At 61.4% G+C, this 57,671-nt stretch carries 43 protein-coding genes, 1 tRNA gene and 1 rRNA gene (1 of these 45 running past the window's edge); 15 read left to right on the plus strand and 30 right to left on the minus strand.

Features of this window, described 5'->3' with window-relative positions; translation table 11 throughout:
* Together VE009_RS01150 and VE009_RS01155 are read right to left on the minus strand one after the other, a co-directional pair.
* A 16S ribosomal RNA gene (locus tag VE009_RS01150) occupies positions 1–136 on the minus strand; the annotation flags it as partial.
* Positions 137–517: 381 nt separating this feature from the next.
* Positions 518–590: transfer RNA gene (locus VE009_RS01155), tRNA-Ala, on the minus strand.
* A gap of 214 nt (positions 591–804) precedes the next feature.
* On the opposite strand from VE009_RS01155, the gene VE009_RS01160 reads away from it, so the two are divergent.
* Positions 805–3,642, plus strand: a complete 2,838-nt coding sequence (locus tag VE009_RS01160) for a PAS domain S-box protein (RefSeq protein WP_325005550.1) — start codon at positions 805–807, stop codon at positions 3,640–3,642.
* Between the two features lie 42 nt (positions 3,643–3,684).
* On the opposite strand, the gene VE009_RS01165 is transcribed toward VE009_RS01160, so the two are convergent.
* Positions 3,685–4,107, minus strand: a complete 423-nt coding sequence (locus VE009_RS01165) for a hypothetical protein (RefSeq protein ID WP_325005551.1) — start codon at positions 4,105–4,107, stop codon at positions 3,685–3,687.
* Between the two features lie 58 nt (positions 4,108–4,165).
* Positions 4,166–4,624, minus strand: a complete 459-nt coding sequence (gene nrdR / locus VE009_RS01170) for a transcriptional regulator NrdR (RefSeq protein ID WP_325005552.1) — start codon at positions 4,622–4,624, stop codon at positions 4,166–4,168.
* 115 nt (positions 4,625–4,739) lie between these two features.
* Here nrdR and VE009_RS01175 point away from each other — a divergent pair, with 115 nt between their 5' ends.
* Positions 4,740–4,961 carry an alpha/beta-type small acid-soluble spore protein gene (locus tag VE009_RS01175; RefSeq protein WP_325005553.1) on the plus strand — a complete coding sequence of 74 codons (222 nt, stop codon included), beginning with the start codon at positions 4,740–4,742 and terminating at the stop codon, positions 4,959–4,961.
* A gap of 71 nt (positions 4,962–5,032) precedes the next feature.
* Here the strand turns inward: VE009_RS01175 and VE009_RS01180 are convergent, their stop codons facing one another.
* From VE009_RS01180 to polA, 5 genes are all read right to left on the minus strand, one after another.
* Positions 5,033–5,638 (minus strand): lytic transglycosylase domain-containing protein, encoded by a 606-nt coding sequence (locus VE009_RS01180; protein WP_325005554.1) that lies wholly within the window; start codon positions 5,636–5,638, stop codon positions 5,033–5,035.
* Positions 5,638–6,240 carry a dephospho-CoA kinase gene (gene coaE, locus VE009_RS01185; RefSeq protein ID WP_325005555.1) on the minus strand — a complete coding sequence of 201 codons (603 nt, stop codon included), beginning with the start codon at positions 6,238–6,240 and terminating at the stop codon, positions 5,638–5,640. The genes VE009_RS01180 and coaE overlap by 1 nt, the downstream gene beginning before the upstream one ends.
* A gap of 14 nt (positions 6,241–6,254) precedes the next feature.
* Positions 6,255–6,941 carry a sporulation membrane protein YtaF gene (ytaF, locus tag VE009_RS01190; RefSeq protein ID WP_325005556.1) on the minus strand — a complete coding sequence of 229 codons (687 nt, stop codon included), beginning with the start codon at positions 6,939–6,941 and terminating at the stop codon, positions 6,255–6,257.
* 62 nt (positions 6,942–7,003) lie between these two features.
* Complete coding sequence (mutM, locus tag VE009_RS01195) at positions 7,004–7,855, minus strand: DNA-formamidopyrimidine glycosylase (protein WP_325005557.1); 852 nt, start codon at positions 7,853–7,855, stop codon at positions 7,004–7,006.
* A gap of 50 nt (positions 7,856–7,905) precedes the next feature.
* Positions 7,906–10,554, minus strand: a complete 2,649-nt coding sequence (gene polA / locus VE009_RS01200) for a DNA polymerase I (RefSeq protein ID WP_325005558.1) — start codon at positions 10,552–10,554, stop codon at positions 7,906–7,908.
* 94 nt (positions 10,555–10,648) lie between these two features.
* On the opposite strand from polA, the gene VE009_RS01205 reads away from it, so the two are divergent.
* The gene (locus VE009_RS01205) at positions 10,649–11,428 is read left to right on the plus strand and encodes an HAD family hydrolase (RefSeq protein WP_325005559.1); all 780 of its coding nucleotides are present in this window, start codon (positions 10,649–10,651) and stop codon (positions 11,426–11,428) included.
* Here VE009_RS01205 and VE009_RS01210 read toward each other — a convergent pair.
* The 6 genes from VE009_RS01210 to VE009_RS01235 form a co-directional block, all read right to left on the minus strand.
* Positions 11,382–13,637 carry a bifunctional diguanylate cyclase/phosphodiesterase gene (locus tag VE009_RS01210; RefSeq protein WP_325005560.1) on the minus strand — a complete coding sequence of 752 codons (2,256 nt, stop codon included), beginning with the start codon at positions 13,635–13,637 and terminating at the stop codon, positions 11,382–11,384. The two genes, VE009_RS01205 and VE009_RS01210, sit on opposite strands and share 47 nt — an antisense overlap.
* A gap of 21 nt (positions 13,638–13,658) precedes the next feature.
* Positions 13,659–14,321 (minus strand): phosphate signaling complex protein PhoU, encoded by a 663-nt coding sequence (phoU, locus tag VE009_RS01215; protein ID WP_325005561.1) that lies wholly within the window; start codon positions 14,319–14,321, stop codon positions 13,659–13,661.
* 46 nt (positions 14,322–14,367) lie between these two features.
* A complete protein-coding gene (pstB, locus tag VE009_RS01220; RefSeq protein WP_325005562.1) occupies positions 14,368–15,126 on the minus strand; it encodes a phosphate ABC transporter ATP-binding protein PstB in 759 nt (252 codons plus the stop codon).
* 57 nt (positions 15,127–15,183) lie between these two features.
* On the minus strand, positions 15,184–16,053 hold the full coding sequence (gene pstA, locus VE009_RS01225) for a phosphate ABC transporter permease PstA (RefSeq protein ID WP_325005563.1): 870 nt from the start codon (positions 16,051–16,053) through the stop codon (positions 15,184–15,186).
* The gene (gene pstC / locus VE009_RS01230) at positions 16,053–16,970 is read right to left on the minus strand and encodes a phosphate ABC transporter permease subunit PstC (protein ID WP_325005564.1); all 918 of its coding nucleotides are present in this window, start codon (positions 16,968–16,970) and stop codon (positions 16,053–16,055) included. Before pstC ends, pstA begins: the two co-directional genes overlap by 1 nt.
* 136 nt (positions 16,971–17,106) lie before the next feature.
* Positions 17,107–18,132, minus strand: a complete 1,026-nt coding sequence (locus tag VE009_RS01235; protein ID WP_325005565.1) for a PstS family phosphate ABC transporter substrate-binding protein — start codon at positions 18,130–18,132, stop codon at positions 17,107–17,109.
* 294 nt (positions 18,133–18,426) lie between these two features.
* Between VE009_RS01235 and VE009_RS01240 the strand changes: the two genes are divergently transcribed.
* Positions 18,427–20,166, plus strand: coding sequence for a methyl-accepting chemotaxis protein (locus VE009_RS01240; RefSeq protein ID WP_325005566.1), 1,740 nt, complete (start codon positions 18,427–18,429; stop codon positions 20,164–20,166).
* 134 nt (positions 20,167–20,300) lie between these two features.
* Positions 20,301–20,684: a WGxxGxxG family protein gene (locus VE009_RS01245; protein ID WP_325005567.1), complete on the plus strand. Its 384-nt coding sequence runs from the start codon at positions 20,301–20,303 to the stop codon at positions 20,682–20,684.
* A gap of 58 nt (positions 20,685–20,742) precedes the next feature.
* On the opposite strand, the gene VE009_RS01250 is transcribed toward VE009_RS01245, so the two are convergent.
* The 3 genes from VE009_RS01250 to VE009_RS01260 form a co-directional block, all read right to left on the minus strand.
* Positions 20,743–22,089: a TrkH family potassium uptake protein gene (locus tag VE009_RS01250; RefSeq protein ID WP_325005568.1), complete on the minus strand. Its 1,347-nt coding sequence runs from the start codon at positions 22,087–22,089 to the stop codon at positions 20,743–20,745.
* Between the two features lie 9 nt (positions 22,090–22,098).
* Positions 22,099–22,761, minus strand: coding sequence for a TrkA family potassium uptake protein (locus tag VE009_RS01255; RefSeq protein ID WP_325005569.1), 663 nt, complete (start codon positions 22,759–22,761; stop codon positions 22,099–22,101).
* A 101-nt stretch (positions 22,762–22,862) separates the two neighbouring features.
* The gene (locus VE009_RS01260) at positions 22,863–23,666 is read right to left on the minus strand and encodes a DUF6062 family protein (protein WP_325005570.1); all 804 of its coding nucleotides are present in this window, start codon (positions 23,664–23,666) and stop codon (positions 22,863–22,865) included.
* Positions 23,667–23,781: 115 nt separating this feature from the next.
* On the opposite strand from VE009_RS01260, the gene VE009_RS01265 reads away from it, so the two are divergent.
* The gene (locus tag VE009_RS01265) at positions 23,782–24,588 is read left to right on the plus strand and encodes a cell wall hydrolase (protein WP_325005571.1); all 807 of its coding nucleotides are present in this window, start codon (positions 23,782–23,784) and stop codon (positions 24,586–24,588) included.
* 240 nt (positions 24,589–24,828) lie between these two features.
* Here the strand turns inward: VE009_RS01265 and VE009_RS01270 are convergent, their stop codons facing one another.
* The 4 genes from VE009_RS01270 to VE009_RS01285 form a co-directional block, all read right to left on the minus strand.
* Entirely contained in the window at positions 24,829–26,262 is a 1,434-nt protein-coding gene (locus tag VE009_RS01270) for an MATE family efflux transporter (protein ID WP_325005572.1), read from the minus strand.
* A gap of 46 nt (positions 26,263–26,308) precedes the next feature.
* Positions 26,309–27,370, minus strand: a complete 1,062-nt coding sequence (locus VE009_RS01275) for a cation diffusion facilitator family transporter (protein WP_325005573.1) — start codon at positions 27,368–27,370, stop codon at positions 26,309–26,311.
* A gap of 12 nt (positions 27,371–27,382) precedes the next feature.
* The gene (locus VE009_RS01280; protein WP_325005574.1) at positions 27,383–27,694 is read right to left on the minus strand and encodes a metalloregulator ArsR/SmtB family transcription factor; all 312 of its coding nucleotides are present in this window, start codon (positions 27,692–27,694) and stop codon (positions 27,383–27,385) included.
* A gap of 135 nt (positions 27,695–27,829) precedes the next feature.
* A complete protein-coding gene (locus tag VE009_RS01285; protein WP_325005575.1) occupies positions 27,830–29,128 on the minus strand; it encodes an alpha-glucosidase/alpha-galactosidase in 1,299 nt (432 codons plus the stop codon).
* 148 nt (positions 29,129–29,276) lie between these two features.
* On the opposite strand from VE009_RS01285, the gene VE009_RS01290 reads away from it, so the two are divergent.
* The 4 genes from VE009_RS01290 (at position 29,277) to VE009_RS01305 (ending at position 34,905) form a co-directional block, all read left to right on the plus strand.
* Positions 29,277–30,134, plus strand: coding sequence for an AraC family transcriptional regulator (locus VE009_RS01290; protein WP_325005576.1), 858 nt, complete (start codon positions 29,277–29,279; stop codon positions 30,132–30,134).
* A gap of 88 nt (positions 30,135–30,222) precedes the next feature.
* Positions 30,223–33,291, plus strand: coding sequence for an efflux RND transporter permease subunit (locus VE009_RS01295; RefSeq protein WP_325005577.1), 3,069 nt, complete (start codon positions 30,223–30,225; stop codon positions 33,289–33,291).
* A 16-nt stretch (positions 33,292–33,307) separates the two neighbouring features.
* A complete protein-coding gene (locus VE009_RS01300; protein WP_325005578.1) occupies positions 33,308–34,198 on the plus strand; it encodes a TetR/AcrR family transcriptional regulator in 891 nt (296 codons plus the stop codon).
* A gap of 134 nt (positions 34,199–34,332) precedes the next feature.
* A complete protein-coding gene (locus VE009_RS01305; protein WP_325005579.1) occupies positions 34,333–34,905 on the plus strand; it encodes an FAD-dependent oxidoreductase in 573 nt (190 codons plus the stop codon).
* A 79-nt stretch (positions 34,906–34,984) separates the two neighbouring features.
* Here the strand turns inward: VE009_RS01305 and VE009_RS01310 are convergent, their stop codons facing one another.
* Both VE009_RS01310 and VE009_RS01315 read right to left on the minus strand, forming a co-directional pair.
* Positions 34,985–36,979 (minus strand): ABC transporter ATP-binding protein, encoded by a 1,995-nt coding sequence (locus VE009_RS01310; protein ID WP_325005580.1) that lies wholly within the window; start codon positions 36,977–36,979, stop codon positions 34,985–34,987.
* Entirely contained in the window at positions 36,976–38,736 is a 1,761-nt protein-coding gene (locus VE009_RS01315) for an ABC transporter ATP-binding protein (protein ID WP_325005581.1), read from the minus strand. The genes VE009_RS01310 and VE009_RS01315 overlap by 4 nt, the downstream gene beginning before the upstream one ends.
* A 178-nt stretch (positions 38,737–38,914) precedes the next feature.
* On the opposite strand from VE009_RS01315, the gene VE009_RS01320 reads away from it, so the two are divergent.
* The 5 genes from VE009_RS01320 (at position 38,915) to cyoD (ending at position 43,349) form a co-directional block, all read left to right on the plus strand.
* On the plus strand, positions 38,915–39,190 hold the full coding sequence (locus VE009_RS01320; protein WP_325005582.1) for a hypothetical protein: 276 nt from the start codon (positions 38,915–38,917) through the stop codon (positions 39,188–39,190).
* Positions 39,191–39,440: 250 nt separating this feature from the next.
* Positions 39,441–40,388, plus strand: coding sequence for a ubiquinol oxidase subunit II (gene cyoA / locus VE009_RS01325; protein WP_325005583.1), 948 nt, complete (start codon positions 39,441–39,443; stop codon positions 40,386–40,388).
* 27 nt (positions 40,389–40,415) lie between these two features.
* The gene (locus tag VE009_RS01330) at positions 40,416–42,386 is read left to right on the plus strand and encodes a cbb3-type cytochrome c oxidase subunit I (RefSeq protein ID WP_325005584.1); all 1,971 of its coding nucleotides are present in this window, start codon (positions 40,416–40,418) and stop codon (positions 42,384–42,386) included.
* Positions 42,386–43,021 carry a cytochrome o ubiquinol oxidase subunit III gene (cyoC, locus tag VE009_RS01335; RefSeq protein ID WP_325005585.1) on the plus strand — a complete coding sequence of 212 codons (636 nt, stop codon included), beginning with the start codon at positions 42,386–42,388 and terminating at the stop codon, positions 43,019–43,021. The genes VE009_RS01330 and cyoC overlap by 1 nt, the downstream gene beginning before the upstream one ends.
* Position 43,022: 1 nt before the next feature.
* Positions 43,023–43,349, plus strand: a complete 327-nt coding sequence (gene cyoD, locus VE009_RS01340) for a cytochrome o ubiquinol oxidase subunit IV (protein ID WP_325005586.1) — start codon at positions 43,023–43,025, stop codon at positions 43,347–43,349.
* A gap of 51 nt (positions 43,350–43,400) precedes the next feature.
* On the opposite strand, the gene VE009_RS01345 is transcribed toward cyoD, so the two are convergent.
* From VE009_RS01345 to VE009_RS01370, 6 genes are all read right to left on the minus strand, one after another.
* Complete coding sequence (locus VE009_RS01345; RefSeq protein WP_325005587.1) at positions 43,401–50,447, minus strand: lamin tail domain-containing protein; 7,047 nt, start codon at positions 50,445–50,447, stop codon at positions 43,401–43,403.
* Between the two features lie 22 nt (positions 50,448–50,469).
* A complete protein-coding gene (locus VE009_RS01350; protein ID WP_325005588.1) occupies positions 50,470–51,642 on the minus strand; it encodes a HupE/UreJ family protein in 1,173 nt (390 codons plus the stop codon).
* A gap of 147 nt (positions 51,643–51,789) precedes the next feature.
* On the minus strand, positions 51,790–53,406 hold the full coding sequence (locus VE009_RS01355; protein ID WP_325005589.1) for a response regulator: 1,617 nt from the start codon (positions 53,404–53,406) through the stop codon (positions 51,790–51,792).
* A gap of 12 nt (positions 53,407–53,418) precedes the next feature.
* Positions 53,419–55,215: a sensor histidine kinase gene (locus VE009_RS01360; protein WP_325005590.1), complete on the minus strand. Its 1,797-nt coding sequence runs from the start codon at positions 55,213–55,215 to the stop codon at positions 53,419–53,421.
* A gap of 18 nt (positions 55,216–55,233) precedes the next feature.
* Positions 55,234–56,547: an ABC transporter substrate-binding protein gene (locus VE009_RS01365; protein ID WP_325005591.1), complete on the minus strand. Its 1,314-nt coding sequence runs from the start codon at positions 56,545–56,547 to the stop codon at positions 55,234–55,236.
* 34 nt (positions 56,548–56,581) lie between these two features.
* Positions 56,582–57,671: the 3' portion of a family 43 glycosylhydrolase gene (locus tag VE009_RS01370; protein ID WP_325005592.1), read on the minus strand. It continues 581 nt past the right edge of the window; the window shows 1,090 of its 1,671 coding nt (coding positions 582–1,671); the start codon falls outside the window, past its right edge — the gene reads right to left on this strand; it ends in the stop codon at positions 56,582–56,584.

Below are 57,671 nucleotides of genomic sequence, written 5' to 3' on the forward strand. Positions count from 1 at the left end.
TCTTGCAGGCAGGTTGCCTACGTGTTACTCACCCGTCCGCCGCTAACCTTATCCCGAAGGATAAGATCCGCTCGACTTGCATGTATTAGGCACGCCGCCAGCGTTCGTCCTGAGCCAGGATCAAACTCTCCAAAAAGGGTAGTTCAACTGAACTCATTCAACCTGGTCTTACTTTTGTCCTCGATGCCGGCTAAAGCATCGAAGACGCGTATATCGCTCATGTTCGGTTTTCAAGGAGCAAGCTTGTCTTGCTTGTCCGACTCGCTCTCGCGGCCGGAAGACTAGATTAACACAAGGTCATTCGTAAGATCAACCTCTAATTTTTCCCAACCGTCTGTTTCTTATGCTTAAATGGCCGGATGACTAATATACCCGAATGAGGCAGCACAAACAAGTGGAAATGCATACCTGATCAAACCCATCATTCTGATGGTGCTGTTAAATATGCAACACCCGCATAAAAGGCGAAAACTCCCTGCAGGACAAGGAGTTTTCGCCTTTATTTGTTTGTTCATTATGGACTCTAGGGGGATCGAACCCCTGACCTCATCGCTGCCAGCGATGCGCTCTCCCAGCTGAGCTAAGAGCCCGTATTTACTCCCTCAGAACCATCATCCTTCGGAGCAAGCAAGATCGATTATACAACAACTCCACAGCCTATTGCAATAAAAATTTCATCAGCGGATTCAACCCGCCGCGTCGAATGATTTCCCCCATTGTTGGCAATCCTTCCCCCAAAGAGGGGAAGCAAGCCCCGCTCCGGTCGTAACGAGCACGACCGAGGCATTGAAAGGACGACGACGAATGTCGAAGCAGTCGGAACAAGCGTTTATGCGGAACGCGCCATTGTTTTATCGTATTTTCCAAAGCATGCACGATATCGCCTTTCTCATGAAAGCGGAGCGCAGGGAAGGAAAGCTTAACTTTCGCTACGAGTTTCTGAACGAAGCCGCCTCCCGCCACACATCGCTGACCGAAGCGGATTACGGAAAGACGATCGAAGAGGTGTATCCGAACGAATTCGGCGCTTTTCTCCAAGAGCAGTACGAGAAGGCTTGCAGCACCATGCAACCCGTCGAATTCGATATGGACCCGGAAGCGGCGGGATTTGAAAGCGTCTCTACGCTTCATCCGATTGCGGACGAGGAGGGACAATGCACTCACGTCTTCTGCTTGGTCCGGGACGTGAGCCGCAGTAAAATAGCAGAAGCCGAACTCGACAACCAGCGCCGGATGCTGGACGCCGTAATCCAAGGCACCGCGGACGCCCTGCTCATTGGGGATGCGCACGGACGAATCCTCCTGTCGAATCGCGCGTTCCAAGACATGTTCGGCATGAGCGACGAGGAGATGGCCGGCCGAACTCCCGCGGAATTCGGAATGATCCCTCCCGGGGCGGAAGGAGAAGCGGTTGCGATCATCGAATCGCTTCGCCGGGGCGAACGATTCATCAGCAGAGAGGTACAGCGAAGACGAAAGGACGGGACCGTTCTCATCGCAGAAGCGACCTACTCTTCCATTCTCGACGAACAGGGCGCCGTTAAATACATGTCCGTCTCCTACCGGGACATTACGCAGCGGAAAGCGATGGAAAGGGAACTAGAGATCAGCCGCCAGCGGTACGAGTCTTTGTTCGCCCATCATCCCGACGCCGTCTTTACGCTGGATTCGGAAGGGAAATTTTTAAGCGCAAACGAAAGCGTCAAGAAGGTGACCGGGTATCCCGTCGAGCAGCTGCTGCATCAGTCGTTCCTCCCGCTCGTCCAACCGGAATACACCGCCGAGACGCTGGCAAGGTTCTATATGTCCCTCCAAAATGAGCCTCAATCCTACAAATCGGCCATCCGGCACAAAGACGGACGATGGGTGGATCTCGCTGTACAGAACATCCCGATTGTCGTCGACGGCGACATCGTCGGCATTTACGGCATCGCGAAGGATGTCACCGACGAGAAGGCGCGGCAGGAAGCGCTTCGCGACGCGAAGGAACAGCTGGAAACGTTCTGGAACAATACGACCGAAGCGATTTTCCTAGTCAGCGTGGATGGTACTATCGTCAAAGTCAACAAAGCGTTCGAGAAGCTGTTCGGCTACACGGAGGTCGAAGTTACGGGATTGAAACCCGAGTATACGATCATCCCCGATTTCTTAAAACATGATACCCTTTCGATCTCCGCTCGGCTTTTGCAGGGTCAATCGATCATAAATCATGAGACGCAACGGATTACGCGGGACGGTCGCATCCTGAACATTCTCGCCTCTTACACGCCCGTTCAAGACGGGAACGGGCAAGTCAACGGAGCTACGGTGTTCTATAGAGACATTACGGACCGGAAGCTCGCGGAGGAGGAAATTCGTCGAAGCGAGGAGAAATATCGCCTGATCGCCGAAAACATGACGGATTTGATTGCCATCTTAGAACCGGATTTGCGAGTAACCTACGCATCGCCTTCATACCTCAAGGTGCTTGGCATCAATCCGACATTCTACGAAGAGAACAAAGCCGGAACCCTGATCGACGAAGGCGATCGTCCGAAAGTCATGGCCAAATTTAAGGAGCTGTTGGAGAGCAAGCAGCCGATCGTCGTCGAATATTTATTTAAACGAAGGAATGCCGAAGGGCAGCCGCTGTACGTAGAAACAAGGGGGACGCCCATCCTCGACGACCGGGGGAACGTATCGAAGGTGCTGGTTGTTTCGCGGGACATCAGTAAGCGGAAGCAGTATGAAGAGGCGCTGAAGGAGAGCGAGCAGCGGTTCCGGGTCATCGCGGAGCATACGCTGGACGTCATCAAGCTCGCGGACCGCAACGGGATCCATACGTACGCCTCCCCGTCCCACCTGTCCGCGTTCGGCTGGGAACCCGAGCATTATGCGGGGAAGTCGATTTTCCACGATACCCATCCCGAGGATATGGCCCGGCTGCAGCAAGCGTTCGCCCAGCTCGCCTTAGGCAAGGAGACCCGCAGCATCGAACTGCGCAAGCTGACGTCGAACGGCGATTGGGTATGGATGGAGTCGTCGATGACGCCGGTGCTGGACGAAAAGAACGACATCAAACATATCGTGATCGTCTCGCGCAACGTGACCGACCGGAAACGCTACGAAGAGCAAATTACGTATTTGGCTTACCACGATTCGTTGACGGGGCTGCCGAACCGAAGGTTGTTTCTGGACCGGCTGGACCAGGCCATCAAGACGAGCAAACGCAGCGGCGAATCGTTCGCGGTGATGATGCTCGACTGCGACCGGTTCAAAACGGTCAACGACCAAATGGGCCACGACGTCGGGGACGAGCTGATCAAAGGGTTCGCCGCGCGCCTGCAGGACTGCGTCCGGGAAAGCGACACGCTCTCCGCCACGCATACGGTGTCTCGCCTTGGCGGAGACGAGTTCATCCTGCTGCTCCGGAACCTGCGTGAAGTCCGCAGCGCCGAGCTGGTCGCCGCGCGCATCCTCGACTCCATCCGGAAGCCTTGGACAATCGGAGATTACGTCTTCCACGCCACGACGAGCATCGGGATCGTTGTTTGCCCTTCGACCGCGAATTGCGAGACGAAGGACTTGATGAAACAGGCGGACTTAGCGTTATACGAGGCGAAAGCGGCCGGCCGCAACACGTATAAGATCAATGTAATATGAAACAAAATGCAAAGAAGCCCCCCGGCAAGGGCGGGCTTCCCATTATATTCGGAACAGGTCCGACTCTTCCATCCCGAGCAGCTCCGCGGCGCGTTTGCGCACCTCGGGCTTCGGCAGCGAGCCGGCAAATAAATAACGCTCCACCATTCGCAGCGAGACGCCCAAGGCGCCGGCGAAGGCGGGAAACCGAATGCCGCGCGAGACGAGAGCGTCATAGAGCGCGCGGTTTTTGACCTGCCACGCTCTCCGTTTGCGTTCGACCGGGTAAGACCATCCCGGGATCGCCGTCATCGGCGCGGCGCAATGCCGGCATTCGCCGACGCGGTCCGCTCTGCGCTGCGTTTTCCAGCCGCAGGCTTCGCATTTGACATGAATTCGTCTCGCGGCGGCCGGAACGACGGACGCCGCGTCCGGGCGATCGGAATCGTATAAAACCCTAGCGGCCGCATCTTGTTGTCGTTTCATACGTAACCCCCCGCGTTTGAACGGAAGCGACATCGGCGGATCGGAACGGCGGCGCCGCTCAATTCGACTTGTTGAGCAGCGTGGACAGTTCCTTCATAAACATGTCGATGTCTTTGAATTGGCGATAAACGGAAGCGAACCGAACGTAGGCGATTTCGTCCACGTGGTACAGGCGCTGCATAACGGACTCGCCGATATCCCGGCTTTCGATTTCGGTGCTTGCCGTTTGGCGCAGCTCGCGCTCCACCTCGTCGGCGATGCGGTCCAAGTGTTCTACCGACACCGGCCGCTTCTCGCAGGCGCGAATGAGGCCGCGCAGCAGCTTCTCGCGGCTGAATTCTTCTCGGCTGCCGTCCTTCTTGACGACGATGAGCGGGGCCGTCTCCACCGTCTCGAACGTCGTAAACCGGCGCGCGCATTTCTCGCATTCCCGGCGCCGGCGTATCGATTTATTATCGTTCACCGGGCGGGAATCCAACACTTTGGTTCCGTCATGATCGCAGTACGGGCATTTCATCTCGCCACGCTCCTTCCCGAGTCGCCTTCCTTCAAACCTTTTACCATACAATACCTGATTTGATTTAGAAGCAAGCGCACATAATACTATCACCAACGACGAGGAGGTGAACACAATGGGTACAGGTTCCAGCAGCACGAACGACTTGGTAGTTCCTCAAGCTAACCAAGCTTTGGAACAACTCAAGTTTGAAGTAGCTCAAGAGCTGGGCATTCAAATTCCGAATGACGGCTACTATGGTCACATGGCTACTCGCGACACGGGCGCGATCGGGGGTCACATCACTCGCCGCCTGGTGCAAATCGCCGAGCAGCAACTGGCTGGTCAATTCAAGTAATTATCAGTAAGGTCGGAAGGTTGCGCGACGGTAAGTCGCGCAGCCTTTTCGACGATTGACGAGACAATAGGCTATGAACCGAGCTCGGGATACGTTTCGGCATACTTTTGATAATAATAGTGAACTCGATGTACATAATGCCTCGTCTCGCCGAACGGAATTTGTCCGATATCGGCGAAGGTGCCGCTCCAAGCGCCTTCGGCCAGCCAACGCTCGACGTTGCCCGGCCCAGCGTTGTAAGCCGCGGCGATGCGCGCGATTTCGTCGCTTTTCGCCGTGCCTGCGGGCACGAATTGAAGTCGGAGCGAGCGAATGTACCACGTGCCGAACCGGATGTTCGCGTCCGCCTCGTCCAGCCGGTCGAGCGCCTCTTCGTCGCCTTCCTGCTTCGCGATCCACTCGGCCGTCGGCGGCATGAGCTGCATCAAGCCGATCGCCCCTTTGGGGGACCGCTTGTCCAGCCGATAATTGCTTTCCACCCGTATGATGGAGGCGATCAAATACGGATCGACCTTATACGCCTCCGCGTGCTTGACGATATCCGCCTCGAAGCGAATCGGATACATCAGCTTCCCGAGCAGCCCCCGATCGAAATACAGCACCGACAGCACGAGCAGCAGCAGCAAGGCGTACACTCGCTTTTTCCGGAACGCCGGCCGCTTCGCGATTTCCGCCATTAGAGGCAACCTTTCCGCCGCAGGTACGCATCGACCTGGGCTTCGGTTTGTTCCAGCGTGCCGCTGTTGTCGATGACGACGTCCGCGAGTTCCTTCTTCCGCTCGATCGGCATTTGCGCGTCGAGCCGCTGCTCCGCGGCTTCGGTCGTCAAGCCGTCGCGTTTCATCAGCCTCTCCAGCTGTACCTCGCGCGGCACGTACACGACGACGATTTCCTCGAAATTAAACCGCTTGTCCAGCCCGGATTCGTACAGCAGCGGGATGTCGACGACGACGAGCCGGCCGGGCTCGCGTTCGTTCCATTCCGCCATCTGTCTCGCCATCTCCGCGCGGATGCGCGGATGGAGGATCGACTCGAGCTTGCGCCTCGCCGCCTCGTCCCCGAAGACGACGGCGCCCAGCGCTTTCCGATTCAGCGTCCCGTCCTCAAGCAGCACCTCGTCGCCGAACGCCTCGCGGATGTCTGCAAGCGCCGGCTGCCCGGGCTGGACGACGTCCCGGGCGATCCGGTCCGCGTCCACGATCGCGGCGCCGCGCGCTTCCAGCATGCCGGAGACGGTCGATTTGCCGCAGGCGATGCCGCCCGTTAACCCGACATTCAATCGAAATGTCCCCTCTACAACAATTTTAGAATGCCCATCACGATCAAGATGCACCCCGGCAGCAGCGTCAGCTTCTCGATCCAGCGCAGCCCGGCGAACAGAAAGCCGAGCCTCACGCCGCCGGCGATGCACAGGCCGCTCGCCGCGCCGATCAAGAGCGACGTGGCGACCGGCGGAAATCCGATGAGCGCCGCGCCGATCCCGGCGCCGAGGCTGTCGAGCGACAGCGCCAGCCCGAGCAGCACCGCTTCCGAAGCGGAGATGACGCCCGACCGGTCCACGTCCGCCATGGACGGCGTCCGCCATATGCGGATGATCAACCCGAGCTGCCGAATTTCCCACTGCAGGAGCGTCTTCTCCTCGGCCGCGGGAACCGTCTCCGCGGACGAACTCGCCTCATCCTCCAGCTCCGCCGATTCGGCTTCGCGCCGCGACGTCAGGCGCATCTGCGCAATCGCCCATACGCCGATCCCGATTAAAATCGAGGCGCCGATCCACTGCGCCGCCCGTTCGGGCAGCAGTTCGACGAACAGGCCGCCGAACGACATCGAACCGAACAACACGAACGCGGAGCATAGCGACACGATCCCTACGGACAGGAACGGGATGCGAATTTTTCGGATTCCGTACATCATGCCGGCGCTCAAACCGTCCAGACTGACGGCAAGCGCCAGCGCCAGCATCGACCACAAGGCCACCACGACATATCCCTCCCGAAGGCATCCGCCTAAGCTGGATACCTCCACTATATGGAGGGACGAGTTTACTTGTGCTTCCTGCGCTTCGCCTTAAGCGGCTGGCAGGCGGGACAAATATGCGTGCCGCGGCCGCCGACGACGAATTTGACGATTTCCCCGCCGCATGCCGCGCACGGTTCGCCCTCGCGCCCGTACGCCTTCAGCGCGAATTGATAGGAGCCTTGTTCTCCTTGGCCGTTCACGTACGATTTCACGGACGATCCGCCCGCCTCGACCGCCGCCCGCAGCGTGCTCCGGATCGCTTCGTACAAGCGGCCGAGCTCCGCGCGGCTCAGCGCGTCGGCGTTCCGCTCCGGGTGAATGCCCGCCGCGTGAAGGGCCTCGTCGACGTAAATGTTGCCGAGGCCGACCACGCATTCTTGATTGAGCAGCAGCGGCTTGATCTTCGTCTTCCGCCCGGCGACCGCCGCGCGGAAGGCGGCCTCGGTGAACGCGTCCTCGAGCGGCTCGAGACCGAGCTTCGCGAGCGGGCCTTCGCGTTCCTCTTCGCCGGGTTTATATAAATCCATCGTGCCGAATTGGCGCACGTCCCGGTACCGCAGCTCGGTGCCGTCCGTAAAATGGAACACGACATGCGTATGCGGCTCCAGCTCGTCCCCTTCGCGGTACAAGCCGTAGCGCCCTTCCATCCGCAGATGCGAAAGCAGCACAAGCTGCTCCAAATCGAATTTCAAAAATTTCCCCCGCCGCTGCACGGCGCGGATCGTCAGACCTTCGAGCGCGCGGGCGAACGCCTCTGGCTCGGCCGGGCGCCGCACGATGCGCGCGAGGCGCACGTCCACGCGGCGAATCGTCTTGCCCGCCGCGAGCCGCTCCAGCGTCCTGCGCACGGTTTCTACCTCCGGGAGCTCCGGCATCGTTCTATCACCTCAACTCCCGATTATACCGCAAGTCGCCGGAATATTGACTACTTCGCGTCGTGCCAATTGCTGCCGACGGCGAGGTCCACTTTCAGCGGCACGTCGAGCGAGAGCGCGTTCTCCATCGTCTCCCGGACCATGACGCGCATCGTCTCGAGCTCCTCCGGCGGCACCTCGAATACCAATTCGTCGTGCACCTGAAGCAGCATGCGGCTGCGCACGCCCGCCTCGCGCATTTTCGCGTCGAGCTGCACCATGGCGAGCTTGATGATGTCCGCCGCGGTGCCTTGGATCGGCGTGTTCATCGCGGTCCGCTCCGCGAAGGAGCGCAGGTTGAAATTCGACGAGTGAATTTCGGGCAAATACCGTCTCCGGTTGAGCAGCGTCGTCACGTAGCCGTCTTTGCGAGCCTGCTTCTTAATGTCCTCCATGAACCGTTTGACGCCGCTGAACACCTCCAAATATTGCTCGATGAAGGCGTTCGCTTCGTTCCGGTTGATGTTGAGGTTTTGGGACAAGCCCCAATCGCTGATGCCGTAGACGATGCCGAAGTTGACGGCCTTCGCCTGCCGGCGCATGTTCGAATCCACCGCGTCGGCGGAGACGCCGAAGACGTCCATCGCCGTCTTCGTATGGATGTCCATATCGTTCTGGAACGCTTCCTTCATCCGCTCGTCGCCGGAAATATGGGCGAGCACGCGAAGCTCGATCTGCGAGTAGTCGGCGGCGAGAATGCTCCAGCCCGGCTCGGACGGCACGAACATTTTGCGCAGCTTCCGGCCTTCCTCGGTTCGGATCGGGATGTTCTGCAAATTCGGGAACTGGCTGCTGAGCCGGCCCGTCGCCGCGATCGTCTGCCGGTAATACGTATGAATTTTGCCCGTTTCCGCCCGCACCTCTTTCTGCAGCCCCTCGACGTACGTCGACTGCAGCTTGGACAGCGTCCGGTAATGGAGCAAATTGCTCACGATATCGTGGTACGGCGCCAGCTTCTCCAGCACTTCGGCGTCGGTCGAATAACCCGTCTTCGTCTTCTTGACGGGAGGCAGCCCCAGCTTCTCGAACAAAATTTCGCCGAGCTGCTTCGGGGAGTTCAGGTTGAACGGCTCGCCCGCCTGCTCGTAAATCGTCGCGACGATTGTTTCGAGCGTTTCCGTCAGCTCGGCGCCGTACCGCTGCAGCTCCTCGACGTCTACCTTGACGCCGCGGCGCTCCATCCGGGCGAGCACGAACGACAGCGGCAGCTCGAGTTCGAACAGCAGCTTCTCCATCTCGTTCTCGGCCAGCTTCGCCCGCATCTTGTCGGCCAGCTCCGCGGCCGCCCGCGCTTTCCGCGCCAAATGCTCCGCCAGCGCCTCGACGGCCGGGAGCTTGAATTTCGCGCCCTTGCCGAACACGTCGTCGTCGGACGGGAGGCCCGCAACGCCGTATTTGGCCGCGATGTCGCTCAGCGCGTGGCTCGATTCCGTCGGGTCGAGCAAATACGCGGCGAGGATCGTGTCGAACGCGACGCCGCGCAGCTCGATGCCGCGCCAGCCGAGCGCGAGCTCCGCCTTATGCGCGTCGTGCATCGTCTTCGCCGCGCTCTCGTCGGCCAGCCACGCCCGCAGCGGGGCGGCCGCTTCGCTCGCGAGGAACGCCGCCGGCGCATAGAACGCGCGATCATCGTCCGCGTAGAACGCCGCGCCGACCACTTCGGCGAGGTGCGGGTTTTCGCCCGCGGCTTCGACGTGGACCCCGACGACGTCCGGCAGCGCCGAAATCAGCGCCGACGCGTTATGCTCGTCGACGATCGCGACGGTGACGGCCGCCGCTTCCGCCGCCGGCTCCGCGCCGCCGCCGATGGCGAGCCGCTCGAGCAGCGATTTGAACTCGAGCTTCTGGAACATCGTCCGCGTGCCCGCCGGATCGAAGCCGCCGAACGACAGCTCGTCCCACTGAATGTCGATCGGCACCTCTCGGTAAATCGTAGCGATCTCCTTGCTCATCCGGGCGCTGTCGGCGTGCTCTCGAATCGTTTCCTTCATCTTGCCCTTCAGCTCTTCGATGTGCTCCAACACGCCTTCGACCGAGCCGAACTGATGCAGCAGCTTGAGCGCCGTTTTCTCGCCGACGCCCGGGACGCCCGGGATGTTGTCGCTCGCGTCGCCCATGAGCCCTTTCAGGTCGATGATCTGCTGAGGGGTCAACTGGTATTTCTCCTTGATCGCTTCCGGATCGTACGTTTCCGTTTCGCTGATCCCTTTGCGCGTGAGCGCGATCCGCACGCGCTCGGAGGCCAGCTGCAGCATGTCCTTGTCGCCGGAGACGACGACCGTCTCCACGCCTTCCTGCTCCGCCCGCTTCGTGAGCGTGCCGATAATGTCGTCCGCCTCGTAGCCTTCGATTTCGAACTGCTGCACGTTCATCGCGCGCAGCAGCTCCTTGAGCAGCGGGAACTGCTCCGACAGCTCGGACGGCGTCTTCGACCGACCGCCCTTGTAGTCGCCGTATTCCTCGTGGCGGAACGTCCGCTTGCCGGCGTCGAACGCGACGAGCACGTGCGTCGGCTTCTCTTCTTCGATCATGCGCAGCAGCATGGTAGTAAAGCCGTATACTGCGTTCGTATGCTGCCCGGCTCCGTTCGTTAGCGGAGGCAGCGCATAAAACGCGCGATTAATGATGCTGTTTCCGTCGATTAACAGGCACTTCGCCAATAGAAAACACCTCAATGTTTTCGAAACTGATTTCATCATAGCATAGCGGTTCGGCGGATGCATAATGTTAGAACAAGATGAGGAGGGGATGCGAATGGCGGGCGGGCGCAAGGGCGCGCAGGCGCGGTCCGACGAGGCGGTATGCTTCGATTTGAGCGATACGATCATCGAGTGGGAAGGCGCCTACGAAGCGGCGCTGCGAGTCACGCTTAAGGAGTGGGTCGGGCGGTGGAGCGACAGCGAGGCGGCCGCGGCCGCGATCGGAGACGCGATCCGGCGCTATCGGCGCGCCCGGCGCGCGGGCAAGCGCCGCGCCGACGCCGTCCGCGACGCCGCGGCAGCGATGCCGATCGACGGGGACGAGAGGACGATGCTGTTCATCGTACGGCAGTGCCGCCGGCTGCAGACGGAGCGAGCCGGCTTCGTCGATGGCGCGGAGGAGACGATGCGGCGGCTGGCCGCCCGCTATCGCCTTGCGATCGTGACGAATTTGCCCGCGGAAGACGCCGCGGCGATCTTCAGCCGTCTGCGGCTGCACCGGTTCGTGCCGGAGTCGCGGCTGTTCGCCGCAGCGACGGACGGCGGCGCGCGCAAGCCGGATCCGCGGCTGTTCCGCCGCATCGCGGAGAAGCTCGAGGTGCCGCCGCAGCGCTGCGTCATGGTAGGGGATTCGTTCCGGCACGACGTCGAAGGCGCGCTGCGGGCCGGCTGGAAGGCGGTATGGATTCGGCGAAAGGCGGGAAGCGCCCCGCTCCGCCGCGGGCCGAGCCGCTCCCTAAGCTTCGTGCCGAGCCGCAGCCCGAACCGCATCCGCACCGCGTCGTCGCTTACGGCGCTGCCGCGGCTGCTTCGGACGCTGCTGGCTGCGGAATGACGGCGATCGCGATCGCGCTGCCGGCCTTCTCCTTCGCCCGCTTCTTGCTGGCCGCCGCCGCTTGGGAAATCGCGTCGCCCGACACGCGCGTCGGATCCTGGACGCGCACGATGGCGACCGACACGCTGAGCCCGTCGGTTTCGTGCTTGTTGCCGTACCGGTCTTCGACGAGCGTCAGCTTCAGCTGGCCTTCGTAGAACGAGTCGATGCCCGCGGCGAACCGCCGGACCATCTCTTCGGCGAACGTCTCCGGCTCGGAGACGGCCGTCAGCACGATGAAATCGTCTCCGCCGATATGCCCGACGAAATCGTTCGGATGACCGCATACCGCCACCGCCTGGCGGATGACGTCGGCCGTAAACTGAATCGCCTCGTCGCCGCGCTGGAAGCCGAACTGATCGTTAAACCACTTGAAATAATCGAGATCGATGTACAGCACGGAGAAGCCCGTCGCTTCCATGATGCGCCGCTGCAGTTCCCGCCGGATTTGCACGTTCCCAGGCAAACCGGTGAGCGGATTGGCGACGCGCGCGTGCTCCATGCGGATCGTGGTCATTTGCTCCAGGATGTCCCGCACGCTCGCCGCTCCGGCCAGCTCCCCCCGGTCCGTGACGATGACCAGATCGTACAGTTTGTCCGTTTCCCGCAGCATGGCGAGCGACGACACCGTCTCGAGCGGCGTGGACGCCTCTACGGTCAGCGCACGCTCGTCGGCGATGACCGTGACCGGCTTATTCCAAAACAGCGAGATGCCGTACTGCACCGCCAGCTTCCTGAACAGCTCGTCCCGCATCAGCAGGCCGACCGGACGCTTGTCGTCCACGACGACCGCGCCGAACTGTTCGGGATGGTCGCGGAAATACATCGCGGCCGAGGATACTGCGGCCGTCGAGGCGAACGTCTTCACCGGCGCGGCGATGTCGCCGATCGTGCGCAGGCCGCCCGATCCCGACAGCCTGCGGCTGACGGACAAAATCGTCTCCGCCGCCTCCGGCGTAACGGGCAGCAGCTTCGGCTGCGGACGCCCCAAGTAATAGCCCTGAGCGTAATGGACCCCGAGGCGGATCAGCTTGTCCAGCTCCTCCGCATGCTCGATGCCTTCGGCGATCACTTTGATGTTCATCCGTTTGGCGAAGGCGATGAACGTCTCCATGATATATTCCTTCACCTTGTCCTGATGAATGCCTTGGACGAGCGAACGGTCGACTTTGATGTAATCGGGTTGGATTTCGGCGATCGCCTGCAGCGAGGAATACCCGGCGCCCGCGTCGTCGATGGCAATCCGGTAGCCTTGACTGCGGTAATGATCGATCACGCGCTTGACGGTCGAGAAGTCCTCGATCGAGCTGCGTTCCGTAATTTCGAACACGACGTTCCGCGGCGACAGCCCGCGCTGCGCGAGCAGTGCCATCGTCTGGCCCGGCGAAAAATCGGGATCGTGGAAGATGTGGGCGGGGATGTTGAGGAAGATGCGTTGATGACGTTCTAATCCGTCGCAGCCCAAAATCGCGCGTTCGCGCGTCATTTTGTCCAGCGCATACAGCATGTCCGCCCGCTCCGCGAGCTGAAACAGCTGCAGCGGCGAACGCAGAGGGGACGACTCGGGCCCGCGCGTCAGCGCTTCGTACCCGAAGACGGCTCCGCCGTCCAGCGCCACGATCGGCTGGTAGACGGAAGTGATGCGCCGTCCCTCCAAAATCGAATAGAACTCTTGCAAATGGGACGCGTGACCGCCATTCCTCGACCGTTCCTTGGCATGGCGAATCGCCTGCTTCATGGCTGTGTAAATGACGGTCTCGAGCTCCCGCTCTTCCGATTCCCGAAGCAGGGAACAGCCGAAAGCGAGTTCGAGCGCGGCGTCGCCGGGCAGCGTACCGCGGAGCAGGGCGGTCAGCCGCTCATGCAGCTCCTCCGCCCTCCGCTCGAGCGCCTGATACGCCATGTCCGGCGGCGCGTCGCCCAGGAACACATAAAGAAACAAGTCGTCGCCGACCGTCTTCTGACCGAAGACGTCCGAGAACGTTGCCCGGAGCTCGTCGATCGCCGTTCGGGCGGACAGCAGCCGCTGTTCAGCGTACGGTCGGCCGTATTTCGTCTCGATCCTTTCTAGGTTGACGATGTCCAAATATATGAGTCCGACGGCTCCCTGCGCGAGACGCGACGAGATTTTCTGCAGCAGCCGGACCTGCAAGGACGTAAGGTGGATCAAGGCGAACACCCCTATACGCGATTACTGGTTCAAATCCGGCCGCTTGCCCATCACGAGATAAACGACGCTTTCCCCGATGTTGGTCGCGTGGTCGGCCATGCGTTCCAAGTATCGGCTGACGAAGCACAACAAAATCGATTGGTTGACCGTTTTCGGATTTTCGACCATGAACACGAACAGTTCGCGCAAAATTTGGCTGTGGAGGTGATCCACCTCGTCGTCCATGCCCGCCATTTTATACGCCAGGTCGACGTTTTCTTCCGTGTAGGCCTTCAAGCTGTCCGCCGTCATTTGCTGCACGAGGCCCGCCATGCGCGGAATGTCGATCAGCGGCTTCACGAGCGGCTCGCCGTTGATGCGGCGAACGACTTTCGCGATGTCGACGGCGAGATCGCCCATCCGCTCCAAATCGCTAGCCATCCGGAACGAGACGAGAATGCGGCGCAAGTCCTTAGCCACAGGCTGTTGAAGCGCGATCAAATTCGTTCCCATCTCGATGATTTTCTCTTCCGCATCGTTCAACTCCGGGTCTTTCCGGATGACCTCTTCCGCCAGCTCCAGATTGTTGTCGCGCAGTGCCGCGACCGAATCCATAATAGCTTGCTCGACTTTTCCGCCCATTTCGATCAAAGCTTGACGCAGCTCTTGCAAGGAAGCGTCAAATTGTTGCCGGTGTAAGGCCATCTGTGAAGAACCCCTTTACTATGTAATAATCTCTCGGAGTGTTGAATCAGCCGAAGCGGCCGCTGATGTAATCTTCCGTACGCTGATCTCGCGGATTCGAGAACAGTTTGACAGTTTCGTTGAATTCTACGACTTCCCCGTTCAAGAAGAACGCCGTGTCGTTGGAGACGCGCGCCGCTTGTTGCATGTTATGCGTTACGATAATGATCGTATACCTATCTTTCAATTCTTGGATCAATTCTTCGATTTTGAGCGTCGAGATCGGGTCAAGCGCCGACGTCGGTTCGTCCATCAGCAAAATTTCCGGATTGACCGCCAGCGCCCGCGCGATGCAAAGACGCTGCTGCTGGCCGCCCGACAAGCCGTACGCGCTCTTCTTCAGGTTGCCCTTCACTTCTTCCCACAGCGCCGCGCCGCGAAGGCTCTTCTCGACGATATCGTCCAGTTCGGATTTCTTCGTCGTGCCGTGGATGCGAGGACCGTACGCGATATTGTCGTAAATCGATTTCGGGAACGGGTTCGGCTGCTGGAATACCATGCCGATCTTTTTTCGCAGCAGTTCGACGTTGACCGAAGGATCGTAGATATCCGTGCCGTCGATGACGATGTTGCCCGTGATCCGGACCCCTTTGATCATGTCGTTCATGCGGTTCAGCGTGCGTAGGAGGGTCGACTTTCCGCACCCGGACGGACCGATGAACGCGGTGACGGACTTTTCTTTAATTTGCATGCCGACTGATTTCAACGCATGAAAATTCGTATAGTACAAATTCAAATCCGAAATGTCTACGACCGTGCTGGACATTCGTATTCCTCCTAATATTCAGGGCGTCCCGGACGCCCGTCAGCTTGTTCGTTACGTTCACGTTCTCTTCTGGAACTTGTTCCGCAAAATGATGGCCAGCGCGTTCATGCCCAGCAAGATGATGAGCAATACGATAATGGCAGCGGCGGAAATGTTTTGGAACTCGGCCTTCGGTTGGCTCGCCCACGTATAAATTTGAATCGGGAGCACCGTAAACTGCGACATGAGCGAGTCCGGCGGCCGGATGATAAAGGCGGCGGCGCCGACGACGATGAGCGGAGCCGTCTCCCCGATCGCGCGGGACAGCGACAAAATCGAACCCGTCAGAATGCCCGGCATGGACGACGGCAGCACCACGCGCATGATCGTCTGCCAACGGTTCGCGCCGAGCGCGAACGACGCCTGGCGGAGGCTGCCAGGGACCGCTTTGATCGCTTCCTGCGAAGCCACGATAATGATCGGGAGCACGAGCAGCGTCATCGTCAGTGCGCCCGATAAAATACTTTGGTCAAACGCGAACGTACGAACGAAAATCGTCAAGCCCAAAATCCCGTACACGATGGAAGGCACGCCCGCCAGGTTGGAAATGTTCGTCTGGATCAGTCGGGACATCCGCGTGTCCTTCGCGTATTCCTCCAAATAAATCGCCGTCGCCACGCCGATGATGAACGTGAGCGGGGCCGTAATCGCCATCATCCACAGCGTGCCGAGGAGCGCCGTGTATATGCCCGCGCGCTCCGGCCTGCGGGACGAGTTGCTGGTCAGGAAATCCCAATCCAGCCAGCCGAGACCTTGCGACAGTACTTGATATAAAAGCATGACAAGCGCCAGCACCCCGATCAACGTGGAGGAGAGGAACAAGCCGTGGAAAACGGCATTCATCCGCTTTCGGTTCGCGATGCGGACTTCTTGCTTGGTCCGAGCCATCAATATTCCTCCCTAAACTTTCTCGAAATGTAGCCTGCCAGAATATTCATTGCCAATGTGATGATAAACAGCACGAAGCCTACCGAATACATCGTCAAATATTGCGCGCTTCCGAAGGTGGTGTCGCCGCTTGCGACCGATACGATATACGCCGTCAGCGTCTGCACGCTTTGGAGCGGATTTACGCTCATGCTCGGCAGAGCTCCGGCGGCCAGCGTCACGATCATCGTTTCGCCGACGGCGCGCGACAATCCCAATACGAACGAAGCGACGATGCCCGAGAACGCCGCCGGAACGACAACCTTCACGGCTACCTCCAGCTTCGTCGAACCGAGCGCGTACGCGGCGTTCCGCAAACTTGCCGGCACGGCGCTCATCGCGTCTTCGCTTAAGGAAGAAATCATCGGAATGATCATGATGCCGACCACGATGCCCGCGCTGAGCGCGTTGAACACCTGGGTTTCCGGCAGAATGGTTCGGATGATCGGCGTTACGAACGTCAGCGCAAAAAAACCGTATACGATGGTCGGGATGCCCGCCAAAATTTCCAATACCGGCTTCAACACGGCGCGGACGCCGTCTGGCGCGTATTCGCTCAAATAGATCGCGCTGCCGAGCCCGAGCGGCAACGCTACGATGCTGGCAATGATGGTAATGACCATCGTGCCGACGACGAGCGGCAGGACGCCGTAATGGGGATCCGCGAACAACGGAGTCCATTTCGTTCCTGTGAAAAACTCGAGCGGAGGCACCTGTTTAAAGAATCGGAACGATTCTTCCAATAAGACGAATACGATGCCGACGGTGGTCAGCACCGATATCGCCGCAAAGAGCAGCAGCACTTTGGGCATGATGACGTCGGAGGAAAGCAAGCTCTTCCTGCCGGTAATCTCGGTTCTCTTGCTTGGGTTATCCATATCCAGCTCCCGTTTCAAAAAGGTGTTATAAGTCGATAACCGTGACGATTCACATTTCCATGAATCGCCACGGTTGATCAACCTCAAACATTATAGCAAATTTTGTCGAACCTCGCAGTGCTTTTGACGGGAACTTTTATTGCGGAAGAGCACTGAGGTTTTTGTCGTACAGATCTTGGCCGAGACGGACGTAACCGACTTCTTCCGAGAGCGTTTGGCCGCCTTCTTCGCTCATGTAGAACTTGATGAACTCTTGCACTTCCGGACGCTCAAGCGCGCTCTTCAGCGGGTAGATGTAGATCATGCGGGACAGCGGCTTGTAGGAACCGTTGCCGATCGTTTCGATCGAAGGCGCGACTGCCGGCGCGTCAGCCGTCTCTTTAATCGCTACGGCTTTCAGCTTGTCTGCGTTCTCTTCGTAGTATGCATAACCGAAGTAGCCGAGTGCATACTTGTCGCCGGATACGCCTTGTACCAGAACGTTGTCGTCTTCAGACGGCGTGTAGTCTTCGCGGGATACTTTCGCTTCGCCGTTGATCGCTTCCGTGAAGTATTCGAACGTACCGGACGCCGTGCCAGGGCCGAACAGCGTAATCGGTTGATCCGGCCATTCCGGACGGACTTCGTTCCACTTCTTAATCGTGCTGTCTTTTTGCCAAATTTTCTGCAGTTCTTCGACCGTCATTTCCGTTGCCCAGTCGTTTTCCGGGTGGATGACGACCGTGATGCCGTCGTAAGCGACCGGCATTTCGACGACGTCGTCGCCCTTCGCTTGAATTTCGGCTACTTCTTTATCCTTGATCAAACGGGATGCGTTCGCGATGTCCGCTTCGCCGTTGATGATCGCTTTGATACCGTTGGAGGATCCGGACAGACCGACCGTTACGTTCACGCCTTCGTGCATAGCCATGAATTCTTCAGCGACCGCTTCAGAAATCGGGTATACCGTGGAGGAACCTTCGAGCTTGATATCGCCGGTCAGATTTGCGCCGGTTTCTTCAGCGGGCGTTGCTTCCGTCGGGGTTTCCGTCGTTGCTCCTTGAGTCGCATCTTGAGCCGGTTCGTCTCCGCCAGCGTTCCCGCCGCCGCATGCTGCCACCACGATCATCAAGACGACCGAGACGAGCAGCAAAGATCCTTTGCGCAACCATTCTTTCGACACTTCAGACCACTCCTTGAAATAAATTTCGTTTTCTACTTGCTGAAACCAATGGTACGCCCCCAGTGTTAACGTTGTTCCGGGGTTTTGTAAAACTTCTGTAAAATCGAATCGTTCCGCGGCCGCGGCCGAACCTGCGTCGACAGCGCCGGCCGCCGCGTCGACACGTTTCGATCCTCTGTTCGAGCGGTTTTGACATTGCGTTTACAATTCGTAAATCTTCTTCTAATAGACGCATGGTAGCATCGGGTTAGGACAAGAGCAGGATATTGCAAGTATTAGGAGGAGTCGCGTCTTATGTACAAAGTCCCGTTTTGGAAATCCCCCCGATTTCAGCTGCGCCTCTCGCTAGCCATGCACGTCACAGTGGGATTCGCCGCAATCCTCCTTATCTTTTCCGCGGCCGCCGTTTTTACTCATCTCCGGCTCGAGCAGCTCGGCCTGAAGGACGAACAGCGCCGGGCGCTGTCGGAGCGCCAGCAGGTCGCAGCTGAATTGAAGACGGTCGTGCAGCGAATGGACGCCACGGCCGCCGGTTATCTGCTGTCGGGCAAGCCGGAACTCGCCGAGCAGTATCATGCGTCGGTGCCCGAGCTCGAACGGTTGATCGAAGCGGTCGGCGCCTCGGCGGAGACGCGGGACCAGCGCAACTGGCGGGCGCGCCTCGCCGCGGTGTCGAAGGAGTTCGTCGGCAATTTCGAACGGTCGGAAGCGTTCATGGCGGACGCGTCGATCGACGCGCAGCGGAAGCATTCGATGGGCGTAGCGGCTTACAACGCCTCGCAGATTCATAAAGAAACGATTTTTCAGCTCGTCGATTCGTTCAATGCCGAATTTTCGGCCGCGGACGCGGCGGCGCGGGAGCAATTCGCGGAATTGATCCGCGAGACGCGCGGCGTGACGCTCTGGTCGACGGCGGCGGCCGTCGCGCTGGCGATCGCCGTCGCCGCGTTCATCGTCCTTTCGCTCTCCAGAGGGATCTCCGCGCTGAAGCGGGGCATCGAGCGCGTGCGCGGCGGCGACTTGTCGCAGCGCATCGCGTCGAGCAGCCGCGACGAGCTCGGACGGCTCAGCGACAGCTTCGACGCGAGCGTCGCCGCGGTGCGCGGCATGCTCGCGGAGACGAGACGGATCGCCGAATCGCTCCAAGCGCACAGCGGACGGTTCCGCTCGTTCGCGGCGTCGACGAAGGAGATGAACGCGTCGATCGTGCGGGCGATGGAGGAAATCGCGGGCGGCGCGGCCCGCCAAGCGGAGCAGTCGGAAGCGAGCGTCGCCGCGATTCGGGAGCTGGAGGAGCGCATGGACGGCATCCGCTCGTCGGCGGACGTGCTGCTCGCCGCGAGCACCGAGGCCAAAGGGTCGGCGAAAGCGGGGACGGAGACGGTCCAGGCGCTGCAAGCGAGCGCGGAACGGACCGGCGGCGCGCTGCGGACGATGGCGGAGTCGCTGCACCGTCTGGAGGGGCGCTCCAGCGCGATTACGGAAATGACCCACGCGATTCACGATATCTCGAAGCAGACGCATATTTTGGCGCTGAACGCCTCGATCGAGGCGGCTCGCGCCGGCGAGCACGGCAGAGGCTTCTCGGTCATCGCGGAAGAAGTTCGGCAGCTCGCGCTGCAAACGTCGGAGGCGTCGAAGCAAATCGACGACATTCTCGCCTCGCTGCGCGGCGGCGTCAAGGAAGCGGCGGAATCGCTGGCCTCGACGGCGGACAGCTTCACCGAGCAGCGGGACGCGGTGAAAGAGGCCGGCGGCGTCTTCGGCGACATCGTCCGGCGGATCGACGCATTCGACGCGGAAATTCGCCTCATCGGCGATCGGGTGCAGGAAGCGAAGACGAAGCAGGCGGAGCTGTTCGACGCGGTGCACGTCGTCGCGACGGTAGCCCAGCAAGCCGCGGCAGGCGTCGAAGAAACGGTGGCCGCGGCCGCCGAACAGGACGAAGCCGTCGGCCGGGTGGCGCAAGAGGCGCAGGACATCCACGAGCTGTCGGAATCTTTGTTTTCCGAGATTAAAAAATTCAACGTCTGACGCGAAAACGATTCGCTTTTACGAAGCGGTCTTCGCTTTGCTAAAAACCGTCAGCGACGACGCCCGAGTAGAATTCCCCCCGAAAGCAAACAACAATAAGGCAACGATGTCCGACGAAGGAAGGGGGGAACAGCATGAAAAAGACGGTCGGGGCTTTATTGGCGACGGCGGTGCTCGCCTGCGGCATGGCGGTGCCCGCCATGGCGGAAGGCGCGAACGGCACGGCGGCGACGGGCATGGGCACGCGGAGCGACGCCGGCCTGAACGCGACGCCGGGCGGCACGGGATATCGCGGCGTGAGCGCGTCGTCGATGCAGCGAACGAACGGCTACGGCTACGGCGCGAACGGCACGGCGCGCAGCGGCATGGGGGCGAACGGCATGGACGGCTTCCGCGCGAACAACGCGACTCGGGCGAACGCGGCGAACAACGACGACGGCATGGATTGGGGCTGGCTCGGTCTCGCGGGCTTGTTCGGTCTGGCGGGTCTGCGCGGACGGGAAAAAACGACGAAGTAAACGACCAAAGCAAAGGCTGCCCGACGCTTCGGAGGAAGCGCGAGCAGCCTTGTTTTTTTCATCCGATCAATATTTTTTCTTCCGCGTAGCCGATTTTCGTCTCCTTCCGGCGTTGGGCGAGCGCGAACGCGAGCGTCAGCGGACCGAGCCTCCCGAGGAACATCGTCGCCGTAATGATCGCCTTGCCCGCAGGGCTCAGATCCATCGTCGTATTGAGCGACAGACCGACCGTGCAGAACGCGGACGTCGCCTCGAACAGCAGCGCGATGAAGTCCTTCTCCGGCTCGGTAATCGTAAGCAGGAAGGCGACGAACATGACGGCGCCGAGCGAGATGATGATGACCGACAAGGCCCGGAGCACGATGTCGTACGGGATGCGCCGCTCGAAAATGTGCACCTGCTCCCGGCCTCGAATGCTGCTGTACATCGCCACGATGAGGACGATGAACGTCGTCACTTTGATGCCCCCGCCCGTCGAACCGGAGCTGGCCCCGATGAACATGAGGAAAATCAAGAAAAACTGCGTCGCCGTCATCAGGAGCGACAAATCGATCGAATTGAAGCCGGACGAACGCGGCGTGACCGCTTGGAAGAAAGCTACCCACGAGCGCTCCCACCACGTCATCGATTGATACGCCACCGGGTTGAGCAGCTCGAGTCCGAAGACGATCAGGAACCCCGCGGCGACAAGACCGCCGGATGCCATCAGCGAAATTTTGGAATTCAGGGACAGCGTTCGCCATCTCCGTTTCCGGTACAAGTCGACCAACACGGTAAACCCGAGGCCGCCGGACAAAAACAGCACCGTGATCGTCAGCTTCATGACCGGGTCCCCGGCGAAGCGGATCATGTTATCCGGCCACAGGATGAACCCTGCGTTGTTGAAAGCGGAAATCGAATGGAATACGCCGTAGTAAGCCGCCAGCCCAAGGCCGTAATCGGGCATAAGCCGGAGCGTCAGCACGAGGCTGCCGACCGCTTCGAACAGCACCGCGATCAGGAAAATGTTCAGCGACAGCCGCACGAGCCCCTGTACATGAGCCGACTTCGTCGACTCTTGGATGAGCATCCGTTCGCGCAAGCCGAGCCGTTTGCCGAGCAAAATCGCCACGATAACCCCGAACGTCATGAAGCCGAGACCGCCGAGCTGAATGAGCACGAGCAGCACGATTTCGCCGAACATCGAGAACGTCGACGCCGTGTCGACGACCGTCAGCCCCGTCACGCAGACGGCGGACGTCGCCGTGAAGATCGCGTTCAGAAAGCCGATGCTGCGGCCGTTCGCCGACGCCAGGGGCGTAGCGAGCAGCGCCGTGCCGATCAGGATGATGAGGGCGAAACCGATAATCATCCACTGCGGCGGGCTGATATCGATTTTTTTATGATTCGCAATCTGACGAAGCACGCTGCACCTCTAATCCTCGAAACGCTTTTCGAAACGATTGATGTCTTGATTGGAGCCGATGATGACGAGAATGTCCCCGAGCAATATTTTCTCTTCTGCGAGCGGCGACACGATGACGCGGTTGTCCTCGCGGCGGATAGCGACGATGTTGCAGCCGTACCGGGCGCGGATGTTAAGCTGCTTGAGCGTCTGGCCATGCATCTCTTTCGGCGCGAGCACCTCCACGAGACTGAACTCGGGCGACAATTCCAAATAATCGACCAAATTTTTGTTCGTCAGCTGGTGGGCGACCCTCACCCCTGTGTCCCGCTCCGGCTGCACGATATGGTCCGCGCCGATCCGCTCCAGCACCCTGCGGTGATATTCGCTCGTCGCCTTCGCCGTCACGGTCGGTACGCCCAGATCTTTCAGTATTAGTGTGGTCAAAATGCTGGCCTGCAGGTCGTCGCCGATGGACACGATCGCATGGTCCATATTTTGCACGCCGAGCTCCTTGAGAACATTCTCGTCCGTCGTATCCGCTTGGTACACGTAAGGGAGAATAGACGCATATTCCTGCACCTTACGCATGTTCCTGTCGAGGCCCATAACCTCGTACCCGAGGCGCGTCAATTCCTTCGACACCGTCCCCCCGAACCGTCCCAACCCGATCACGACAAACTGCTTCTTCATGTGGCGTCCTCTCTTCCCGAACTTTTGTTAGATATCTATGAAATATATCACAAAAAAACCGGGAAGTAAGCCCTCCCGGCTTCAGAAATCGCCGCAGCTTCTCACGGCTTCACGGTCCAGCCCTTGAGCGCGGCGGCGCTTTGCTTATAACGCGTATCCGTCCCCGGGGCGCCTACGTCAAGCCTCACGGCCCGAATCCACCCGCCCCGATAGGCGCTGCCTTCTTCTTCCGAGCAGCGGACGGCCGCCTTCCGCTCGATGTCCCGCAGCTGCTCGATGTGCTCGTCCAGACGGCTCAGCTGGATGTCGAGCAGCTCCGCCACCGAGGGGCGATCCGCGTGCTCCGCCACGAGCCGGCGCACGTGCGGCGAGCAGAGGACGCCTCGGTTGCGGTACCGCTCGCGGAATTCCTCGTCGCCCTCGAAATAGTCGACGACCGCTTCGACGTACCGCCGCTCGCTCGCCTCCGCCGTCGCGCACACCGGGCACCGCTCTTCGGAGCCGAAGCTGCTGAGATACGCGTGCGTATCCGACGGCGCTTCCCCGCCGGCGACCGTCGCGCGCAGCAGATGGCGGAACCGGTGCAGCGGCATGCCGCCCTGCGGCTCGACGTGCCGCTTGCGCGCCTGCACATACCGCTCCAAATGCTGTTTGTGCGTCTCCAGCAGCGCGCGGTAAAACACCGCCTGCGCCGACGGCTCGCCCGCCTCCTTCACCCGGTACGCGTGCGCGTTGCAGAAGCCTCTCGCCTTCACATATGCGCCGATGAGCTGGCCGTCGGCCGCTCCTTCCCGAAGCATCACTTTGATGCTCCGATCTACCCGCTGCTCGACCAGCGCGCAAACCGGGCAAGCCTCGTGCTGCAGCGCGTCCTTCAAGTCATGATACAGAATATATTTGTCCATAAGGTCCCCCGCATCTTTACGAATGTTGCAGGTAGTGTCCCCATAGGGCGAAATTACCATACCCAAACCGGGCGGATGTCTTTATAATGCCAAGGGTAACGAAAGTTAGGGGGTAATGACCATTCGAGGCATACGGTTACATACCGTCGCATCGCTCGCGCTCGCGGCGTCGCTGTGGACCGGAGCGGCACCCGCCGCATCGGCGCAGCCGCTGCAGGCCGTCTCCATAGACGGCGTTCGCGTATCGACCGCGGCGGTCAACGTAGGCGGCAGCGTGTTCGTTCCCGCCGTGTTTCTTCGCAAGACGGGCGCTTCCGTCCAATGGAGCGCCGCGGATCAAGCCGTCGTCATGACGAAGGGCGATGCCGCGCTGCGGCTGAAATCCGGAGAGCGGGGCGTCTTTCATCGCCCGGAAGGCACGTACGTACCGCTCCGCCACGCCGCTCAAACGCTCGGCATGAGCGTCTCGTACGATGCTGCCACGGCGACGATTTCCCTCGCGTCCGGCGGAGGAAGCGCCGCGGCCGCGGCGCGCGCCGCGCAAGACGAGGATCGGTATTGGCTCGCGCAGCTGACGGAGGCGGAGGCCGGAGGAGAGCCGTACGAGGGCAAAGTCGCCGTCGCGGCGTCCGTGCTGAACCGCGTCGACGATCCGAACTGGCCGAATTCGATTCAAGACGTGATCTTCCACGTCGTCGAGGTCGACGGCGTGAAATACTACCAATATTCGCCTGTATCGGACGGCCGCCTCTACAAGGCGACGCCGAGCGAGGAGACGCTCAAAGCGGTCCAAGCCGCGCTCGACGGCAGCGACCCGACCAACGGAGCCACGGTGTTTTACAATCCGAAGAAAACCGACAACCAATGGGTGAGAAACCGGCCGGTCAGCAAAACGATCGGCGGCCACGTCTTCGCCTATTAATGGACAAGCGGTTGCGACGAAGACCCGCGGGGGGATTCCCCGCGGGTCTTTTCGCGCTTTTTACAAGTATTCCTCTACCTCCGCATTGGCCCTCAGCTCGTCAAGCCACGCCGCGGCTCGTTCGGAACGCTTCCAAGAGGAGCTGATAAAGCGGCTGTCGCTGTTCCTCACCTTGGCGGCCGCGGCGCTGGCGCTCGGACCTGGCCGCGTCCCTCCCGGTCATTCGGCGCACGCTGGCTCTTAGCCTTCGATCGCAGCCGTTCCGGCCGCAGGCGCGGATGCGCGCTCGGCCATCCGGAGCCGCTTGCGCCCTCTCCAACGGAACAGCGACCACACGCCCCGCACAAGCTCGTCGGCGATCATGCACAAGTAGATCGCGGTCAAGCCCCAGCCGAGCCGGACGCCGAACCAGTACGATCCGACGGTCGCGACGAGGGTGAGCGACAACAGAGACGTATACATAATGAAGCGCGTATCGCCGACGGCGTTCAGGGCGTTGCCGAGCGCCATGTTCGTCATTTTCGCCGGCTGCAGCAGCAAGTTGAGGCCGATCAGCCCGACGCCCATGGCGATAATTTCGGGATCGTCCGTGAACAGGCCGAGCGCCCGTTCTCCGACCGCCACGAGCAGCAGCGTGTTCGCCGCCACCAGCGCGAGTCCGACGGCGAGGGCGCGGTACGCGCTTCGATAGGCTTCCTGCATCGCCCCGGCGCCGTATAGATGCGCGATCTGGATTTGCAGCGCGAGCGCGACGGAATAGCCGAGCATGAAGCAAAACGATTCCATTGTGTTGAGATACGTCCGCGCCGCCAGCTCCTTCGCGCCGATCATCGCGATGAACGAAAAAATGAGCAGCTGCGAGACGAACCAGCCGGCCGCGTTCGCGCCGAGCGGCCAGCCGATCTTCAACACCTCGCCGAACAGCCGGCGTCGGAACGTGCCGAGCTCGCGCCAGCGGATGCGCCGCTCGAACGCGTTCGCGAACATGACGAACAACACGATGACGGCGAGCGCCCTCGACAGCGTCGTCGACACGGCCACCCCGGTCAATCCCCAAGCCGGGAAGCCGAACGCGCCGTAAATGAACGCGTAATTCAACGCGACGTGCAGCACGTTCATGCCGATCGCGACGTACATCGGACCGCGCGTATTGCCGGTGCTGCGGATAACGGTGCCGAGCGCGATCGCGGCCGCGCTGAACGCCATCCCGGCGCCGACGATCGAGATATACGGCTCCGCGAGCGGCGCGAGCTCCGGCGGCAGCTGCAGCGCGGAAGCGAGCTGCAGCGGGAAGGCGTACAGCACGATACTAAGCGCCAGCCCGATTGCGGTCGAGACGGTGAACGCCATGATGGCGATGCTGCGGGCTTCGCCTTCTTCGGCGGCGCCGAGCCGCTGGGCGATCAAGATGCCCGCGCCGCTTGAGACGGTAATAAACAGCGTCATCAACGCCTGAAACAGCTGGCTCGAAAACCCGACGACGGCGACGGCGTCGTCCGAGATCGAGCTCACCATCAGCGTGTCCGCCGCCCCGAGCAAAAACTGCAGCAGCAGCTCGATAAATACCGGCCAAGCGAGCGCCCAAAGCGTAAATCTTCGGTCCTTCAGCTTCCTGTCGTCCCCGGCGCTTTCTCCCGCGAGACGGCTCCGTACGGTTCCTCTCTCCCTATCCATTCCCCGTTACCCACCGTTCATTCTGTTGGAAATTTGCGAGTCCTGATTACACTTTCAATTCCGCATGCGAAAGCCGCGATTTCTCGACTTGGACGGTGGCGTGGCCGATCCCGAACGATTCTTCGAGCAGGCGAAGCGCCTGCTGGAGAACGACTTGGCTGTCCCGATCGTCCTCGATCAACAAGTGGCAGCTCAGCGAATCGAGCCCCGACGTGATCGTCCACACGTGGAGGTCGTGCACGTTCACGACGCCCTCGATGCTCGCAAGCCGCTGCCGGATCAATTCGATGTTGACGGAAGCCGGCGTCCCCTCCATCAAGATGTGCACGGTATGCTGCAGCACGCCCCAAGCGCCCCGCAAAATGAGCACCGCGACGAGCGCGCTGATGACGGGATCCGCCCAATACCAGCCGAAGGCGTACATGAGCAGCCCCGCGGCGATGGCCCCGACGGACCCGAGCGCGTCGCCCAATACATGGAGGTACGCGCTGCGCAGGTTGACGTTGTCCTTGACGTCCCCTTGGCGCAGGAGCGCCCATGCGCTGGCGAGGTTGGCCGCAAGCCCGATGCCCGCGATCAGCATCATCGTCCCGCTGGCGACGACCGGCGGCTCCTGCCAACGCTCGAACGCCTCCCATAAAATAAAGACGGCGATGACGAAGAGGGTGACGCTGTTGAAGAAGGCGGCCAAAATTTCGAAGCGGTGGAACCCGAACGTCCGCTTCGGCGTCGACGGCTTCGCGGACAGCCACAGCGCGAACAGGCTGAGCCCGAGCGCGCCGGCGTCGCTCAGCATATGGCCGGAGTCGGAAAGCAGCGCCAGAGAGTTCGTCGCCAGCCCGCCGAAAAACTCGAGCAGCATGATCCCGGTCGTGATCGACAGCGCGATCGCGAGTCCGCGGCGATTGCCTTCCCCGCCGTGGTGGTGATGATGGCCATGGTGGTGGTGCCCATGATGGTGGTGCCCATGATGGTGGTGATGCCCATGGTGATGCCCTTGGCCGCCGCGGTCATGGCCCTCATGGTCATGGGCGCGGTGATCGCCGGCGCACGATTCATGGTCATGATCGGCCGAGTCCCGGCGAGGCTCCCTCGTATCGGATGTCATGTCCGCAGCCTCCTATCGATGCATGGTATGGGCGATCGTTTGCTCCAGCAGCCGAATCACATGATCGTCGTCCGTGGAATAATATAACGCTTGCCCTTCGCGCCGGTGCTTCACCAGCCGCAAATTGCGCAGCACCGCCAGCTGATGCGAGACGGCCGACTGCGACATGCCGAGCGCTTCGGCGATTTGCCCGACGGCCCTCTCCCCCCGCGAGAGGAGATACAAAATTTTGATCCGCGTCGGATCGGCCAGCGCCTTGAACGCGCGTGCCGTTTCGTGCGCCGTCTCCTCGTCGAGAAGAACGGCTTCGTTCCGTTCATGCATGCGGATCACCATCCTTATTAATATATGAACATATTCTCATATATAGGAATATACTCTTTGGCTGCGGCTCTGTAAAGGAAGGAATCGCCCGCCCAACAAAAACAGGGCCCCAGGGGCCCTGTTTCCAAGCTGCGGTTAATGATAATTCGGCAGCCAATCGCCGTGCGCTTCGATCAAATCGTCGCACATCGCCACGATGTCGTCCATCGACAGCTCGGCGGCCGTGTGCGGATCGAGCATGGCGGCGTGGTAAATATGCTCCTTCTTCCGCGTGATCGCCGCCTCGATCGTGAGCAGCTGCGTATTGATGTTCGTCCGGTTAAGCGCGGCGCACTGCGGCGGCAGATCGCCCACGTACGTCGGCGTCACGCCGCTCCGGTCGACGAGGCACGGCACCTCGACGCACGCTTCGCGGGGCAGGTTCGTGATCAGCCCCGTGTTCATGACGTTGCCGCCGATTTTGAACGGCACGTTCGTCTCCATCGCTTCGAATATATACGACGCGTACTCGTGCGAGCGCTTGTGCGTCAAGTCCGCGTTGTTGACGAGCTCGTCGCGCATTTTCGCCCAACGCTCGATCTGATTGACGCAGCGGCGCGGGTATTCGTCGAGCGGAATGTTGAACCTCTCGATCAGCTCCGGATAGTTCCGTTTGATGAAGTACGGATGATATTCCGCGTTATGCTCCGACGATTCCGTGATGTAGTAGCCGAACTTCAGCATCATTTCGAGTCGCACCATGTCGTTGTGCTTTTCCTTCTGCTTCTCGATCGCGCGGCGCTTGATTTCCGGATACAAATCTACGCCGTCCCGCGTCACTTCGAGCAGCCACGCCATATGGTTGATGCCCGCGATTTTCGCCTGCACGCCTTCCTTGTCCATGCCGAGATTGTCGAACAAGTGCGGGATGCACGCCTGCACGCTGTGGCAGAGGCCTACCGTTTTCACGCCGCCGTGAGTGATCATGACGTTCGTCAGCACGGCCATCGGGTTCGTGTAGTTGAGGAACCACGCGTCCGGGCACACCTCCTGAATGTCTTTCGCGAAGTCGAGCATGACCGGGATCGTCCTTAAGTTCCGGAAAATGCCGCCGATGCCGACGGTGTCCGCGATCGTCTGGCGCAGGCCGTACTTCTTCGGCACCTCGAAGTCGGTGATCGTGCAAGGATCGTATCCGCCGACCTGGATCGCGTTCACGACATACTTCGCGCCGCGCAGCGCTTCCTTCCGGTCCGTGTACGCCTTCACGACGCAGGCGCTGCCGGTCGTGCGCTTCAAGTTGTTCAGCATCATTTCCGAGTCCTTAAGGCGCCCCATGTCGATGTCGAACAGCGCCAGCTCGAAGCCCTGCAGCGCCGGCGTCAGCATGACGTCGCCCAGCACGTTTTTCGCGAATACGGTGCTCCCTGCTCCCAAGAACGTAATTTTCGTCATAACTCTTACCGCCTCCATATGCTTGATCTTGCTTTCCTTCATACTAGGACACATCGCGGAGAAAGAGTATGGAGGAAACGAGCGGACATATGGATTTTTGTAGTACGCTGGGATAGGATAGTCTCAAAGATGGGAGGGGGCGGCAGCCATGATTCCGGAGCATTACAGTTACGAAAGCTACATCAACCCCGGCCGGGGAAAGAGCGAAATCACCGTATTATTCAGCGGCGACGGTCGTCCGGTAGGCGGACACAAGATCGGCCCCGCCGTGCATAAATACTTTTTGTTACATACCGTAAGAAGCGGCTCCGGCTATTTCGAGCAGGCGGGGAAGCGTTATAAATGTAGCACGGGCGACACGTTCGTCATTTTCCCGGGCGAGCTGTTCAGCTACGAAGCCGACGCCGAACAGCCGTGGCATTACGTCTGGGCGGCGTTCCGCGGACATCTGGCGGCCGCGACGCTGCAGCAGCTCGGCATTACGCCGGATCGGCCCGTCGTGCGCGGCGGAGACGCCGCCCGCCGAACTCTCGCGCTGCACCGCCGCTTGCTCCGCACGCTGCGGAACGCGGAGTGGCCGCCGCTTGCCGATTTGGAATCCAGCGGCATCCTGCGGCTGCTCCTCCACGAGCTCGGCCGCGCGAACGAGGAATTTTTGCCCCGCGCGGACACGCACGCGACCGTATCCGAACGGCAGGTCAATCAAGCGGTGCGCTGGCTGTCGCTGCAGTATGCCCAGCCGGTGTCGATCGAGCAGCTCGCGAAATCGCTCGGCTACCACCGAACGCATTTGTCGAAAATTTTTAAAAAGCAGATCGGCATGTCGCCGATGCAGTTTCTCATGCAAATTCGGCTCGAGCAGGCCAAGTCGCTGCTGGACAGCCACTGGACGGTCGAACAGGTCGCCTCCTCGGTCGGGTTCGCCGATCCGCTGTATTTTTCCAAACAATTTCGGAAAAAGTACGGCGTATCCCCTACCGAATACCGGCTCCGCGCCAAGTCATGACCGGCAAGTTTTATACTTTGACCAATGAGTCATAACCTGTTATCATTCTTTCCGAAACGACTATTCCGAAAGAAACGAGGCAGGAACTATGCGCGGGATTATCCGATTTTCGTTAAACAATCGCTTCGCCTTGCTGATCATGACCGTCATCGTGTCGGCCGCCGGCTTGATCGCAGGCCTCAATATGAAGCAAGAGACGCTTCCGAATTTGGAAGTGCCTTATCTCCAAGTTACCGCCGTGTACCCGGGCGCGGCTCCGGAGGAGATCGTCGAGCGCGTAACTGCTCCCGCCGAGCAGCGGCTGCGGCATCTGCCGGGCGTACTGACGGTGAACTCGTCCTCGATGGAGAACGTATCGGCCATCACCATCGAATACGACTACGGACAAGATATGGAGCGGGCGCTCGCCGAAGCGCGGGAAGCGCTGGACGGACTCGAGCTGCCGAGCGGGGCGCAGGAGCCCGAAATTTCGCGGATCAGCCTGAACGCGTTCCCCGTCGTCTCGCTCAGCGTCGCGGACCCGAGCGGATCGCTCGAGGAGCTGACCGATCTCGTCGAGAACGCGTTCGTCCCTGCGTTGGAAGGGCTCAAGGGCGTCGCCGACGTCCAAATCGCGGGACAGTACGTTCAAGAGGCGGTCCTCGAATTCGATCAAGAGAAGCTGGCGTCGCTCGGCCTGTCCGAGGAGACGGTGCGCGGCATCGTACAGGCGTCAGCGGTGACGGTTCCGCTCGGATTGTTCGAGCTGGGCGACGAGGAGCGGACGATCGTCGTCGACGGCGGCATCCGCACGTTGGACGACCTGCGCCGCCTGCCGATCCCGGCCGCCGGCCCGACGGGCATGACGACCGTGCGGCTTGCGGATATCGCCACTGTGGAATTGCGGGGACAATCCGAATCGATCTCGCGCACGAACGGCAGCGAATCGATCGGCCTGCAAATCGTAAAAGCGCAGGAAGCGAACACGGTCGACGTCGTCAATCTTGTGAAGGCGGAGGCTGCCTCGCTGCAGGAACAGTACCCCGACCTCGAAATCGTGACGCTGCTCGACCAAGGGGAGCCGATCGAGAAGTCGGTGGCCACGATGCTGGAGAAAGCGCTGTTCGGCGCCTTGTTCGCGGTCGTCATCATCCTGCTGTTTCTCCGCAACGCCAAATCGACCCTGATCGCCGTCGTGTCGATCCCGCTGTCGCTGTTCATCGGCATTGTGCTGCTGCAGCAGCTCGAGATCACGATGAACATGATGACGCTCGGCGCCATGACGGTCGCCATCGGCCGCGTCGTCGACGACTCGATCGTCGTCATCGAGAACATTTACCGCCGAATGTCTTCGAAGACCGAGACGCTGCGGGGCAAGGCGCTCATTCTGGACGCGACGCGCGAAATGTTCATCCCGATCCTCTCGTCGACGATCGTCACGATCGCCGTGTTCGTGCCGCTCGCGGCCGTCACCGGCATGGTCGGCGAGCTGTTCTTGCCGTTCGCGCTCACGATGGTGTTCGCGCTGCTGGCTTCGCTGCTCGTCGCGATCACGGTCGTTCCGTCCATGGGCTACGCCATGTTCAAGAAAGGGCTCGGACGCGCGGCCGCCGACGGCGCGCACGGGACGGAGGAAAAACCCGGACGGCTGGCGCTCGCCTACAAACGGGCGCTCCGGTGGACGTTGGACCATAAAGCGGTGTCGCTGCTCGTCTCGGTCGCGCTCCTCGTCGGCAGCTTGTTCCTCGTGCCCGTCATCGGCGTCAGCTTCCTGCCGGAGGAAGAGCAGAAATACGCCATGGTCACGTATACGCCCGCGCCCGGCGAACGGCTGGAAGACGTCGCGGAGCTGTCGCTTCGGGCGGAATCGTTCTTCCTCGAGGACGAGCGGGTGGAGAACCTGCAATATTCCGTCGGCGGCTCCAATCCGCTGAACCCGGCCTCGTCGGAATCGGCCTTGTTCTACGTTCAATATGAGGACGACGTGGCGGCGTTCGCCGAAGTGAAGGACCGACTGCCCGAAGAGCTGGCGAAAGCCGTTCCCGGAGAAGGCGAATGGGGCTTGATGGACTTCTCGGGCGGCATCGGCGGCGCGGGGCTGTCCCTCAACGTGTACGGAGAATCGCTGGAAGACATCCGCGCCGCCGTCGAGAGCATCCGCACGTTGATGGAGGCGGACGGCCGGTTCGAGAACGTCGACAGCAGCGTCGGCGAAACGTACGGACAATACACGCTCGCGATCGATCCGGAGCGGCTGAGCCGGTACGGCGTAACGGCCGGCCAAATCGCGATGGCGCTCAGACCTTCCCTGGAACGGCCGGTGCTGACGAGCATCGAAGCCGAAGGAAACACGTACGAGGTCGTCGTCGCGACGGATCCGGTCGTCTACGATTCGATCGAAGACATCGAAAACGCGACCGTTCCGTCCCCGCTCGGCGTCCCGGTGCGGATCGGGGACGTCGCCGACACGGTCGAAGGCGAATCCGCGAACGCCGTGACGCGTCAAGACGGCAGGCTGTACGCATCGATTACCGCCGACATTGCGGCGAGAGACGTCGCGGGGACGTCCGCCGAGCTCGAGGAGGCGATCGCCGAAAGCCTCGAGCTTCCGAACGGCGTCGACGTCGAATTCGGAGGCGTGACGGAGCAAATGAACGATACGTTCTCCCAGCTCGGTCTCGCGATGGCGGCGGCCGTCGCCATCGTCTACTTGGTGCTCGTCGTCACGTTCGGCGGCGGACTCGCGCCGTTCGCGATTTTGCTCTCGCTGCCGTTCGCGGTCATCGGCGCCTTGCTGGCGCTGCTCGCCGCGGGCGAAACGATCAGCGTCTCGGCGATGATGGGCGCGCTGATGCTGATCGGCATCGTCGTCACGAACGCCATCGTGCTGATCGACCGGGTTATTCACAAAGAGAAGGAAGGATGGTCGACGCGGGAAGCGCTGCTCGAAGCCGGCGCGACAAGGCTGCGGCCGATTTTAATGACGGCGCTGGCGACGATCGGAGCCCTCCTGCCGCTCGCCTTCGGCAATGAAGGCTCCGGCATCATTTCCAAAGGGCTCGGGGTCGCGGTGATCGGCGGGTTGGCGAGCTCCACCTTGCTGACGCTCGTCGTCGTGCCGATCGCCTACGAACTGCTGATGAAGCTGCGCAGGAACGGAATCGAAGAATCCATCTAACAGGGAAGTGGGAAGGATGAACGACAAAAAGCAGCTCATTCTGGAGGCGGCATTGCGGCTGTTCGCCGCGAAGGGCTTCCATTCGACGTCCATTCAAGACATCGTCGAAGAAGTCGGCATCGCCAAAGGCTCGGTGTACCTTCACTTCAAGTCGAAGGAAGATATTCTCGTTTCCGCTATCAAGCATATGGTGTCCGGCATGATCGAGGAGATAGGGAACGCAGACGCCGGCGAACAGTTGACGCCGAAGGAAAAACTCGTCCGCAAGCTGGAGCGCCAGTTCGAATTCAGCCTCAAGCATAAAGCGTTCATCTTCATGCTCATGGACGAAGGCTTGGTGCACGTTAACGAGGAGATGAAGACCTATCTTTATGATTTGCGGAAACGGTCGGTGAGATGGGCGGAGGCGGATATCGTCTCGGTCTACGGAGACCGCGTCGGACCGTACGCGCTCGATGCGGCCGCCGTTCTGCAGGCGATGACTTCGCATTATACCGGCATCCTGATGTTGGACGACAGCGGGCTCGACCTTCGCGCGCTCGCCCGGTTTATCGCCGACCGGCTGAACGACGCCGTCGAAGGGATGCTGGCGCAAGGCCGCCCTCCGTTGCTAAGCGAACGCTCGCTGTTCGGCGAAGCCGGAGGGCAGCCTTACGGCGCCGCCGAGGAGCGGTTCCGCTACGAGGCATTGTTTCGCGAAGCCCGCGGAGCGGTGCAGCGCTCCGGCTTGGACGATGACGAGCGGCGGAAATGGGACAGTTATTTGATCGTATTGGAACACGAGCTGCGCAAACCGCAGGCGGACGAGCCGGTCGTCGGAGGTTTGCTCGCGCATCTGCGCGGCTCGGACATCGAAGGCGTGGCCGCGCTCGCGCATCGGCTGTCGCAGGAACGTGCGGAAGGTTGATCGTTCTCCTGCGAAACTCTCGATTTTAATAACATCAATATTGAATAAGTTAATAAATTGGGCCATAATAAGAGATGTCGTTAGTAGGAATCCCCAGTTTTATTCGATTACCATCATGGAGGGAGATTGATATCATGTACGACATCGCCATTATCGGAGCCGGACCGGCCGGCGCTAGCGCAGCCATCTACACCGCGAAAGCGGGCAAGAAAACGCTCGTCATCGACAGCGACAAAGGCGTAACGAAGCGCGCTTGGTTCGAAAACTTCTACGGCATCAAAGAAATCGACGGACCTTCCCTTGTGGACATCGGCATCGAGCAGCTGAAGAAGTTCGGCGCGGAATACGTCCAAGACGAGGCGACGGACGCCGCGAAGACGGAGGAAGGCTTCTCGATTACGACGGCCGGCGGCCAGACGTATCAAGCGAAGCACGTCATCCTCGCGACCGGCTTCTCCGTCGAGCTCGGCCAGAAGCTGGGCGCCGCGGTGAAAGACGGCACGGAGCCGCGCGTGAAGTCGATTTTCGACGTAGACGCGCAAGGCCGCACGAGCGTCCCGGGCGTATGGGCCGCAGGCACGGCAGCCGGCGTCAGCGTGCACGGCATCATTACGGCGGGCGACGGCGCGAAGGTCGCCATTAATTTAATCAGCGAGCTGAACGGCGAACGCTACGTCGATCACGACGTTATGAAGCCGAAGGAATAATCATCTTCATGCCAAAGAACCCGCCCGATCGAGCGCGATCGGCGCGGGTTCTTCGCGTTAAGCGGCAGGCGGCGGGGCGTCACTTCGCGGCGCCGCTCGGGGCGTGGTCCGCGTTCTGCAGCATATACATCCGGTAATACCGGCCTCGCAGCGCCATCAGCTCGTCGTGCGTGCCGCGCTCCTCGATGACGCCGCGATGGAGCACAAGAATACGGTCGGCATCGCGAATGGTCGACAGCCGATGCGCGATGACGAACGTCGTCCGGCCGTGCCGCAGCACCTCGAGCGCGCGCTGGATCGCCTGCTCCGTCTCGCTGTCGATGCTGGCGGTCGCTTCGTCCAAGATCAAAATCGCCGGATCGAACGCGAGCGCCCGGGCGAAGGAAATGAGCTGCCGCTCCCCCGCGGACAGCGTCGCGCCCCGCTCCACGACCGGCTCGCGCATCCGCTGCGGCAGCCGGGAGACGAACGCTTCGGCGCCGACCTCGCGCAGCGCCCGCTCGACGCCGGCGTCGTCGATCGCGCCGTTGTACAGCGACACGTTGAAGCGGATATCGCCGGTGAACAAGAACGGATCCTGCAGCACGATTCCCATGTGCCGGCGCAGAGACTGCTTCGACAGCTCCCGGATGTCGACGCCGTCGATCCGGATCGTGCCGCCCGTCGGCTCGTAGAAGCCGAGCAGCAGGTTCATGATCGAGCTTTTGCCCGAGCCGGTATGGCCGACGAGGGCGATCGTTTCGCCTCGTTTCGCCTCGAACGAAATGCCTTTCAGCACGTTCTCCCCCGCGACGTACGCGAACGTGACGTTCTCGAACGAGACGCGCCCCTCCGGACGCGGCGCCTCCGCCCCTTCGTCCGCCTCAGCCCCGTCGAGATCCATCAGCGCGAACACCCGCTCCGCCGAGACGAAGGCGCGCTGCGCGTTCGTCATTTGGTCGAAGATGCCGACGATCGGCTCGTAAATGCGTCCCAAGTAATCTACGAATGCGTACAGCACACCGAACGAAATGGCGGACTCGAGCGAGCGGCTGCCGAAATACCACAAAATGACCGCCGTCAGCACCCGCGCCACGAAATAGACGATATTGCGCCCCGACAGCGCGAAGATGCGGAACTGGATCACTTGGTGGCGATACCGGTCCTCGTTCAGCCGGCCGAATTCCGCCTTCACCGACTCTTCCCGGCGGAACGCTTGGATGATCGGCATCACGTGGATCAGCTCGTTCAGCGTCGCGTTCATTTCCGCGAGGCGGGCGCGAATGACCTGCACGTATTTCTTCGAAAATTTCAAATGAACGTACATGATGAGCGCGAACATCGGCAAAATGAGCGCGCACAGCAGCGCGAGCCTCCATTCCAGAAACAGCAGCGCGGCGAACACCCCGATAATGTTCAGCCCGCTGACGACGAACGTGGCGGTGAAGCTGATGTACAGCTCCTTAATATTTTCCGTATCGTTGGCGACGCGCGAGACGATCTGCCCGACGGGCGTCTTGTCGAAATACGACACGGGCAGCCGGTGCAGATGCCGGAACAAATCCATCCGCATTCGCTGCACGATGCGCTGCGCCGACGACTGCAGCAGGAAACTCTGCACGTACGTCAGCGCGCCTCCCGCGAGGGTCAGCCCGACGATCAACGCCACAAGGCCGGCGATCGGCGCGGCGTCGTGCCGGTAGAACGCCGCGACCTCTTCCCCGGTCAGCGGCACCCGCCCCGCGGCGGGACTGTCCAGCACGAAGCCGTCGCCCGACGTGTCGATGCCGGCCCGCGCCGCGCCGTCCAGTTCGACGCCGGCCGGCAGCCAGTCCTCGCGCACGTAGGCGAGCCCCCGGAACGGGACGGAGCGCACTCCTTCCGGCACCGCCTCGGGCCGCATCTCGCGCCAATCGGACCGGATGGCGAGCAAATGGTCGTCGATGATCGTCTTCGTCACGATCGGCACCGACAGCTGGGCGCCGAGACCCAGCACCAAAATGAACAGCGCCAGCGCGACCTGGCGCTTGAATAGCAGCAAATAAGCGAGCAGCCGGCGGCCGACGGCGCCGGTCCGCACTTCCCGTTCGTTCATGGCGTCTCCTTCCCGTCTTCCAGCAGACTCATCTCCAGCTGCTGCCGCTCATATTGCCGCCGGTACCAGCCGTCCAGCGCCATCAGCTCTTCATGCGTCCCCTCTTCGACGACGGCGCCGTCCTCGAGCACGACGATGCGATGCGCGTGCGCGACGGCGGACAGCCGGTGCGTCGCGATGAACGTCGTCTTCCCCGCCCGCGTGCGGCGCACCTGCTCGAGAATCGCCGCCTCCGTCCGCGCGTCGACGGCCGACAGCGCGTCGTCGAGAATAAGAATGTCCGGATCGACGAGCAGCGCCCGCGCGATGCCGATGCGCTGCTTCTGCCCGCCGGACAGCATGATGCCGTTCTCGCCGACGACCGTTCCGAGACCTTCCGGCATCCGCTCGAGATCGTCGAGCAGGAACGCCGTGCGCGCCGCCGCGAGCACCTCCGCCTCCGTCGCGTCGGGCTTGCCTAACGCGATGTTGTCTCGAACGCTGCGGGAGAGCAGCAGATGCTCCTGCGGCACGTACCCGATCCAAGAGGACAGCGTTTCGAGCGGAATGCGCTCGATCGGCGCGCCGGAGATCGTGAGGCGTCCCGGTTCGATCGGATACTGCCGGAGCAGCTGTTTCAGCAGCGTGCTCTTGCCGCTCCCGGTTTTGCCGACGACGCCGATCGTTTCGCCTCGCCGCACGACGAGCCGGAACGCCTTGAGACGCGCGGCGTCGGTTCCCGGATAGCGGAACGTCAGAGCGTCGAACACGATGTCGCCGGCGGCGTTCGGCGCGACCGGATCCGAAGGATCGGTCACGTCGGGCCGCTGCGCAAGGTTGTCCTCGATGCGCAGCACCGACGCGTTGCCCCGCTGCAAAATATTGATGAATTCCCCGAACGCGATGAGCGGCCACACGAGCAGACCGAGGTATATATTGAAGGCGACCATTTCCCCGAGCGTAATTTCGCCGCGCGTCACGAGGTACGAGCCGTAACCGATGGCGATCGCGAAGCTGACCCCGGTGATGGAAGAGATGACCGGCATGAACAGCGAGTTCGTTTGGGCCACGCGAATATTTTGCTCCATGACGTCCTTCGTCACCCGGTCGAACGCCTCGATATCGGCCTTCTCCTGCACGAACGCCCGCAGCACCCTGAGCCCCGAGATCGATTCGAGCACATGGTCGTTCATGACGCCGAACTTTTGCTGCGCCGCCGTGAAATGCTTCCGCATGCGGCGGCCGAGCACGTTGATCGCGACGCTGAGCAGCGGCAGCGGCAGCAGCGCGGCCAGCATGAGCCGGACGTCGACATAAAGAATCATCGACGCGACGACGAAGATGACGCCGAAAATCGTATTCGTGATCGTCACGACGCCGAAGCCCGCCGTATTGCTCACCGCCTCGATATCGTTCGTCGCGAGCGCCATCAGCTCCCCGGACCGGTTCCGATGGAAAAACGACGGCTTCATGCGCGTCCAGTGGGCGAGCAGCCGATCGCGCAGCTGTTTGTTGAGCAGCACGGAGCTGCCGAACAGCGCGTTGATCCAAATATAAGTCGTCACATACATCGCGACGGCGATGCCGAGCAGAATGAGGACCGTCCCCAGCAACCCGGAACGGGTCAGCTCCCCCGCCATGATTCGGTCGATCGTGTCTCCGACGAAGCGGGGCGCGACCGTATTCATGTAGCTGTTCGACGCGATGAGCAGCATCGTGACGAGATAAAACGGCCAGCGCCTGCGGAAAAACCAGCTTAACCGTTGAACGAATAACATAAAAAGCTCCCTCGTTTTCCCGAACGGATTCAATATTTTCCTATTGTAAGCGATATCTCTGGAAAAAGACTACACCCGTGACGAAACTTTGGCGGAATGGTGAAAAATTTTTGAACGATTTCGACGAAATTGTGATATAATATCGTCAAGTAAGCACTTACAAGGATGTGAGGAAGGCATGACCACCAAGACGTTTTTCGAACCGCGCACGGAAGCCTCCGAACGCAGCGTGCAGCGCCTCGTGCGGTGGATGACCGCGGCCGCTTGGACGACGCTGCTCTTCGGCCTCGCGCTCACGCTCGGCAATATGCATCATTTCAGCGAACAGAACGCCACCTTGATGGTCGGCATCGGCTTCATGGTCGGCAGCGTTCACATTTATGTCATCCGCACGGCGATTCACCTCGTCCATGCGCGCAGCCCGCATTCGACGGGAAATGACGACCGAAACTAATCAGAACCGCATCCATTCAAGCCTCCGAGTATGCCGCTCGGGGGCTTTTTTCATGCGCGCAGCCGATTTGCGGCTAAACCGTGAATACAATTTTAACGAAATGGGGCGACATTTTGACGGATTTGCAAAGTGGGGTTCGAACGCGCGCGGAATTTGATATCTTAGTAGCAGGGCAAGTGAAATTCATCACAAGCTTATCTACCCCATACAAATAAGAAACCTGCCAAGGAGCATATAGGAGAGGATTGCCATGAGAAAACGCACGCTGAAATACGGTCTGGCGCTGCCCGCCCTGCTGCTGCTGGCGGCGGCCGTCTTATCCGGCTGCGGCGACGCGATGGTGCTCGACCCGAAAGGGCCGATCGGCGCGGCGCAGAAGGATCTGATTTACATCTCGACGCTGTTGTGCCTTATCGTGCTCGTGCCGGTTCTCGCGCTGACCGCCTACATCGTGTTCCGGTACCGGGACAAGCGGGACAACGACGCGCCGTACGATCCGAACTGGTCGCACAGCACGAAGCTGGAGACGATTTGGTGGACGATCCCGATCGTCATTATCGCGATTCTCGCGGCCGTCACCGTACGCTATACGTACGAACTCGAGCCGTCGAAGCCGATCGTCAGCGAGAAAGAAGAACTCGTCGTTCAAGTGACGTCGCTCGATTGGAAATGGCTGTTCCAATATCCGGAGCAGGGCATCGCGACGGTCAACTATTTGTATATTCCGGAAGACGTGCCGATTCGGTTCGAGCTGACGTCCGACGCGCCGATGAACTCGTTCTGGATTCCGCAGCTCGGCGGCCAAATTTATACGATGTCCGGCATGGCGATGGTGCTGTACCTGCAAGCCGACGAAGCCGGCACGTACTACGGCTCCGGCGCGAACTTCAGCGGCGAGCATTTCGCCGACATGACGTTCTATGCGACGGCCGTGCCGCAGGACGAATTCGACGCATGGGTCGACGACATCAAAGCGACGTCGTCCCCGCTCACGCTGGAAGGATACGAGCAGCTCGCGAAGCCGGGCACGACGACCGTGAAGTCGTTCTCCGCGATTCCGGAAGGCTTGTTCCACAGCATCGTAACGAAATACGCCGTCGGCGGCTCCGCCCACGCGGGGCACGGCGCTCACTCCGGCCAGCCGCCTTCGGACGAAGAGACGGATGCCGACTCGCACGACGGCCACGCGGGCCACTAATCATCGAAAGCAGAAAGGAGCTTCGCTATGGAAGCCATCAAACAATTCGCCTCCGAGTTTTTCGTGACCGGCGATCCGCTCATTCTGGGCGCGCAGGTCAGCATCGGGCTGACCATGGTCGCCATCGTGTTCGCCCTGACCTTCTTTCGCAAGTGGGGCTGGTTGTGGCGCGAATGGCTGACGACGGTCGATCACAAACGGATCGGCATTATGTATATTGTGTGTGCGATGCTCATGTTATTCCGCGGCGGCGTCGACGCGCTGCTCATGCGGACGCAGCTCGCGTTCCCCGGCATGGAGTTCCTCCACGCCGATCACTATAACCAAATTTTCACGACGCACGGCGTCATTATGATTTTGTTCATGGCGATGCCGCTGATGTTCGGTCTATTCAATATCGTCGTGCCGCTGCAGATCGGGGCTCGCGACGTTGCCTTCCCGTTCCTGAATTCTTTAAGCTTCTGGCTGTTTTTCTGGGGCGCGATGCTGTTCAACATGTCGTTCGTCATCGGCGGCTCCCCGGACGCCGGCTGGCTGGCGTATCCGCCGCTGTCGGGACTCATGGGCAGCCCAGGGGTCGGACAGAACTTCTACATTTGGGGCATTCAGATTTCCGGCATCGGGTCTTTAGCTACCGGCATTAACTTCGTCGTTACGATTCTGAAAATGCGTGCGCCCGGCATGACGCTTATGAAAATGCCGATGTTCACATGGTCGGTATTGGCGAGCAGCATCACGATTTTGTTCGCCTTCCCGATTTTGACGGTCACGCTGTTCCTGCTGTTCCTGGACCGGTTCCTCGGCGCGCATTTCTTCACGCTCGACGCCGGCGGCAACCCGATGATGTATATCAACTTGATCTGGATGTGGGGACACCCTGAGGTGTATATCATCGTCCTGCCGGCTTTCGGCATTTTCTCGGAAATCGTAGCCACGTTCTCGCGCAAAAAGCTGTTCGGCTACACGTCGATGGTCGTCGCCATGATTTCCATCAGCGTCACGTCGTTCTTCACGTGGGCTCACCATTTCTTCACGATGGGCTCCGGCGCGAACGTCAACGCCTTCTTCGCGGTCACGACGATGATCATCGCGATTCCGACGGGCGTGAAAATTTTCAACTGGCTGTTCACGATGTACCGCGGCCGCATTCGGATGACGACGCCGATGATGTGGACGATCGCATTCATCCCTTGCTTCGTCGTCGGCGGCATGACCGGCGTGCTTCTCTCGGTAGCTCCTGCGGACTTCCAGTTCCATAACAGCTACTTCCTGATCGCGCACTTCCACCAGGTTCTCATCGGCGGCGTCGCGTTCGGCTTCTTCGCGGGTCTGACGTATTGGTGGCCGAAAATGTTCGGCTTCACGCTCCACGAAGGTCTCGGCAAATGGGCGTTCTGGACGTGGAACATAGGCTTTTACATCTGCTTCATGCCGCAGTACTTCCTTGGTCTCGACGGCATGACGCGCCGGATGTACACGTACGACTTCGATATGGGCTGGGGTCCGCTCAACCTCATCTCGACGGTCGGCGGCTTCCTGATGGGGATCGGCTTCCTGTTCCAGGTGTGGCAGATCGCGCACAGCATCAAGTTTATGAAAAAGGATACGACGGGCGATCCGTGGGACGGCCGGACGCTGGAATGGTCCATCCCGTCGCCGGCGCCGCTGTACAACTTCGCGACGGTGCCGACCGTCTCGGAGACGGACGATTGGTGGGCGACGAAAGAGCGGCGCGCAGCCGGCGTGCCGGACGCTCCGACGCCTCCGCTCGAGCCGATTCACATGCCGAAAAATTCGTCGATACCGTTCATCATGTCGTTCTTCTGGTTCGTCGCGGGCTTCGGTTTCGTTTGGGATTGGATGTTCTTCGCGATCCCGGGTCTTATCGGCGTAGCGCTTTGCATGTTGGCCCGTTCGTTCTCGTACGATACGGATTATTATATCCCGGTTGACGAAGTTCGCCGCACGGAAGCGGCTCTGAGAGGAGTGAAGGCATAATGACGGCAACAGTTCACGCGGCGCACGGGCATGCCCACGGTCACGACCATGGGCACGACGCGCACCATGACCACCACGACTTGGAAGGGCTCAAGACGTTCGGCTTCTGGCTGTTCCTGATCACGGACGTCATCTTGTTCGCCACGCTGTTCGCGACGTACGTCGTCCTGCGCAACAATACGGCGGGCGGACCGACGGCGGCCGAGCTGTTCTCGCTGCCGATCGTCATCGCCGAAACGTTCATCCTGCTCACCAGCTCCTTCACGAGCGGCCTCGCGGTGCTCTCGATGCATCAAGGCCGTCTCAAGGGACTCATCGGCTGGCTCGTCGTCACCGCGCTGCTCGGCGCTGCGTTCATCGGGCTCGAGGTGTACGAATTCCTGCACCTCGTCCACGAAGGCGCCACGATACAGACGAGCGCGTTCTTGTCGGCGTTCTTCACGCTCGTCGGGGCGCACGGCGCGCACGTCTCGCTCGGCCTCGTTTGGATGATCGCGCTGATCTTCCAGCTTTCGCGCCGCGGCATCACGCCGGTGACGGAGCGCAAAGTGAACGTCATCAGCTTGTACTGGCACTTCCTCGACGTCGTTTGGATTTTCGTCTTCACGGTCGTTTATTTGATGGGGGTGATGTAACATGGCGAACACGAACGCTTCGCACGGCTCGAACGGCTCGCACGGTTCGCTGAAATCGTACGTCGTCGGGTTTCTGCTGTCGATCGTCCTGACGATCATTCCGCTCGCGGCCGTCATGCTCGGCTCGCTCGACAAGACGACGACCTTGATCGTTATCTTGGCGGCGGCGGTGCTCCAGTTCGTCGTGCAGCTGCTGTTCTTCATGCATCTCCGCGAAGGGGAGAACGCGCGCTGGAACATCATGTCGCTGCTGGTCGGCGTGCTCATTCTCGTCACGATCGTCGCAGGCTCGATTTGGATTATGACGTATAACGCTGTCGCGCACTGACGCGAAGCATAGAGAAGGGCGTCCCCTTGGATGGGGACGCCCTTCTTTGCGTTATCGGGACAAAGCGTACGTCAGCAAACGATGCACCATGACGGCGGCCTGCGCTCTCGTCGCGGCCTCCGCCGGCGCGAACCGCCCGTCGGCGAAGCCGGCGACGATGCCGGCGGCTTCCAGCGCCGCCGCCGCATCGGCCGCGTACGGCGCGATCTCGGCGCTGTCCGCGAACGGCGCGGCGCCCTGCGGCGCCCGAAGCTCGACGCCGGCCGCGGCCGCCGCGCGTTGCGTCAGCGCCGCGATCTCCTGCCGCGTGACCGCGTCGTCGGCGCCGAAGCTGCCGTCCGGACGGCCGTTCGCGATGCCGAGCGCGTTCGCCGCGGCGACGTAGCGGTAATGCCAATCCGTCGGCGCGACGTCCGCGAACGGTGCGGCACCCGCCGGCGCCTCGCTCGCGAGCTCCAGCGCGTCCATGAGCAGCTTCAGGAACTCCGCTCGCGTAATCGAGCGCTGCGGCTCGAAGACGTTCGGCCGGACGCCGTGCGCGATGTCCTTCGCGGCGAGCGATTCGATGCCGTCTCTCGCCCATTCGACGCCTTCGAGGTCGGCGAACGCGACGTCCGCCGGCAGCGCCGTATATTTGCTGAAGTGGCGCGGCGCGAAGCGGATCGTTCCCGTCTGCGGGTCGTAGCCCGACATGCGTACCGGCTCGAGTTCGCCGTTGTCGTTAACGAAATACGCCACGATCCGTCCCGGCTGCTCGCCCGGACGAAGCGGATAATTCATTTCGACGAAGATACCGCTGTTCGCTCCGAATTCGCTCACGGCTTCCCCGTCGACGCGAATTTCGAAGTCGTACACCGGCCGGTCGCCGATGCGCTCCGCCGCTTCCGCCGGCAGCTCCTCCGGCGGTACGCTCGCGACGGCGAGCTCTAGATCGGCGGCCCCGCCGCCGAGCAGCCGCTCGAGCTGCTCCCGGGTCGCGGTGACGGTCGCGAAGCCGGCGTCTATGGTGACGCGCGCCGCGTTCGTCTCGCTGAGCGCCTGAACCAGCTGCGCGGCCGGCAGCGCCACTTCGACCGTGTTCGCCTCCTCGGTCCGCTCGACGCGGAACACGATGCGCCCCTGCTGCGCCTGCTGGGCCGCTTGCGCTACGGCGTCCGCGTCGACGACCGCTTTCGCTACGCCCTGCTCGACCTGCGGCTGCACCGTTACGGCGCCGCCGTTACTAGGCCGCGGCTGTCCCGGATTGGCCGGAGCGGACGGCGTGCCCGGCTCGGTCGGCGTCGGGTTCGACGGCGTCGGATTGGAAGGTTCGGCGGGCGGCGGAACGATGTTCAGCCGCACCGTCAGCGTCGAAGACGCGCCTCGCCCGTCCGCCGCGGCGAAGACGGCTTCATAGTTGCCCGACGCCAGCGGCGTCCAGGCGAACGTCCGCGTCACCGGGTCGAACGTCGCTCCGTCCGGCAGCTTCGCAGCCGAATACGCGATAATCCCGCCTTCCGGATCCGTCGCCTTCACTTGGAACGAGACGGCCGTGCCGACATACACGCGCACGTCCTTCGCTGCGTCCCATACCGGCGCCAGGTCGGCGACCGCTTCGATGACGACCTTCAGCTCCGTCTTCGCGCCTCGATCGTCCGCCGCCGCGAACACGGCCTCGAACGTGCCCGCCGTCTCAGGCGTCCAAGCGAACGTCCGCGTCGTCGGATCGAACGTCGCTCCTTCCGGCAGCTTCGCCGCCGAATACGCGACCTCCCCGCCTTCCGGATCTGTCGCTTTCACCTGGAAAGAGAGCGTATCGCCGAGCACGACCTTCTGGGGCGGGATCGCCTCCCACACCGGGCTAAGATTCACCGCTTCGGCTGCTTTCGTCACCGTAAACTTCCAAATATCCGACAGCGTGCGTGCGCCGTACACATCTTCGGCGACGGCGTACCATTCGTACGTCGATCCGAGGACGAGATCGCTCCAATCGAACGACACGTTCGACCCGCTCGCCGCCCCGGTCTTCTCCCCGAGCTTCTGTTTTGCATACACATTGACCTCGATGTAGTCGGTCGCCACGCGCTTTAAGCGCGGCGTCAAGTCGAGATCGAGCGAGAACTCGTCTTTGCCCGGGTGCTGCTCCGGATCGTAAAAGTTATAATCGTCCAAATACGGCGAATACGTTTTGATATGCAGCTTGTTGTTGTCGATATCGAATTGCATCAACCGGATATACCCTTGGCCGCCCTCCGGGCCGCCCTGATAATCCGCCAGCATTTGGTACACGTTGCGGTCCGGCGTGCCGTCGCCGTTATCGTCGATCTCGTCGACGAGCAGCTCGGCGTCGTGGTAATGGCCGGACAGCACCGCGACGACGTTCGGGTTCGGCACGACGACCTGCTCGTGAATTTTGTCCGCGATCGGCGCCCGGTTGCCCGAGACGAGCAAGTATTCATGGAAATTGAGCACCGCCATCCGGTCCGGGTACTGCTTCAGCACCTGGTCCATCCAAGCGATTTCTTCGTCGCCGATGCCCCATCCCATGTACAAGAAGATGTAGTCGTTGCCGTGCGACGACACGAGATCGTAATGGCCGCGGTTGTTGTCGTACGAGCCTCCGTACGTATCCTGCGACGCAAACCGGTCCTCGCCGAAATACTTCCAATATTCGTCGTAGGCTGCTTCTTTGCCGTACACGTCGTGATTGCCGGCCAGCACGCCGTACGGAATGCCCGCTTCTTCCAACACCTTCATGTTTTCCGACGCGACGGCCCATTGCTCCGGCTTGTCGGCTTCGTCGACCAAGTCTCCCGTATGGGTGACGTACTTGATCTTCATTTCATCCTTCTTCTCGGCGATCCAATCGACGATGTCGCTGTAAATATGCGGATAGCTTTCCGAATAATACTGCGTGTCCGACATCCAGACGAACGAGTAATCGTACTCGTCCGGCGTCGGCGGCACCTCGTCCTGCACCATGAGGCGCACGGTGCGCCCGTCCGCATAGTCCCCCGCGCGAATTTCCGCTGCAAGTTCGAAATCTTCGCTGCCCGCGACGCGGGAGTCGAGCGCGTTCCACTGCTGCGCCGCCGGATCCCAGGCGTATAGCGTCACTTTGCGGCCTTCGATCGAGTGCCCTGTCCACGAGACGTGAACCGGATCGTCCGCCGCGACGGATGGGTCCAGCGTGACCTCGAACCGTTGGTACGGGAATCGGTCAACCGCGTCATTGACCAAATAGTCGCCGTCCTTCGCGGCGATCTTCGCGTAGTCCGCGTCGGCGAAGGACTGCTCGCCTTCCGGCGCGGCTTCTCTCGGCGGCTCGCGGTCGACCGCGTTCAAGAACCCGACGAACGCGTCGCGCACGCCGGCGAAATACTTGAATCCTCTCCAGAACGAGACGTTCATCGGATCCTGCGTCGGATCCAGCACCTTCACGGTCAGAGACGTCGTCGTCGCAGCCTCGCCGCCGTGCGCCGGACCGACGAGCTCCGGCTTCGCCGGCAGCTCGTCCGGCACGTAAAAGACGACTTCCGTCTCCGCTGCGTTGCCGACCTTATCCGTCGCTTTCAAGCGCAGCACGTGGTCGCCTCCAGCGAGCGCGGCCGACGATGTCGCGTACGGCAGCTCGATCGCTCGGCCGTCCAGCGTCGCCGTCACGGCGCCGACGCCCGCCAGCGCGTCGGTCACGTCCGCCGCGATCGTGAACGGCCCGCGCATCGTCGCGCCGCTCGCGATCGACGGCTCGATCGCTGGCGGCGTGTTATCGACGATGACCGATGCGGACGCTTCTCCATACTGCGGATGTGCGACCGTGACGACATGCGCGCCGTCCGCCGCCTGCTTCGTGTTCCAAGCGTACGCCTTGGATGCGAGCTTGTCCGCCGGGATGGCGAACTGGAACTCGACGACCGGGTGCTTATTCGCGCTGTCGCCCATCTTGATCGCCGTTTCCTTAGAAGCGAATTCCGAGCGCGGATCGTAAATTTCGGTGCCGTCCGCGAGCACGAGCCGCACGTTGCGCACGTCGAAATCGTCTTTGTTCTCTTCCGGCCGGTCGTCGAAAGGCGACGCCTTCGAGCCGGCGCGGATTGCGATGGCATTGACGCCGCTCTGGAGACGATCCGCGTCGATCGGCACCGTAATCGTCGTCCAGCTGTTGATCGTATCGTCGAAAATGCGCAAAATGTCGGTGCCCATCACGACGCCGTTTTTGAAGTAGAAATTGACGCCCGTCGCTTCGAACGCGAAATAGGCATCGTTCTCGAGCGCTTTATAGGCGCCTGCGTCGATCGGCTGTTCGTCGATCGACAGCGTCAGTTCGTCGGCCGGCGCATGCTCGGCGGTGCCGCGCACGATGCGGGTGCCCGCCAGCACGTCGCCGTTCTTCACGTTGAGCCGCAGGTCGGACGTGTCGCGGCCGCCTGTAACATTGACGCGGAACGTCTCCGTCGTCGCCCGATGAACGCCGTCGGAATATTCATAGTAGTAATCTACGTACTTTCGCCCGATCAGCTCCGGCGAGTAGATCATGTAATGGTAGAACGTATCGTCGAAGTTTTCTTTCAAATACCGTTTCGTGAACTCGTCCTGCGCGTCGGTTTTATAATAGAGCGCAACCGTTTTGACCTGGTGGTCGTCGCGGACGGCCGCGATCAAATCGAGATTCGCCGATTGATGCACTTCGCTGACGCCCGTTTCGTTCTTGAACGTCGGCGGCGTCGTATCGTTCGGCAGCGACGCCGGCACCGGAGGAACTTGCTCTTCTTCGACGCTGCCCGGCGTAGCCGCGAGCACGCCCGCGCTCGTCTTGATCATCGTCGTGCCGCCGTCGAGCGGGTATTTGTAGAAAATACCCTTGTCGGCGACCGTCTCCGCATCCGTGTCGTAATAGGCGGCCGACAGCTCGAAGCCGGTGTTCGTCGCGACGAGGACGCCGCGTTTGCCGCCGTTCGCCATTCCGCCGCTGTAGATCCGGACGATGTCCTCGCCCTCGACCAGGGAAACGCCGTAGTTCGCGTTGAAATCGGCGACGGTGCTGGCGTCGTTCGCCCCGTTGATGACCCAGAACACGAGCGTGTCCTTCGGCGGAATGATCAAATCTTCCCGGTCCGTCGGCCAGACGACGTCGGCTTCCGGTCCGGAATCGGTATATCGATAGACGATTTTGTAATGCTCCAGATTGATCGGTTCGTTCGTGTTGTTGTACACCTCGATGAACTCGTATCCGTCCGCGCTGCCGACGTTCGTCGAATCGGGCACGAGCTCGGTGACGAGCAGCGGCGAAACTCTCGCGTAATCGAAGTCCGGCGCCTTGACGTTAATCGTGTACGCCTCCGTCCGGACCGTCGATTTCGCATCCGCGGCTTCAATGTAATATTGAGCGGACGATTCCGCGAGCGCCGAAGTCGGAATCGACGCCGCGTAGCGGTCGCCTTCCCCTTTCGCCATCGGTACGGAGCTGTACGAAGACTCGGACGCCTTTTTGAAATACAGCTTGGCCGTCACCTCGTCGTTGCCCGCGGCCTGCTCCTTGTTCGTAATGTCCGCCTCGATCGCGACCGGCTCATCCGTTTTGCCTTCGGTAACCGGCGTATGCGCAATTTTCGGCGGGTGGTTGACGACGGGCGCCGCCCCGGACGTCGTTTGCGGCACCTGCTCGCTCGTTACGGCGCCGGGCGTCGCGGCGTCGATGCCCGCGGATGTCATGACCATTTGGTTGCTGCCGTCGATCGGGTACCGATAGAAGATCCCCTTGTTGGCTTGCGTTTGGTCGTCGTTGTCATAATACGCCTCCGACACTTCCGTGCCGTCGACCGTCGCGACGACGATTTTCCGTTTGCCCGAGTTGGCCATGCCGCCCCCGCCATCGATGCGAACGAGGTTGACATTCTCCTGCAGGCTCACGCCGTAATTGGCGTTGAACTGCTCGATCGGCATCGTTTTATTGACGCCGTTGAGCACCCACAGCACCATCGACTGCTTCGATGGCAGCGGCAGCTCGGCGAGCGGCGACTCCCATGTCCAATCCGTTTCCGACACGCTGTTCGTAAATCGATAGATGATTTTGTAATCTCGTAGATCGATTGTTTCATCCGTGTTGTTATAGATTTCGATAAACTCGTACGCATCCGCGGAGCTCACGTTCGACGAATCCGGCACGAGCTCGGTGATCAGCACCTCCGGCACCTGGCCGAAGTCGAAGTCGTCGGTTTGGATCGCCACGTTGTAGGTCGCCGTCCGTTCGACGGTATCCCCGTGCGCCGCTTCGATATAGTACTGATGCTGCGCTTCCGTCAGCTCGCCGCTCGGAATGTGCGCCGCGTAGGACGAGCCTCCTTGCGCGTTCATCGGAATCCATGCGAATTCGCTCGCCGAGGCCGGTTTATGATACACGGCCGCCGTTACGGAGTAGACCGCGTCCGTTACAGCGATGTCCGCCTCGATCGCGAGACCGTCCGCGGCTTTGCCCTCGTTTACCGGCGTATGTTGGATATTCGGTTTCCCGCTTACGGCCGGCAGCTGGTCCGGCTCCACGACGCCCGGCGTCGGCGCCGCTTGCGTCCGAAGCTTGGAGGCTGCGGTGCCGCTCTCCGGCAGCTTGAAGTGGATGCCTTTCCCTTCCCCCGCATCGGTTCCCGTATACGAGGACGTGGAAACGACTTCCCCTTGGTTGTTTTTGATAATGACGCCCCGGTCGCCCGAGTTCGAAAATCCGTCAAACCCGCCGATTTCGATGACTTGTTCGGCCGTCACCGAAGAGCCGTGCTCGGCGTTAAAGTCTTGGAGCGTCAAACCCGCTTTGTTATACCAAAAGACCATCGCCTGCTTAGGCGCCAGCGTTTTGGGAACGAACGTGAACGTTTTGTCCGAAGTCGGGTTGCTTGGATAATGATAAATGAATTCGTAGTCGCCCAATTCGATCGGTTGATCCGTGTTGTTGTACACCTCGAAAAATTCGTGGTCCTCCGCTCCGACGATATTCGGATGAATTTCCGAAACGAACAGCTCGGGGCCGCCCGCCGCTTCGACCTTGCCGACGCCGGCCGGCAGCGCTGCGCCCGCCAGCATGGCGGCTGCCAAAACCGAAGCGATCCATCTTTTCGTTGCCCTCATGAAGCCCATGGTACCACCCCTGTTAGGATAAATTTTCGATAACTCGTTCGACGAACCAATACAGTCCGAAAGCGCCGACGGCGACGGAGGCGTACCGGGGCCATTGCGCCGCTCCTTTCGCATAGCGGCGCGCCGCCCACAGCAGCGGCAGCGCGAGGGCGACGACGGCGAGCTGCCCGAGTTCGACGCCGAGGTTGAACGCGAACAGCGGCAGCGCGACGCTGCCGGACAGCGCCCCGTGCAGCACCTCGGCGAAGCCGAAGCCGTGCGCGAGGCCGAACAGCGCCGTCAGCTGCAGCCGGCTGCGCGTCGGCGCGTCGCGGAACCAGTTTTCCGCGGCGACGTAGACGATGCTCAGCGCGATGAGCGGTTCCACGATGAGCGGGGACAGCGACGCCAATTCCAATGCCGACAAAACGAGCGTGACGCTGTGCCCGACGGTGAACGCCGTGACCGCGGCGAGCACCTGCTTCCAAGTGCGCACGTGCAGCAGCAGCGCGAGCACGAACAGCAGATGATCGAGCCCGCCCCAAATGTGCTCTACCCCCATACGGACGTATGTCGTCAAGACGTCCGTCCACGGGCCGGAAGCCGCCGCGGCGGCAGGAGCCCCTTCGCCGCCGGCGATTTGCAAAATCGTATTGCTCGCGCTCAGCACTTGGTCGATCGTGTGCTCGCCGACGCGAATCGAAGCGAAATTGCGATGGTCCGGAATGTCGCGGAACAGCAGCCCGTATTGCAGCATGTACCGTTCCACCGGCTGCTCGAAGCCGTAGCGCAAGTCGACGCGCACCATTCGCGCGCCCGAGCGTTCGTCGAACGCGACGCCGGTCGTTTCGCCTGCGGCGAGCTTCCCGTCTCCGGAAATGACGACTCCGCTGTTGACGAACGCGCCGATGCCGGTCTTCCCGAGCCGCAGCTCGTCGTCGGACAAGCTTCCGTTCCCGTCCGCGTCCAGCGTCGGCAAGCTCTCCAGCGCATCGTGCTCCGGCAAGTACAAGACGTACCGCAGCTCGCGTTCTCCGACGTCGATGTCGGAATAAGCCGTCGAAGTGAAATGCGCCTTCGCCAGGCCGCTCGGCCACAAGCCGATCAGCGCGGCGAATGCGAGCGACAGCAGCCCGAGCCGCGTCCCGGCCCGTCTGGCCGTGCCGGCGATCCATGATGTGTCGATGGCCCTTCCACCTTCTCTCAAATTTTCACTATCTATTAATGTATTAAAAGATTGTAAGAGGAGGATTATTGTTAGATGAAGAAGTTGTAAAGATATATAGACGCACAAAAAAAAAGAAGCCGACAACAGCTTCTTCGGCTTCTTTCCCTGACATCGACCGAGAACGGCTCATCCCCCGCCGCGAACGCGTTCGCGGTATTCGGAAGGCGACAAGCCGGTCTCGCTCTTAAACACTCTATTAAAATGCCGCACGTTCCGGAATCCGGTCCGCTCGGCCACCTCGGCCACCATCTCGCTCGTCGTCGCAAGGCGCTTCTTCGCCGCCTCGATGCGAATGTCCGTCAGCTTGTCGACGAACGTCACGCCGGTCCGCTGCTTGAACAGCGTACTGAAATAAGCCGGGTTCAAAAACAAAATGTCCGACATCGTCTTGAGCGTGATCGGCCGTTCGTAATGCGTCTCCATGTACCGGATCGCCTTCGCGATCGGGTCCTGCGTCCGCTCGGGGCTGCCCGCGGCGACGCAGGCGGCCAGCCGCCCGAACAGAGCGCGGCACAGCTCCGCCAACTCGTCGCTCGCGGACGTCGAGCAGACGTCGAACAGCAGCTCGCGGATGTCCTTCTCGCCGAGCCACGCCTTCGTCACGCCCCACTCGACGGCCAGCTCGTAATACTGAATGAGCAGCTTGCAAATGTGGCGGTGCACCGTCTGCGGCGTCGGCGCCTCCCGGCACAGCTCGGCGACGGCTTCGCTCGCGCGCTGCTCGGCCTCGCCCGAGCGGCCGGCCGAAATCGCGCGCTCGAGCGCTTCCCACGACCACTCGCGCGTCTCCGCCGCTTCGGGCCGGCCGTCCATCGTCTGCTCGTAAGCGAGCACCTTGTCGCCGCCGACGAGCAGACGATGGAGCAGGGCGATCTCCGCCTCGCGGTACGACTTCGGCAGCGATTCCGGCCCTGGCGACAGCCGGGAGACGCCGATCGTCACCGTCAGATTGGACAGCGACTTGATCTGCAGCCGGATCGACTCCGCCAGGTCGAGCAGCCGGCGCATCGATTCGTCGCCTCCCTCCGCGTTCAAAATCGCGACGACCTCCGAATCCGACAAGACGAAGCTGAAGCCGGACGACCGCCGGTCGAGCACCTCCTGCACGAATTGCTGAATATACAATTGGAACAGCGAAGGATCCGCCTTGCGATACCGCTCCGTCCCGACCGACTGCTTGTCGAGCTTGATGACCATGCAGGCGAAGCGCGGTGCAGCCAGCCGGACGCCGACCTCTTCGAGGCGCGCGATGTCGTCCGCGCCGACGACGCCGCGCATGAGCGCCGCCGCCAATCGCTCGCTCGCGCGCGTTCTCGCCTTCCGCTGATCCTCCTTCGTCTCCGGCGGAGGCACGTGCCGGGCGGCGTTTTTCCGCACCTCTTCCTTCAGCCGCTCCAGCAGCTTTCCCAGCTCTTCCCGCTCGATCGGCTTCATGACGTAATCTTTGGCGCCATGGCGCATCGATTCTTTCACGTACGTGAAATCCTCGTACCCGCTCACCACGACGCTGATCAGCTCCGGGAATCGCTCCCGGGCGATTTTCTGCAGCTGGATGCCGTCCATGCGCGGCATCCGGATGTCCGTCAGCATGACGTCGGGACGGAGCTGCTGCAGCAAATCGAGTGCCTCATACCCGTCCCGCGCGTCGCCGACGACGTTCCACTCCGGATCGAGCGAGGCGATCATCGACCGCAGCCCGCGCCGGAAGATCGACTCGTCGTCCACGATAACGATGTTCGGCATCGTCTCCCCCCTTTAGGAATCCGCTCCCTCCGGCCGGCGGATCGCCGGCAGCGTCATGACGACCTTCAATCCTTGATACGGCATGCTGTCTAGGGCGATGCCGTACGGCTCCCCGAACCTCAGGCGCAGGCGGCGGTGGACGTTCAGCAGCCCGTTGCCCGACGTCCCCCCGACGTCCTTCGCCGACGCCAGCCGCTCCCGAAGCTCCTCGAGCTGCGCGAGCGACAGGCCGATGCCGTCGTCTTCGATCGCAAGCCGCAGCACGCCGTCCGTTTCGCCGCCGGAGATCCGGATGCGGCCGACGCCGGCGCCCTTGTCCAGCCCGTGGTTCAAGGCGTTCTCGACGATCGGCTGGAGCAGCAGCGGCATCATGCGGCAGTCGAGCGCCGACGCGTCGATGTCGCAGGCATAGTCGACCCGGTCGTCGTACCGGAGCTTCTGAATCGCCATATAACCGCCTACATGCTCGAGCTCGTCGCGCAGCGTCACCATGTCCCGGCGGCTGCTCAAGCTGTACCGAAGGAGCCGGCTCAAATTGTTCGCCATCAGCACGATTTCCCGATTGCCCTCGAGCTCCGCGTACATGCTGATCGAGCCGAGCGTGTTATACAGGAAATGCGGGTTAATTTTGCTTTGGAGCGCCGCGATTTGCGCATCCTTCTCCCGCAGTTCCGTCTCGTACAATAAATAGCCGAGCTCGCTCAGCTTCCCGACCATCGTGTTGAACGCGTGGCCGAGCCGCCCGACCTCGTCGCCGCTCGACACCGCGAACTTCACCTGCAGCTCGCCCTGTTCGACCTTGCGCATGAGCCGGCTCAGCTTCCGCAGCGGCTTCGTCACGCCGAACGCGAAGGCGGCGGACAGCGTGATCGCAAGGCCGATGCAGACGAAGCCGATCGGCAAGATCGAGTTGCGCACGACGACGCTGTCCTTCAGCAGCTCGCGGATCGGCACCGCGCCGACCGTCGTCCAGCCCGTGACCGAAGAGGTATAATGCGCGACCAGCAAGCTCTCGCCGCCGTTCGGCGGGTCGAGGTGGCGGACGCCCTCGCCCGTCAGCGGGCCGATCGCGGCCCGCTCGCCCGCGCCGGGCGCCGAGCCGATGACGAGCCGTCCGTCCTTGTCCTGCACGTACAGCGATTCGCGCTCGCCCAGCTTCACCTGCGACAAAATGCCGCGCACCGACTCCGGATCGATGTCGATCACGATGTAGCCGAGCGTGCGCCCGGTATCGAAGCTGCGCAGCTCCCGCGCGATCGAAAACACGCGGTACACGGTGCCGCTCGTCGACGTCACCTCGTGCGTCGTAATGAACGTCGGCTGCCCGAATTGGCCGCGGGCCCGCTTCAGCCAATCGGCGTTCTCGTCAAGCTTGTACGTCGTAATATATTGGCTTTCCGGCAGCACGACGTACGAGGCGCCCCGTTCGCCGTACAGCGACACGCCCATAATATCGACGCGGCCGTTGATGAACACCTTGGAGACGAAGCTGTTCAGCTGGTCGATCTCCTCCAGCGTCAGCGGCTGCCCGACTTGTCGTTCGGAGCCGAGGAATTCAAGAATTTCCTCGTACTGGTACGGCATCAGGGACAGCCGGTTCAACTCGTTCATATACGTGTCGATATTGAGCGTAACCTGCTTCAACGCCTGCAGCTGGTACGTGCCGACATTGCGCTCCATCGCCCGCTCGAAGCTCGCGAAGGCGAACAGCGTCATCGCGCTCAGCGGAGCGACGATCAGGGCGCAGTTCACGATGATCAGCTTCTTCGCGAGGTCGAGGTCGAGAAACCGCTGCAGCCATCTCCGCATCGTGGCCATCCGCAATCCCTACTTTCGAAGTTCGGCGTCGATCGTCTCATTCGCGTTGCGCAGCGCCTCCGCGGGCGTCTGCCGCCCGTAAATCATGCGCTCGAACTGCTGGATCAACACCTCGATGATCGACCACTGCTTGACGTGACGCGGCCAATACGCGACGTAATCGGCCGTCTCCGCGAACTCGACCCGATGCTTGAGCGCCTGGAACGCGTCGCTGCGGGCGGCCTTCGCGAGGCTCGGCACGTGGCCGGCTTTCGCCCACAGCTCTCCGTGCTCGACCATCCACCGGGCGAACGTCAGCACCGCGTCGCGCTTCCCGTCCGTCATGCCGTGCTTCGTCGGAATCGCCAGCGTGTGCGAGTCGCCCCACACGGCCGGGCGGTCGTACAGGACGGGCACCGGAACGACGCCGAAGTCGAGCCCGGGCGCGTTCTCGAACGCGCCCGTCCCCCACATGCCCGTGATGAGCACGGCCGCCTTCCCTTCGTAGAACAGCTTGAAGGCGTCGTTGATGTCGGGCGGGATCAGCTTTTTCGCGTACAGGCCGTTCACGTACTCGAGCGCTTCGAGCGCCTTCGGATTGTCCAGCGCCGCCGCCGTCGAGTCTTCATTATAGAAAGCGCCGCCGCCCTCCATCTGGTTGTACAGGCTCCACCACAGCCACACCGAATCGATCCGCGTGCTCGGCTGCGCCATCGGCGCCACGTCGGCCGGCACATGATCCCGGATGCGGGAGAGGAACGCTTCGAAGCCGGCCGTCCCGGGTTCCAGCAGCGGCTTGCCGGACGCGTCGAGGACGCCGGCCGCGGCGAGATGCGATTTGTTGTAATACATTACGAGCGCGTGAGTGTCGAGCGGCACGGAGTACAGCTTCCCGTCGTACATGACGGCTTCCCGAATATTCGGATTGAAGCCGTCGAGCGCGAGGCCGACCCGCTTCGCCGGCTCCGTGACGTCCTCGATATAGCCGTTCTGCACGAACTGCGGCAGGCTCGTTTGGTGAATGATGGCGACATCGGGCGCGTTGCCGGCCAAGATCGCCGTCCGCAGCCGCTGATAGTAATCGTCCAGCCGAGAGTTCGTCTGCCGCACTTCGATCTCCGGATGCTCCGCGTTGAACCGGTCGACCATCTCGGTCATGAACCGGTTGTCGCCGCCGCTGAAGGGCGTCCAATATTCCAAGACGTGAACGGGACCTTTCGCGGCGGGCGGAACCGGCGGTTCGGCTTCGTCCGCGGCGGCGCAGCCCGTCAGCGCCGCGGCGCAGCCGAACAGAAGCAATATGAGTCGATATCGAATGGATGATCCGTACCGGTCCGAGCCCACCGCGAAGTCCCCCTGTCTGCAGCGTTCTTCAACGCTAATCTTTCGCCGTAATGTCCAAATAATCGATCTTCAGCGCGCCGGTCGCCCCCCGCAGCTCGATCTCGTTCGCGCCTGCGGCCAGCTTCAGCTGCAAAGCGAGCGGCTCGAACCGGGAACGCTCCCCGGGCGGGACGGTCAGCGTCGCCGCCTTCCCGCCGTTCGCGCGCACCGCCGCGGACGCCTCGGCGCCGGTCGCGTTCGATACCGCGATCGTAACCGTGTACGTCCCGCTTGCCGGCACCCGCACGTTCAGGAAACGCACGGCCGCCTCTTCCCCGGCGGGCAGCTCCGCCGCCCCGCGCCCAGAGGCGAACGGATTCGTCTCAGCGACCGCGCCGCCCTCGGTCAGCGCCGCCTCCGCCTCGAAGCGCGGCAGCTCGACGGCGAGCACGCGGCAGCCTGCGCCGCAGCCCCCGATGCCGATCGTGTTACCGCCCTCCGCCAGCGGCACCGGCGCGTTCGCGAACGCATACCCGGTTGCGCCCGGCTTCGTCGGCGGCAGCGCGACTTCGCCCGCTGCCGTCCCGTTCGCGGTTACCGCCGCGGCGGCAGCCTTCCCGCTCTCGTTGACGTAGTGCGCGAGCAGCGGCGCCGCCGTCTCGACGCTCGCTGTCACGCTGTCGAACAGCAGCGCCCCGCCATCCTCGCGCGCGTGCTCGGCGCGGAACACGCCGGAGCTCGAAGGCGCCTCGATCGGCGTGTCGAGCGCCAAGGCCGGTTCGAACGAAGGCAGCCCGTCCTCCGACCACAGCACCCTCTGCGCCCGGGCTTTCCGGTTGTTCCAGCCGTCGTGTTTGCCGCTCGTCGCATGGTAGACGATCCAATCCTCCGTCCCGTCCGGCGACGTCGTGAACGAGTTGTGGCCCGGGCCGTATACGCCCGTCTCCTCGTTCATCGTCAGCAGCGGCTGCGGCGCCTTCATCCAATTGTCGGGCTGCAGCGGATCGAGGCCGGATTCCAGCGTCAGCATGCCGATGCTGTAGAACGGCGTCCAGCTGCCCGCGCCGGAGTAAAACAAGAACGTGCGCCCGTCCTTTTGCAAGATCGCCTGGCCTTCGTTAATGTACGGCGGTCCGCCGGCGCGT

It is taken from the genome of Paenibacillus sp. (assembly GCF_035645195.1).
Classification (GTDB): domain Bacteria; phylum Bacillota; class Bacilli; order Paenibacillales; family YIM-B00363; genus Paenibacillus_AE.

Bases quoted from the DNA above. Each gene is read 5' to 3' on its own strand.
- VE009_RS01160 (WP_325005550.1), top strand. From the start codon at position 805: ATGTCGAAGCAGTCGGAACAAGCGTTTATGCGGAACGCGCCATTGTTT.
- VE009_RS01165 (WP_325005551.1), bottom strand. From the start codon at position 4,107: ATGAAACGACAACAAGATGCGGCCGCTAGGGTTTTATACGATTCCGAT.
- nrdR (WP_325005552.1), bottom strand. From the start codon at position 4,624: ATGAAATGCCCGTACTGCGATCATGACGGAACCAAAGTGTTGGATTCC.
- VE009_RS01175 (WP_325005553.1), top strand. From the start codon at position 4,740: ATGGGTACAGGTTCCAGCAGCACGAACGACTTGGTAGTTCCTCAAGCT.
- VE009_RS01180 (WP_325005554.1), bottom strand. From the start codon at position 5,638: ATGGCGGAAATCGCGAAGCGGCCGGCGTTCCGGAAAAAGCGAGTGTAC.
- mutM (WP_325005557.1), bottom strand. From the start codon at position 7,855: ATGCCGGAGCTCCCGGAGGTAGAAACCGTGCGCAGGACGCTGGAGCGG.
- VE009_RS01205 (WP_325005559.1), top strand. From the start codon at position 10,649: ATGGCGGGCGGGCGCAAGGGCGCGCAGGCGCGGTCCGACGAGGCGGTA.
- phoU (WP_325005561.1), bottom strand. From the start codon at position 14,321: ATGGCCTTACACCGGCAACAATTTGACGCTTCCTTGCAAGAGCTGCGT.
- pstB (WP_325005562.1), bottom strand. From the start codon at position 15,126: ATGTCCAGCACGGTCGTAGACATTTCGGATTTGAATTTGTACTATACG.
- pstA (WP_325005563.1), bottom strand. From the start codon at position 16,053: ATGGCTCGGACCAAGCAAGAAGTCCGCATCGCGAACCGAAAGCGGATG.
- pstC (WP_325005564.1), bottom strand. From the start codon at position 16,970: ATGGATAACCCAAGCAAGAGAACCGAGATTACCGGCAGGAAGAGCTTG.
- VE009_RS01240 (WP_325005566.1), top strand. From the start codon at position 18,427: ATGTACAAAGTCCCGTTTTGGAAATCCCCCCGATTTCAGCTGCGCCTC.
- VE009_RS01245 (WP_325005567.1), top strand. From the start codon at position 20,301: ATGAAAAAGACGGTCGGGGCTTTATTGGCGACGGCGGTGCTCGCCTGC.
- VE009_RS01255 (WP_325005569.1), bottom strand. From the start codon at position 22,761: ATGAAGAAGCAGTTTGTCGTGATCGGGTTGGGACGGTTCGGGGGGACG.
- VE009_RS01260 (WP_325005570.1), bottom strand. From the start codon at position 23,666: ATGGACAAATATATTCTGTATCATGACTTGAAGGACGCGCTGCAGCAC.
- VE009_RS01265 (WP_325005571.1), top strand. From the start codon at position 23,782: ATGACCATTCGAGGCATACGGTTACATACCGTCGCATCGCTCGCGCTC.
- VE009_RS01270 (WP_325005572.1), bottom strand. From the start codon at position 26,262: ATGGATAGGGAGAGAGGAACCGTACGGAGCCGTCTCGCGGGAGAAAGC.
- VE009_RS01275 (WP_325005573.1), bottom strand. From the start codon at position 27,370: ATGACATCCGATACGAGGGAGCCTCGCCGGGACTCGGCCGATCATGAC.
- VE009_RS01280 (WP_325005574.1), bottom strand. From the start codon at position 27,694: ATGCATGAACGGAACGAAGCCGTTCTTCTCGACGAGGAGACGGCGCAC.
- VE009_RS01285 (WP_325005575.1), bottom strand. From the start codon at position 29,128: ATGACGAAAATTACGTTCTTGGGAGCAGGGAGCACCGTATTCGCGAAA.
- VE009_RS01290 (WP_325005576.1), top strand. From the start codon at position 29,277: ATGATTCCGGAGCATTACAGTTACGAAAGCTACATCAACCCCGGCCGG.
- VE009_RS01295 (WP_325005577.1), top strand. From the start codon at position 30,223: ATGCGCGGGATTATCCGATTTTCGTTAAACAATCGCTTCGCCTTGCTG.
- VE009_RS01300 (WP_325005578.1), top strand. From the start codon at position 33,308: ATGAACGACAAAAAGCAGCTCATTCTGGAGGCGGCATTGCGGCTGTTC.
- VE009_RS01305 (WP_325005579.1), top strand. From the start codon at position 34,333: ATGTACGACATCGCCATTATCGGAGCCGGACCGGCCGGCGCTAGCGCA.
- VE009_RS01310 (WP_325005580.1), bottom strand. From the start codon at position 36,979: ATGAACGAACGGGAAGTGCGGACCGGCGCCGTCGGCCGCCGGCTGCTC.
- VE009_RS01315 (WP_325005581.1), bottom strand. From the start codon at position 38,736: ATGTTATTCGTTCAACGGTTAAGCTGGTTTTTCCGCAGGCGCTGGCCG.
- VE009_RS01320 (WP_325005582.1), top strand. From the start codon at position 38,915: ATGACCACCAAGACGTTTTTCGAACCGCGCACGGAAGCCTCCGAACGC.
- cyoA (WP_325005583.1), top strand. From the start codon at position 39,441: ATGAGAAAACGCACGCTGAAATACGGTCTGGCGCTGCCCGCCCTGCTG.
- VE009_RS01330 (WP_325005584.1), top strand. From the start codon at position 40,416: ATGGAAGCCATCAAACAATTCGCCTCCGAGTTTTTCGTGACCGGCGAT.
- cyoC (WP_325005585.1), top strand. From the start codon at position 42,386: ATGACGGCAACAGTTCACGCGGCGCACGGGCATGCCCACGGTCACGAC.
- cyoD (WP_325005586.1), top strand. From the start codon at position 43,023: ATGGCGAACACGAACGCTTCGCACGGCTCGAACGGCTCGCACGGTTCG.
- VE009_RS01345 (WP_325005587.1), bottom strand. From the start codon at position 50,447: ATGAGGGCAACGAAAAGATGGATCGCTTCGGTTTTGGCAGCCGCCATG.
- VE009_RS01355 (WP_325005589.1), bottom strand. From the start codon at position 53,406: ATGCCGAACATCGTTATCGTGGACGACGAGTCGATCTTCCGGCGCGGG.
- VE009_RS01360 (WP_325005590.1), bottom strand. From the start codon at position 55,215: ATGCGGAGATGGCTGCAGCGGTTTCTCGACCTCGACCTCGCGAAGAAG.